Source organism: Pseudomonas sp. E1BtOHC1 (assembly GCF_058744285.1).
This window is the reverse complement of record NZ_CP196023.1, coordinates 3,516,664-3,573,289: the sequence shown is the minus strand read 5'-3', so window position 1 is coordinate 3,573,289 and position 56,626 is coordinate 3,516,664. Positions and strand designations below refer to the sequence as shown.

Genomic DNA, 56,626 nt, shown 5'->3' with positions numbered 1-56,626 from the left:
CTGTCACGCGTCGATCACCTGACCCAGTTGTTCAACCGTGGTCACTGGGAACAGCGCCTGGCGTTCGAATACAGCCGCCACGGCAACGCCATTGCCCTGCTGATGCTGGACATCGACCACTTCAAGTCGATCAACGATCGCTACGGGCACCAGGCCGGCGATGCCGTGATCAAACGCGTGTCGCAGCTGATCCACGAGCATGTGCGCGACAGCGATGTGGCCGGGCGTTATGGCGGCGAAGAGTTCGCCATCCTCCTGCCCCACACCGATCTGGCCGGCGCCCACACCCTCGCCGAACGCCTGCGCCAATCGGTGCAAGAACAAGAGGTGATCCACAACGGCCAGGCCATTGCCTTCACCATCAGCCTGGGCATCGCCTGCCTCGATCGCCCGGCCCGGGACCACCGCTGCCTGATCGAGTGGGCGGACCAGGCGCTGTACGCCTCCAAGCACGCCGGGCGCAATCGGGTCAGCACCTACGCACCTTGAACAGTAGCGCAGGGGAAACTTGTAAAAAGACCGGGCCCAAGGGATAAACTGCGCGCTTTTCCGGTCCATCCCCGGTCTGTTACGCCTTTTCCAGCGCCACAAGGAGTCCTGCGCGCATGTCCCAGTCGAATTCGAACCTCTCCCCGCAAGAGCAATGGCAAAAAGCCGTGCTGACCTATGCCCGCGACATCAACCACTATGTCGAAACCGGCACCCGCGAGGGCTGGAAGGGCTTGAAGGAGCCGAACATGCCCGATACCGAGCATCTGTTGGAAGACTGGCAGGCGGCTCTGCAAGCGAGCAACCAAGGTCTCTACGACGCAGTGCAGCGCCAGGCCTTTCGCCAGGACTGGCCACCGGCACACTTCCCACTGTCGCCGCGCCTGGAAAGCCAGGGACGGATGATTCCGACCCTGGCCCTGTTGCCGGACGGCAGCCTGCTGGCACGCATCGGCGCGCCCTTCGAGGCCGGCTTCGTGGTGCATATCGACGACGCGCGGATCGAGACCCTGGAGCAAGTGGAGTGCTTCGGCATGTGCCCCCAGCGGCGTTACTTCGCCTGGGGCCGGGCCGATGGCATCCAGGTCACCGACGGCTGGAACGGGCCTCAGGTGGCAAGCTTTCCCTGGCCCGCCCCTCATGCCGGCCTGCCTGCAGGCCTGGAGCTTGAAGACACCGGGCGCCCCTCTCCCACCAGCCTGATCCCCTTCCCCGACGGGGGCCGGGTGCTACTGGTGAGTGCCGACGGCATCTTCGTCCTGGCTGCCGATGGCGCCACCCGCCTGCTGCGCAGCCTTGAGGACATCCAGCAGGACCTGGACGAAGGCGTCGCCGCCGAGGACCTGAGCATGGGCCTGAGCATGGAACATGGCGCGGTGTCGCCCGATGGCCAATGGATCGCCGTGGGCGAGCAAAGCGGGATGCACCTGGTGTTCGATGCTAGGTTGCAGCAGGTCGCGCAGATCGGCCCTGCCAGCGAGTACCCGCACTTCGCTCACTTCAACCAGGTCGGCGACCGCCTGCTGCTCAACGCCTGCCACTTCTATGGCGGCGCCAGCCTGGGGGTGGCGGTCGCCGACCTGCCGGGGCTGAGCACTGACTTCTATAGCGACGACCCGCGCACCCCGGTGCTGCAGGAAGGCGCCCGGGTGTATGCCGCTGCTTCACGGGGCGACGAATTCATCATCGGCGATGCCTACGGTTACCTGCGAGCCGTCAGTGAAACCGGCGAGGAGCGCTGGCAGCACTACATCGGCTCGACCCTGACCGCCATGGACATCAGCCCCGATGGCAAGACCCTGGTGGCCGCGACTTATGCCGGGATCATCGTCAAGATCGCCCTGGATGGCGGACGACCGGACTGGCAGATCGGCACCGGCGAGCACCACGAACTGCAGCGCTGGCTGTTCTGGAAGGACTTCACCAAGCCCCTGCTGTGGTAAGACGGCGTTAAACCGGCGGGCGCGAGAAACTCACCTGCATCTGCAGGTGATCCGCGTCGTCGATCGCCCGCAGGTACTCCTCGACACTGACCTCGCCGGCACTGGAGCGTGCCCCCGGGGCCGGCACATGGCCGGCGAGCAGCTTGTGCACCACGGCCACCGCGGCGCAGCTGGGGATCTCCGGGCCATGGTCGTGGGTGGCGGTCAACTGCGCGTACATCGACAGCGGCTGGCCATCCTGGCCCAGGCCGTGAACATCGACGTACATGGCGCTGAGGCCATCACCGCAACCTTCGAACCAGGTGCCGCAGCGATGCAGGCGCGCCGCCCAGGGCGCCGGGTCGGCGATCAGCCCGAGCTTCACCGCCTGGGCCAGCAGGGCGTTGGCCAGCCCGGCAATCTTCAGCCCGGCACCGGCCTTGAAGCTCAGGGTATGGGCGCCATAACGCTCGGCGAACAGGTCCAGGTCCGGCACATCGACGTTGGCCACCAGCCGCGTCCCCAACCTGGGCAATTTACGCAAGGTCAGCCCCTGCCAGCCGATCACCGGGAGCGGCTGGCCGTCCTTGAGTTGCAGGATCGGCCGACCGGCGTAGGCCAGCACGCCCTGGATGGTGGACAGGCCGGGCATTTTCGCCGACGAGGAAATACCGTGCTCGATCCGATCGATACGGGAAAAACGCTCACGGTGCTCATCGATCATCGCCGCCGACAGAGTCGGCACCGAACTGCAACCGCTGAGCAGCGTCACCCCTGCGGCCCGGGCCGCCTCATCTAAAGTGCCAATGCCGCGCACGAACTGACGGCAGTCGGCCAAGTCGCAATAGTTGACTCCGGCCTCGATGCAGCCCTGGGCCACCGCATAGGACTGACCCTGGAACGGCCCGCCGGTATGGATCACCCAGTGCACGTCCAGGGCCTTGAGCGCCGGCGCCCATTGCGGCCCCATGGCATCGCCGCACCAGCCTTCGCAGGGCTGTCCACCCTCGGCTTGCAGCGCCAGAACCTTGGCCGCGAGCTTGCGCGGGTCACGCCCGGAAATCAGCAGATGCACTCCGGGCGTATGGATCAGATAGCGGCAGACGATGCTGCCGAAATTGCCATAACCACCGACCACCAACACCCTGAGTGTCATTACCTGCATCCTTGAACCAAGCCATTGCGCAGCTGCCAAGCAGCCATTCGAGGCGCGGCAGCTTGGTTGATTTGCCAGTGTTCGACAAGTACCCGAACAGCTTCAACCAGCGCCGGAACCACCCTCGGCAGGCACTTGTAATATTCAGTTAGAAAAAAATTGCCAATGCCGGTCCGGCATAATGCTATGCAAATTCCTCATCAACTCGGGCCTTGGAGCGTGATAGCCTCGTCCTGCTATGTCGGCCTCGCATAATAAACCTGCCGGTTCGCGCAACCGAGTGGGATAAAGACGCCTTGCTACCCCCCTTTGTTCACCTTCATCTGCCCAACTAACGTTTCGCTGTGAGCCTTTCAACCATCGGCTCGCCAAGGGAACTGATTGCAAAATTTGACTCGACCTCGAGGTCGATATCTCGATCCTATCTCGGAGCTGTTATGTCCAGGCTTTCCCATCAAGATTTGCGCCGCGGTTTCCGTGAACTGATCGCTTCAAACTCCTGCTACCACACCGCTTCCGTATTCGACCCGATGTCCGCCCGTATCGCCGCCGACCTGGGTTTCGAAGTGGGCATCCTGGGTGGCTCCGTAGCCTCGCTGCAAGTGCTGGCGGCCCCCGATTTCGCCCTGATCACCCTCAGCGAATTCGCCGAACAGGCCACCCGCATCGGCCGCGTGGCCCAGTTGCCGGTGATCGCCGACGCCGACCATGGCTACGGCAACGCGCTGAACGTAATGCGCACCGTGGTCGAACTGGAACGCGCCGGCATTGCCGCGCTGACCATCGAAGACACCCTGCTGCCCGCCCAGTTCGGGCGCAAATCCACCGACCTGATTTCGGTGGCCGAAGGCGTCGGCAAGATCCGCGCCGCCCTGGAAGCCCGGGTTGATCCGGAACTGGCGATCATCGCCCGGACCAACGCCGGCATCCTCCCGGTGCAGGAAATCATCAGCCGCACCCAGCAATACGAGCGCGCCGGCGCCGACGCCATCTGCATGGTCGGCATCCGTGATTTCGAGCAACTGGAACAGATCTCCGAGCACCTGAACGTGCCGCTGATGCTGGTGACCTACGGCAACCCGGCGCTACGGGATGATGCGCGCCTGGCGGAGCTGGGGGTGAAAATCGCAGTGGACGGCCACGCCGCCTACTTCGCCGCGATCAAGGCCACTTACGACTGCCTGCGGGAACAGCGGCAGATCTTCACCCAGGCCTCGGACCTGAGTGCCACCGAACTGGCTCATACCTACACCCAGCCCGAGGACTACATCGTCTGGGCCAAGGAGTTCATGAGCGTCAAGGAGTAACACCGGCGATTGGCCGGGGTGAGGCGCAACGCCTCAACCCTGGGCCGATTTCAGCGCGCCTTCCACGCAGTCGAGGATCTGCCCGATGGTCCAGGGCTTGCGAATGAAGGACACCGGATAACGCACCCCGGAACTCTCGGGGGTCTCGAAACCCGACATGACCACAACGGGCAACGACGGCCAGTGCTCACCGCACAGGTTGCTCAGGCTGGCGCCATTGAGCCGGCCGGGCATGGTGATATCAGTCAGCAGCAGCGCCACCTGCGTCGCCTCCTCCTGCAAGAACTCCCAGGCCTGATCGGCGCTCTCTCGGGCTTCAGTGACAAAGCCCTCGTCCTCCAGGATCTCGCACAGGAACTCCAGCACCGTCGGCTCATCCTCCACCACCAGAATCAAGCGGGAGGTGGCATCTGGGTTAACGGACGAGGCTGGGCACATGGGGTAACACTCCCTGAGGGTTTGAGAACTCTACGGACAAGACCGCTGACAAGAGTTATGAGCGGCGGCTTGACGATAAATTCATTCCCGATGCGCTCACTGTGTTTTTTTAGGACAGGTCCGAACCGACTGGCGATAATGCCACTCCGATATCAGCGCAACAACGCAGACAGGTCCTCCATGGAATTCGCTCCCCAACGCCTGGCCCAGGCCCGCCACCTGGTGGTATTCACTGGTGCCGGCGTCTCGGCCGAAAGCGCCATCCCGACCTTTCGTGATGCCCTGACCGGGTTGTGGGAGAACTTCGACCCGGCGCGGCTGGCCACGCCCCAAGCCTTTCGCGAGGACCCGGCGCTGGTCTGGGGCTGGTACGAATGGCGCCGCATGAAAGTGCTCCAGGCCCGACCCAACCCGGCCCACCTGGCGATTGCCGAACTGGCCCGACGCGTACCGCGCCTGACCCTGATCACCCAGAATGTCGATGACCTGCACGAGCGCGCCGGCAGCCCCGCAGTGCTGCACCTGCACGGCAGCCTGCACCACCCCAAGTGCTTCGCCTGCAATCGCCCCTTCAGCGGCGAACTGGCAGAACTCGTATTGCCGGAACAGGGTTGCAGCCTGGAGCCCCCCCGCTGCACCGGCTGCAATGGCAAGATCCGCCCCGGGGTGGTGTGGTTCGGCGAAGCCCTGCCACCGCAGATCCTCAAGGAGGCGTTCAAAGCGGCAGGCGAATGCGACCTGCTGTTGTCGGTGGGCACCTCGGGCCTGGTGCAACCGGCGGCGCAGATCCCCCAACTGGCGCTGCAGCAAGGTGCCTGCGTGGTGCACATCAACCCGCAGCCCCATGCCTGTACTGAGCCAGAGGAATACAGCCTGGTGGGCAAGGCCGGACAGATTCTGCCGCAACTGCTGCGCCAGGCCTTTGCCTGATTTTCTGGCGGCTCAAGCCGAGCCACCGTTTCTGTTCGAGGACGCTTTCACATGCTGCAATCCCCCGACTCTTCATGGTTTGAAGCCGCCTGGGCACAACGTGAAGAACAACTCTACCCAGCGCTGTTCGGCGACCTGGGCCCAGGCATCTACCCCCTGGACATGGCGCTGTTCAGCGAGGTCTTCGGTCAGACCGAAATCGACCCGCGCTGGCTCAGCCACGGAGTCTTCGAATCACCGCCTACTACCACGCGCAGCAGTTGGCTGTACGTCACTTCAGGGCTGTCCAATGCCTGGGAAGATGCGCAACCCGAAGCCGATGGCTGGTCCGGGATGGGCCAGGAACTGCTGCTGGAAACCCGCGAGCAGGCGCCCTGGGCCCTGCACCTGCTGCGTAAATTCTGCGCCTATCAACTGCTACTGGCCGCCGGCCGTTTCGGCGAGCAGCAGCCTCTGGGCGAATGGGACCGCATGCGTACCGGGCAACCCATCGACGGCAACGACAGTCTGTTGCAGGCATTGCTGTTCATCCCCGCGCCGGCTTTTGCCGGGCCCCGGCAGTTGCTTAGCGGACGCTTCGAATTCCTACAGATCGTCGGCCTGACCCTGGACGAACACGCCTGGGGCCAGAGCACGGGTTATCCGGCCCTGCAGGAACGCCTGACCCTGGCCGCAGCCTCGCCGGTGATGGATCCGGCACGGGCCAGCGTCTGCTAAGGCTCGATGAAAATTCACCGCGACCGTGACGGATCGTCATTTTTCCAGCCACAGCGGGCCCGCTTGAGGTAGATTCAGACAGCGAACAATCTCGCGACGACGTTTGCTTTCTTGCCCTGCCGCTGGAAACCAAGCCCCGTACCGGTGGCTCTGTTCACTGCCCCGCCGTTTTTTCGCCACTGACCGCACATGGCGCGGTGGCGCCGATTTCAGGAAATGGATTAATGCCGCAAAGACAAGTGATCAATGCTTCGGTGAGCCCGAAAGGCAGCCTGGAGACCCTCTCGCAACGTGAAGTGCAACAACTCAGCGCCGCCGGTTCCGGCAGCATCTACACGCTGTTCCGCCAGTGCGCCCTGGCGATCCTCAACACCGGCGCCCACGTCGACAACGCCAAGACCATCCTTGACGCCTACCACGATTTCGAAGTGCGCATTCACCAGCAAGACCGGGGCGTGCGCCTGGAGTTGCTGAACGCACCGGCCGACGCCTTCGTCGATGGCGAGATGATTGCCAGCACCCGGGAAATGCTCTTCAGCGCCCTGCGCGACATCGTCTACACCGAGAACGAACTGGACAGCCAGCGCATCGACCTGGACAGCTCCCAGGGCATCACCGACTACGTCTTCCACCTGCTGCGCAACGCCCGCACCCTGCGCCCCGGCGTGGAGCCGAAGATGGTGGTGTGCTGGGGTGGCCACTCGATCAATACCGAGGAATACAAGTACACCAAGAAGGTCGGCCACGAGCTGGGCCTGCGCAAGCTGGACATCTGCACCGGCTGCGGCCCGGGCGTGATGAAGGGCCCGATGAAAGGCGCCACCATCGCCCACGCCAAGCAGCGCATGAGCGGCGGTCGCTACCTGGGCCTGACCGAGCCGGGGATCATCGCCGCCGAAGCGCCGAACCCCATCGTCAACGAACTGGTGATCCTGCCGGACATCGAGAAGCGCCTGGAGGCCTTTGTCCGTGTCGGCCACGGCATCATCATCTTCCCGGGAGGCGCCGGCACTGCAGAGGAATTCCTCTACCTGCTGGGCATCCTGATGCACCCGGACAACCACGAACTGCCGTTCCCGGTGATCCTTACCGGTCCCAAGAGCGCAGCGCCCTACCTGGAGCAACTCAACGCCTTTGTCCTGGCGACCCTGGGCGAAGCAGCGCAGAAGCACTACCAGATCATCATCGACAACCCGGCAGAAGTGGCCCGGCAGATGACCGAAGGTCTGAAGACCGTCAAGCAGTTCCGCCGCGAACGCAACGACGCCTTCCACTTCAACTGGCTGCTGAAAATCGACGAGGGCTTCCAGCGCCCCTTCGATCCGACCCACGAGAACATGGCCAGCCTGCAACTAAGCCATGCCTTGGCGCCCCACGAACTGGCAGCCAACCTGCGCCGGGCGTTCTCCGGCATCGTTGCCGGCAACGTCAAGGACCAGGGCATCCGCCTGATCGAACAGAAAGGCCCGTACAGCATCCACGGTGACCCGGCGATCATGCGGCCCCTGGATCAGTTGCTCAAAGCCTTCGTCGAGCAGCACCGCATGAAGCTGCCTGGCGGCGCGGCCTATGTGCCGTGCTACCGCGTGGTGAGCTGACCCCAGCCCCTTCGGCGGTTGAACAGTGCCGCGCGCTCCCCGGGAGCGCGCGGCTTTTTTTTGCCCGGCGTTTGCCTCCCGCCCCAGGCTGGCCCCTCACCTTTGGCTATAGGCATAAGAATTTCCTAGAGGGCAGGACCCTCAAAGCTCCCTACCATGCGCCAGACCCCGTCGAGCGGGGGCCCTAAAGGAAAGCGCGCAGCACCCGCCCAGGGTGCCGGCCCGTAATAGGCGGAGAGCAGCATGCAGACAATAAGAAATCCGGGGACCATGTATCCCTCCCCTCTGAAACCCCAGCCACTGGTCCTTGCCCTGGCCCTGGCCTGGGTCTTGCCGGCGCAGGCCGAAGACTTCCGGCTGGGAGAAATCAGCGGCCGCTTCGATTCGTCACTGTCCATCGGCGCCAGTTGGGGCATGCGCGATGCCGACCAGAGATTCATCGGCGTAGCCAACGGCGGCAGCGCCTCCACCCGCACCGGGGATGATGGTCGGCTGAACTTTCGCAAGGGCGAAACCTTCTCCAAGATCTTCAAGGGCCTCCACGACCTGGAGCTGAGCTACGGCGACACCGGAGTCTTTGTCCGCGGCAAGTACTGGTACGACTTCGAGCTCAAGGACGGCCATCAGCATCTCTACGACATCGACGATCATGGCCGTGATCGCGCCGCCCGCGCCTCGGGAGCGGAATTCCTCGACGCCTTCCTCTATCACAACTACAGCATCGCCGATCTGCCCGGCAGCGTCCGGGTCGGCAAGCAGGTGGTGAGCTGGGGCGAAAGCACCTTCATCGGCAACTCGATCAACGCCATCAACCCCGCCGACGTGGCCGCCCTGCGCCGCCCCGGTTCGGAACTCAAGGAAGGCCTGATTCCGGTCAACATGCTCTACCTGAACCAGGGGCTGAGCGACAACCTGTCCATGGAAGCCTTCTACCAACTGACCTGGCAGAAGACCGTGCTGGACAACTGCGGCACCTACTTCGGCGGCGACGTAGCCGCCAAGGGCTGCGACTTCGGCATGACCGTCAATGGCAGTGACTTCGACCGCGACGCCGCCAGCTACGGCTATGTACCCCGACTCAACGACCAGGATGCGCGCAACAGCGGCCAGTTCGGTGTAGCCCTGCGCTGGACGGTGCCGGAACTCAACGAAACCGAGTTCGGCTTCTATGCCCTCAACTACCACAGCCGGACCCCGGAAAGTGCCTGGCTGGTGGGCAAGGGCGCATTCCTCGACCCGGTGGGCGGCCTGGCCGGCCAGGGCGGTGTCAGTACCGCGCGCTATTACCTGGAGTACCCGGAAGACATCCGCCTCTATGGCCTGAGCTTTGCCACCAACATCGGCAGCACCGCGGTGTCGGGCGAGATCAGCTATCGGCCGAACATGCCCATGTCCCTCAATAGCACGGACGTCTCCACTGCTGCGACCCTGGGCTCCGCTGCCACCCACCCGGCCATCAACGCCGGCCTGCCGATCTTCGACAGCGGTTGGGCCAGCTCGGCCTACGGCTCGCGTATCCAGGGCTACAAACGCATGCCCTACACCCAGGCCCAGCTCACGGCGATCCAGACCTTCGATCAGGTGCTGGGGGGTGACCGCCTGACCCTGGTGGGAGAAGCCGGCTTCGCCCATATCGGCGGCCTGGACAACAGCGACGGTTCGGGCCTGCGCTTTGGCCGCAACAGCGTCTACGGCAACGGCGAGCTGGCCCATGCCGGCAACGCGGCGCTGCTCGGAGTCTCCGGCAACGACATCTGTCGCGCGCTGAATTCGGCCAACCCGGACCAGTGCACCGACAAGGGTTTCTACACCCAGAACTCCTGGGGCTACCGCCTGCGGGCCGTCCTGGAGTTCAACGACGCCATCGCCGGGGCCAACCTCAAGCCCAACCTGTCGTTCTCCCACGATGTCGACGGTTACGGCCCGACCTTCAACGAAGGCAACAAGGCCCTGAGCATCGGCCTGGATGCCGACTTCATGTCCAAGTACACCGCCAGCATCAGCTACACCGACTTTTTTGGTGGCGATTACAACACCAACACCGACCGCGACTTTCTCGCCCTAAGCCTGGGCGTGAGTTTCTAAGGTCCGCTGCCCTCAAGAGGTTAATCATGAAACATCCCCACCTGTTGCAGATTGGCTGCTTCACCCTGAGCCTGCTGGCCGGCCCGGTATTGGCCGCGGTCTCCAGCGACCAAGCGGCACGCCTGGGCAAGGACCTGACTCCGGTGGGCGCCGAGCGCGCCGGCAACGCCGATGGCAGCATCCCGGCCTGGACCGGCGGCCTGCCCGAGAGCACCGGCAAGATGGATGCCGACGGCTTCCTGGCAGACCCCTACGCCCAGGAGCAGAAGCTGTTCACCATCACCGCCGACAACGTCGAGCAGTACCGGGACAAGCTCAGCCCTGGCCAATTGGCCCTGTTCAAGCGCTACCCCAAGACCTATCAGATGCCGGTCTTCCGCAGCCATCGCAGCGTCAGCCTGCCGCAGAAGAGCCTCGACGCGACCCTGCTCAACGCCACCCGCACCACCCTGGTGGAAGGCGGCAACGGCCTGGAGAACTACAGCCCCGGCGCCGTGCCCTTCCCGATTCCCAAGGACGGCCTGGAGGTGATCTGGAACCACATCGGCCGCTACCGTGGCGAGAGCCTCAAGCGCATCGTCATGCAGGCCTCGCCCCAGGCCAACGGCAGCTTCACCCCCAGCGTGGTCAAGCAGGAACTGGCCTACCCCACCGGGCTGACGGACTACCAGCCGGCGGAGATGGCCAACATCCTCAACTACTACCGTGAGGAATTCCTTTCCCCGGCGCGCCTGGCCGGCGGTGTGCTGCTGGTCCACGAGACCATCAACCAGGTCAAGGAGCCGCGCATGGCCTGGCAGTACAATGCCGGCCAGCGCCGAGTGCGCCGCGCGCCACAGATCGCCTATGACAGTCCGGCGGCCGAAGGCATGCGTACCCTCGATGACTTCGACCTGTTCAATGGCGCTCCGGACCGCTTTGACTGGAAACTGGTGGGCAAGCAGGAAATGTACATCCCGTACAACAGCTACCGCCTGGAATCGCCCAAGCTCAAATACAGCGAGATCGTCCAGGCCGGGCACCTGAACCCCGCGCACACCCGCTATGAATTGCACCGGGTCTGGCATCTGCAGGCGACCCTCAAGCCCAGCCAGCGCCATGTCTATTCCAAGCGCGACATCTACATCGACGAGGACAGCTGGCAGGCGGCGATCACCGATGCCTACGACGGCCGCGGCGCCCTGTGGCGAGTGGCCGAAGGACACGCCAGCTTCTTCTACGACGTCAAGGTGCCGTCCTTCGCCGCCGAAGCACACTATGACGTGCTCTCCGGCCGCTACGCGGTGAACTCCCTGCGCAACGAAGAGAAGAACAGCTACCAGTTCAACCTGCCCTTCAGCCGCAAGGAGTTCACCCCGTCGGCACTGCGGGCCACAGGAATTCGCTAACCCCGAGGGTGATCCGCCGGCTCCGGGGCCAACACCGCCCCGGAGCATGTTTGTGCTATCGGCCTTACAAATTGGTACTACTCCTATCCCCCATGGCGGGGGTTTTGGCTTAGATTCAAGCCCCCATTCCCACTCGGTACCCCGCCATGAAGCTGCATCAGCTGCGCGCCCTGGTTTCCATCTGCGAAAGCGGCAGCATCCAGGAGGCTTCGCGCCTGCTGCATATCTCACAACCGGCCCTGTCCAAGGGCATCAAGGAACTGGAAGCGGAACTGGGCGTGCCCTTGCTGATCCGCTCCAATCGCGGGATCACCGCCACCGAATACGGCGAGCGCCTGGTACGCCGTGCGCGACTGATCCTGGAAGAGGTTCGCCGCGCTGCAGAGGAAATCGACACCCTCAAGGGGCGCATGGACGGCAAGCTGTCCATCGGTGTCTCGCCGGTCACCCCCGGCCCGCAATTCGTCGCCAGCCTCAATCGCTATCGTCAGCACTACCCCAAGGTGCAGGTGCAGATCCACGAGTTGCGACCGTCCAAGCTCATGGAAGGCCTGCGTGAAGGGCAGCTCGACATGGCCCTGACTTCGCTGCCGCCCTCGCGCAACACCGACGGTTTTCACTGGGAGGAGCTTTACGCCCAGCCCACGGTGCTGGTGGTGCGCAAGGACCATCCGCTGCGCCATGCCCGGCATTTGAGCGAGCTGCAGGAACAGGAGTGGCTGCTGCAGGACTCCCTGGAGCAATCCAAGGTCGGGGTGATGTTCGAGGAAAACGGTGTTGCGCCACCGCAGAATGTCATCGAGTGCGCCTCGGTGGTGCTCTTCGCCGAACTGGCGGTGACCAGCGATGCCATCAGCTATTGGTCGCTGCGGGTCCTGGAAAGTGCGCCGATGCTGATGCAGAAGCTGGAGATCCTGGAGATTGTCGAGCCGGTCCCGCCGATGAACATTTCCCTGGTGTGTCGCGACCAGGAGCTGATGACCCGGGAAGCCAAGGCCCTGGCCGATGAACTGATCTACATCTACAAGGGGCCGTCGAAACCCGTGCCGAACTCGATTCCGGCCATCGCCTGAGGGCGCCCGGCCGCGCACCTTGATAACCACAACCGATAAGCATGCCCAGAGGTGATTATTCAGCGGCGCAAGGCTGGGGCATGCTGCGGGCCACCGTCAGTAGCTCGGAAATGGCCCCCATGACAGCGCCCCACTCTCCCCTGATCCCGCAGATCCTCGCCTGGCAGGACAGCTTCGCCCAGTTGCGCCGGGACCTTCATCAGCACCCGGAACTGGGCTTTGCCGAACAGCACACCAGTGAGCGAGTCGCCCAGAGCCTGGAGCAGTGGGGTATCGAGGTCCACCGCGGCATCGGCGGCACCGGGGTGGTGGGTGTGCTGCGCAATGGCAACAGCCCCCGCAGCCTGGGAATCCGCGCCGACATGGACGCCCTGCCGATCCATGAGCAGAGCGGCGTTGAATGGCACAGCCGGCAGCCGGGCACCATGCATGCCTGCGGCCATGACGGGCATACCGCGATCCTGCTTTGCGCTGCCCGCTACCTGGCCGAGACCCGGCAGTTCGACGGCACCGTCAACCTGATCTTCCAGCCGGCCGAGGAAACCCTGGGCGGCGCCCGACGGATGATCGAGGACGGCCTGTTCGAGCGTTTTCCCTGTGACGCGGTCTACGCCCTGCACAATATGCCGACCTTGCCGGTGGGGGTGTTCCTGACCCAGGCCGGGGCCATGAGCGCCTCCTCGGACAACGTGCACATTCGCCTCAAGGGGGTCGGTGGTCATGGCGCCATGCCCCACAAGACCCGAGACCCGGTGGTGGCCGCCGCCGAGCTGGTGCTGGCCCTGCAATCCATCGTTGCGCGCAACGTGCCGGCTGGGGAAGTGGCCGTGATCACCGTGGGTTCGCTGCACGCCGGCGACGCCGCCAACGTGATCCCCGATCACGCCACCCTGGCGCTGAGCGTACGCACCACCAACCCGCAGATCCGCACCCTGCTCAAGCAACGCATAGGTGAAGTGGCCCGGGGCGTCGCCGCCACCCACAACCTGGAACTCGACTATGAGTACGACGAGCGTATCGGCGTGCTGCTCAACACCCCGGCCGAAACCGCCCTGCTGCAACAGGTGGCTCGGGACCTGCTGGGCCCCGAAGGGCTGATGACCAGCATCCCCAGCGGCTTTCTCGGCAGCGAGGATTTCGCCTCGATGCTGGAGCAGCGTCCCGGCTGCTACATCGTCATGGGCAACGGCACCGAAGGTGCCCACGGCTGCATGGTGCACAACCCCGGCTACGACTTTAACGACGCCGCCCTGCCCTATGGCGCCAGCCTCTGGGCGCGGTTGGTGGAAACCGCTCTGCAACGCCCCCAATAACAACAACCAAGGATAAACCGCCGCCATGCCGACACCCGCCGCAAGACCCCGCGCCCTGATCATGGCCCTGCTGATGGCGGTGATGGTCATCAGCGTGCTGGACAAGACCATCTTCGCCTTCGCCGGGGTGCAGATCATCGAGGAACTGCAACTGACCCCGGAGCAGTTCGGCTTTGTCGGCAGCGCCTTCTTTTTTCTCTATTCGATCTCCGGGATCGCCGTGGGCTTTCTCGCCAACCGCTACCCCACCCGCTGGATTCTCACGGTGATGGCGCTGGTCTGGACCAGTGCGCAATTGCTGGTGACCTTCGCCAGCAGCCTCGCCGCCCTGACCGCCAGCCGCCTGCTACTGGGAGCCGGCTGCGGCCCGGGCACGGCGGTGACCCAGCACGCGGCGTTCAAGTGGTTCGGGGCGCGGGAGCAAGTGCTGCCGGCCTCGCTGATCCAGGTGTCGATCATGCTCGGCGGACTGCTGGGAGCCCTGGCCCTGCCCTATGCCATCAGCCACTACGGCTGGCGCACGGCGTACCTGGCCCTGGCCCTGCTGAGCCTGGCCTGGGTCCTGGTCTGGCTGCTGTTCGGTGCTGAAGGCCGGCACGCCGAGCAACACAGCGAGCAACAGCTCGCCGAAGCGCCGATTGCCTACCGCCACCTGCTGCTCAACCGCACCTTCCTGTGGATTTCGCTGATGTGTTTTCTGGCCTACCTGCCCAATGCCCTGTCCTTCAGTTGGTCGGCGGTGTACATGCAAAAGGGCCTGGGCCTGAGCCCGATGCAGACCGGCTACGTGATGTTCGCCGCAACCTTCAGCATTATCCTGCTCAACTTGCTGGTGTCGGGCCTGTCCCAGCGTCTTCTGAAGAATGGAGTGAGCGTGCAACGCAGCCTGGTCGTGCCGCCGATGCTGTGCTGCATGGTCGGAGGCCTGGCCCTGAGCGCCATGGGTTCGGTGTTCGGCGCACTGGAAGAAAAGCTGGTGCTCTATGTGCTGGGCGCCGTGCTGCTCAACGGCGTGTTCGCCTTCGGCATGACCATCACCTCGCACATTTCTCCGGCGCGCCAGCGCGGCGCGATGCTGGCCATCCATGTGGGCTGCATGACCCTGGCTGGCATGCTCGCACCCTGGCTGGTGGGCAAGCTGGTGACCCTGTTCGACAACGACATTGCCCGGGGATTTGAAACCGCGGTCAATGGCATCGGCCTGGCAACCCTGGCCTGCGCCCTGCTGGGATTGTGGGTGATCAACCCGAGCGCCACTCGCGAGCGCCTGCTGGCCAGGGCCGGCGATACGCTGCCAGGGGCAGCCCCGATCCGCGTCTAGCAACGCCTTCTCGCCGGGCCGCCTGGCGGCCCATTCGCTCCCCCGTTCCCCAGGCTCTCCCTGGTGCCGTGGCGCACTGGGGAGGCCGAGGAGCCTCTGTACCCGATCAGGAAGTCTCTCGATGAACCTTGCCAGTTTTTCCGCCAGCTATGCCGAGGCGCGGCGCAAATTTCTCAATGGCTGCGAGCTGCGTGGCTTGCAGGTGGAATCCCATATCCATCCGTTCAAGGGCCGCGACCAGGAAACCCTGGCCATCGACGTCTGCCGGGTGGGGCCCGCCAACGCCCGCAACCTGATGGTGATCAGCAGTGGCTGCCACGGCGTCGAAGGCTTCTGTGGCTCGGCCGTGCAGGTCGATCTGCTGGCGGACGATCACTGGGCCCAGCGCACCGCGTCCCCGGATCTGGCCGTGCTCTACCTGCATGCGCTGAACCCCTACGGCTTCTCCTGGATGCGCCGGGTGACCCACGAAAACGTCGATCTGAATCGCAACTTCCTCGATTTCAGCCAGCCCCTGCCGGACAACCCCGACTACCGTGCCATCCACAATCTGCTGCTGCCCAGGAACTGGCCGGCGAGCATCAGCAGCAGCGCGCGACTGATGCTGTTCGCTGCGCGTCGCGGCCGCTCGGCTCTGCAGTCGGCCATCACTCGCGGTCAGCACAGCCACCCCGACGGCCTGTTCTTCAGCGGCGTGGAACCCAGTTGGAGCAACCTGCAGATTCGCCAGATTCTGCGCCAGCACGCCCGGCACTGCCTGCGTATCGGCTGGATCGACATCCACACAGGCCTGGGCCCCAACGGCGTCGGCGAACGCATTTACAAGGGCCGGGCCAGCGCCGCCGACCTGCAACGGGCCCAGGCTTGGTGGGGCCCCGAGGTGACCAACAGCTTCGATGGCAGCTCCACCTCGGCGCAGTTGAACGGCACCCTGGACCTGGCCGTGATGGAGGAATGTCCCCAGGCGCAATACAACGGCCTGACCCTTGAATACGGCACCTTGCCCGGCCCCCAGGTGCTCAACGCGCTGCGCGCCGAACAATGGCTGCAGCGCAATCCGCTGGCGCCGCGCTCGCGTTTCGAGCAGATCAAGCGACAGATGCGCGACGCGTTCTACGACGACCGCCCGCAATGGCAACAGCAGGTGCTGCAACAGGCCCGGGAAGTGTGCGAACTGACCCGTAAAGGCCTGCTGAGCCCAGACCCGCTGCAAGGCTGAAACCCGGCACAGGATGGCCGGGCTCCGGTAGGATATTGCGCCAATCATCAAGGAGTGATTCATGCCCACACCCGCCCCTGAGGAGTCCGCCCGGTGGGAGGCCTTCTACAAGACTTTCGAGGGTCGCCCGCCTTCACCCCTGTTGTGCCGCGCCCTGGCCTTGAACCTGCCGGGCATGGATCACCCCCAGGCCATCGACCTGGGCTGCGGCTCGGGCATCGAGACTTGCTTGTTGCTGGAGCGTGGCTGGAGGGTGCTGGCCATCGACCAGGAGGCGTCCGCCATCGAGCGCCTCAAGGACCGCGCCGGAACCCTCGCCGAAGGTCGCCTGCGTGCCGTCCAGGGACACTTCGAAACCCTCGATGAACTGGCGCCGGCACAGCTGATTCACGCCGGACTGGCGTGGCCGTTCTGCCGCCCCGCTGCCTTCGCCCAGTTCTGGCAGATGCAAGTCGAGGCCTTGCAACCCGGAGCATTGCTGGTGGGCCAGCTGTTCGGCGAGCGGGATCAATGGGCCACGGCGCCAGACCTGACTTTTCACTCCCGCAGCGCCGTACAGGCACTGTGCACCGGCCTGCACATCGAGCATTTCGAAGAAAGCGAAGGGCTGGGCAAAAGCCTGCGCGGCCCCAAACACAACCACAGGTTCGATCTGATCCTGCGCAAACCCCACACTCCTTGAGCCTTCGCCAACCGCTCTTCGGGCTGTTGCAATCAATCATCGGAGCACCTGCAACCCCGACCTGACGGGCGTTGCAGGGCGCCTGGAATTTTTCTGTTTTTTTGCGCCATCGGCGCCGCCGCCAAGCAATTCCCGCCTGGGTAATCTCGATTCACTGCCAGTTCGGCAGTCATCCAACGGAGATTACCCTCATGTCGAAAAACACCCCTCCCGCCAACCCGTCGCCGATGGACCAGGCGTCGGCCTCGCGCATCACCAGCAGTGCCGCCAAGGCCGGCAAGGGCCAGGTAACGGCGGACAGCTTTGCTGCCCGGGCGCAACGCGCTGCCGCGAAAAACACCAACCCTTGAGCCCGACAGCGCCCCCGTCAGTATTGGCTGGCGGGGGCCAGGCCAAGGAGGCCGCCATGTCCCACTACAGCAATGACAAAGACATCGCCAGGCTGGTCAAACAACAATTGCGCCAAGGCTGGCTGTTCCATCGTGGCAAACGCCATGGGAAGCTCACGGCCCCAGGTAAGGGTTCGATCCCGGTGCCCTGCACGCCGAGCGACTGTCGGGCGCTACTGAACTTCAAACTGATGTTACGGAGGCTCGAATGCCGCTAACCCAATCCCCCTTTCCCAGCCTGGGAGAGTGCTACCAGTTGCTCACGGCAGCCTTCGATACCAAATCCACTGACGCCGCGCGCCGCAAGCAACTGGTCGCCTTGGCCGAGAGCGATCACGACTGGAGCCTGTTTCCCAAGCTCAAGCGCGAGCTGCTGATTGAACCCTTGAGTCAGCTGGACCGTGACTTTGCCCTGTACCTCGAAGCCTTCGTCGATTATCTGCAAGCCCACTACCTCGATCTGGTCAAGAACCTGGGGCTGGATAGCCTGAGCCGCCAGCAGGCCCTGCCGGCGCTGGTGGAACACTACGCCGCACCGGTCGGCGACTTTCTCCAGCAATTGCAACGGCGTTTCAGCGGCCCGCAACTGCCACAGCTGCTGGACAAGGATCAGTTTCCTCTGGGGGTGGTCCTGCAATGGTTCGAACAACAGAGTGGGGACTCGGCCCAGCAACTGGCTCAACGCCTCTATCCCGACAGCAAGGATGCCCGTGATCAACTGGGGCGTTGGCGCAAAGGGCCCCGACAGGCCGATCTGTCGAGTCTCAAGACACTGCTCAGGACCCTGGAAAAAGTCAGCGACAAGCCACAGTTGGTGGCCGACCTGGGACCCTGGCTGGTGACGGCCCGAGCCCTCGGTCACTTCGACCAGCAATTGCTCGCCGTCGGCCTCCCGGGGTTCAGGCAACAAGTGCTGCACACCCTGCTGCTGGGGCCCGCGGCACAAAGTGGCCGCCAGTCCCTGGAGCGCCTCAACCTTGAGGCCGGGCAGCGCCTGAACATCCTCAAGCCCGGCGCCCAATGGCTGCGGGAACACCTGACGCCGACCCGGGGCAAGGCCGCCGGCAGCCAGGCTCAGGCACGGCAGATGCTAGACGACTTCATCAAGCTGCAGGAGCGCCATGATACGGATGGCCGGACCGGATATTTCAGTGCCTGGTTCGAAGGCCGCTGGCAATTGCTGTCGGGCAACTACTCCACGGCCATGAGGCATTACGACGCGGCCCTGTCAGCGGCCCTGTATCGCGCCGGTCGCTTGCAACTGAACCTGCTGGAGGAGTGCCTGAGCCTGGCGGCGATGCTGCAAGACCGGCCCCGGCTCAAGCGCCTGAAGCACCAGGCGCTGATACTGGGACTGTTCAGTTCCCTGGGCCTTGAGCAAGGCCCGGTGATCAGCGACTGGGAAATCAGCCAGCTGAAGCAGCTTTTTACCCGACTGTTCCCGGCGCTGGGCTTCTTCCCGGAGGCCGAAGACCACAGAGCGCAACCGCAATGGCCGATCCTTGCGTTCGACCCCGCCGAGACCGGGAACATCAAGGTGGACCTGCAACGCCCTGACCGGGTTATTGCGGTCTACACCATCGATCGGCAGAAACGTCGGTATCCGCAATTGCTCTGGTTCGCCTCCGAAGGTCAGGCCGAGGCGGTCCGTGCCCTGTTGCAGCATGGAGCGAACGTCAACCTGAAGGACGAGGCCCAAGGTTCAGCGCTGCTCTGTGCCCTGCAATGCGCCCATGACCGAGGAGAACGCTCGACCCTCGACCTGCTGCTGGACCAGCCTCACGAGGCCGCCACCCTCGACCAGTGCACCCGCAAAAAGCGCCTGACCCCTCTGATGCAGGCCATCGACATGGGCGACGCCAAAGTGGTGGCCAGGCTGCTGCAGATGGGGGCCTCGGCCAATGCTCCCGGGCTCTACCCGGAGCAGACGCCGCTGTACCACTGCCTCGGCAAACTGTGGCAGTTGCAACAACCGGGCAAGGCCATGGACAAGGTACAAAGCCTGATCAAGCAAGCAGACGCGGTGAGCCAAGAGGTGCTGCGCCGTCAGTTGGGCAGCAGCGCTGGAGCCTTCGGCCAGCGCGCGCTCATGGACCCCGATCAGCCGTCGCATCAAGCGATTCTCAAGACCCTGCTGGCAGTGGAACGCGAACGCTGCGATCCCCGGCAGTTGATGCAAATTGCCTACCTGCTGTTGCGTCATGGCGCTGACCCCAATGCCTCTCATGCCTATCCCTGCCCGGGCCGTACGCCGCTGATGGTGGCTGCCGAAGACGATCAGCTGGAACTGTTCAAGGCCATGCTCGCTGTCGGTGGCGACCCGCTGCAACAAGATGAACAAGGCGCCGACTGCTGGAAGATCGCCTTGTGTCACCAAGCCCGGCACGTGCTGGCCTTCCTGCGCGCATCACAGGGTTGAAACCACTCGCAGGCCCATTTTCAAAGTACAAGCCCGGGTTGGTTTGACAGCCTCGCAGCCACTGTGAAATAGTTTTTCAACAATATGGAACATGATTCCATTTTTTATAATTTCACCGAAAAGGCCTGCCATTGTGAGCGAAGCTCCCGCTGAAAACCTCCCGCCCCTGGATTGTGACCTGCTGGTAATCGGCTCCGGCGCTGCCGGCCTGGCCTGTGCCGTGACCGCCGCCTGGCATGGCCTGAAGGTGGTAGTAGTGGAAAAGGATTCCACTTTCGGCGGTGCCAGTGCCTGGTCCGGTGGCTGGATGTGGGTGCCGGGTAATCCTCTGGCGCGCCGCGCCGGCATCCATGAAAACCCGCAACAGCCGCGCACCTACCTCAGGCATGAACTGGGCGAAGGCTACGACGCCGGACGCATCGACGCCTTTCTCGATAACGGACCACAGATGGTGGCCTTCTTCGAACAGCACACCGCCCTGCAGTTCGTCGACGGCAATGGCATTCCGGACATCCACGGCCAGGTGCCCGGGGCCGGTATCGAGGGTCATCAGGTGATCGCCGCGCCCTATGACGCCCGGGCCATTGGTCCCTTGTTGGCGCGCCTGCGCCGGACCATGCGCGAGACCTCGTTCATGGGCATGCCGATCATGGCCGGGGCCGACCTGGGCGCCTTTCTCAGCATGACTCGCTCGTTCAAGTCGCTGTTGCATGTGGGCAAGCGCTTTATCCGCCATCTGCGGGACCTGGCGCTGCATGGCCGGGCCATGCAGCTGGTGAACGGCGTGGCGCTGATTGGCCGGCTGGCGAAATCAGCCCAGGACCTGGGAGTGAATCTGCTGGAGTCGTCGCCGGCCCGTTCGCTGCTACGGGACAACCAGGGGGTGCACGGCGCCCTGATCGACACACCTCAGGGGCCGCGGGAAATCCGTGCCCGTCGCGGCGTGGTCCTGGCGGCCGGTGGTTTTGCCCATGACCCGGTTCGACGTCAGGCGCTGTTTCCCCGAGCGCCAGGCCCTGACGAGCATCTGGCCTTGCCACCCTTGAGCTGCTCGGGGGACGGCATTCGTCTCGGTGAGGCCGCCGGTGCCGTGCTGGCCACTGACCTTGCCAGCCCGGTGGCCTGGGCCCCGGTATCGCGGGTGCGACACGCCGACGGCAGCATCGGCCACTTTCCCCATATCATCGATCGGGCCAAGCCCGGGGTGATCGGGGTGCTGGCCAATGGCAAACGCTTCGTCAACGAGGCCGACGGTTACTACGACTACACCGCAGCCATGGTGGAGGCGGTTCCGGCCGGCGAGGAAGTGGCGTCCTGGCTGATCTGCGATCATCGCTTCCAACGTCGTTACGGGCTGGGTTATGCCCGTCCCTTCCCCCTGCCCGTGGGGCCCCTGGTGCGCAACGGCTACTTGCAACGAGCCGACTCCATCCAGGAGCTGGCGCGGCGTTGCGGCATCGACCCACAAGGCCTGGTCGCCACGGTACAGGCGTTCAACCAGCATGCCCGGCAGGGCCAGGACCCCGAGTTCGGCCGCGGTTCGACGCCCTACAACCGCAAGCAGGGCGACGCCCTGTACCCGGGGCCGAACCCCTGTGTGGCGCCTATCCAGCAAGGGCCATTCTATGGGGTCAAAGTGCTGCCCGGCAGTTTCGGCACCTTTGCCGGGCTCAGGACCACCCCCCAGGCCCAAGTACTGGATCAGACCGGAGCAGTGATCCCGGGGCTGTATGCCGCAGGCACCGACATGGCCAGTGTCATGGGCGGCTTCTACCCGTCCGGGGGCATCAACCTGGGGCCGGCCATGACCTTCGGCTACGTTGCCGGGCGCCATGCCGCAGGCGTCAGTGAGTATGAGGTCATCCTCGAACCAGCCCCTGGGGCAGCTCCCGGACAATGCGCCGCAAGGCACTGACCTGACACCGCGGGTTCACGGGCTCCAGCCGGGGCCCTGCTCCACCAGAGGTGGCGGCGCTTGCAACTGCGCCTCAATCTGCCGCGCCAGGTAATACACCCCGGCCATGACCCCGTGCTCAGGGTCATGCAACTGCTTGAGCCAGGCCTGATCGAAGGCCGTGCCCAGGTCGCGGCGGGTCTGCGCCTGCAGATCCTCGCGCTCATTGTTCTGGACCAGGGCCCGTACTCCCGCCACACCCACGGAAATCAGCGCTCCGGCCACCCGCCCCACCGCGGCGGCCACAGCACCGGCCACACCGCGACTGGCGAACTGCGCCTGAAGTTTCTCACTGGTGACCTGGGCCACCTGGGACACACCCGGCGCAGCAGCCCCCGGGGCGGTCGCCGGCCCGGCATGAATCTGCTGCAACAGCGGCCCATAGGCCGGCAGACGGGCCACCGGCTCCACCTGCAGCAGTTGCTGCAGCGAAGCGCGCTGGCCGGCCTGGGGCCCAAGATCGATGGCGATGATCCGTGCCAGATGCTGATCCAGCTGCGGCGCGGGCAACTGATGACGCGCGGTGCTGAGCTCCACCTGCTGACGCAGCAACTGCACATAGAACTCCATGGCCTCGCCGGTAATGCCATCGGCATCGATCTCCAGCGCCACCGGTGCCAGGACCCGCTGCTGATACTGCTCCTGCAGGTAACCGGCCAGACGCCTGGATGCCTGTGCCTCATCGCCCCGGCTGTTCAACGAATACCAGCCGACCTTGAGCGACAGCCACTCCTGGGTCCAGTAGCCACTGAACCAGGGAATGAAGTTTTCCTCGGTCTGCTGATAGATCCGTGTGCGCCAATGCTCCATGGAGCCCTGGGCATAGACTTCAGCCTGCAGAGTGGCAGAGCGGGAGGCGTCCAGCAGTTCACCCTCCACCTGACGCCAGACGGCCGGACTGACCGGCGCCGGAGCGACGGGTTGCGCGACACGGCTGGCGCAGCCGGGAAGGAGCAATACCAGCACCGCCAGCCCCAGGCTGAACAACCAGGACCTGCGGCGATGGCAGCGCAGCGCCAGTGAGCACAAGGCACGTCCCTCCCTGAAAGGCAAGGCAAGGCAAGGCCAGGCTCGAAAGACCGGCCTGGCCTACTTGCAGTATAGGTAGCGCCACTGCGACGTCCGGGGCGTTTTGCCAGGCGCTCGCGCGATGGTCACCCACGACGCCTCCGGCATCGGTATATTGCCCGGGGCGCCCGCGCCACGGACCTGCCTCCCCCAACAAGGAACCTTCATGCTCTACCGCATCGCCGCTGACAGCCTGGTGCTGTTTCACCTGTCATTCATCGTCTTCGTGCTGCTGGGAGGCCTGCTGGTGCTGCGCCATCCACGGCTGATGCTGCTGCACCTGCCCGCCGCGGCCTGGGGTGTGGCGGTGGAAGTCTTGCACCTGGAATGCCCGCTGACCCGCTGGGAAAACCTGTTGCGCCACGCGGCCGGCCAGGATGGCTACGGGGCCGGGTTCATCGAGCACTACCTGATCCCACTGATCTACCCTGCCGGGCTGACGCCGGGCATCCAGCTCTGGCTGGGCAGCCTGGTACTGCTGATCAACCTTTCGGTCTACGGCTATCTGGCACGGCGCTGGAGCCGTACCCGCCACGCCTGAAGCCTCCCCCCTGCTTACCGGAGCGGTCAGCCCGCTCCGGCCTTGCCCTTCCCCCCTCGTCATCCCTGATAGCAGCGGTGGAGCCTGACGCAGAGATTTCGCTATATACTTTTGTATATTGCGAATTCGCACCACGAGACGCCCCATGCATCGACCCTCACCCAGCATCGATACCCCCGCCCCGCAGCCCCCGGGACAGCCTCCGGCCGCCCGCGAGCGGCGCTCCCGATCACGCCACCGCCAGCTGATTCTCGATGCCGCCCGCAACGAATTCGCCGCCCGGGGCTTCAGTGCCTGCCAGACCCTGGATATCGCCCTGCGCGCCGGAGTGCCCAAGGCCAATCTCTATTACTACTTCCACACCAAGGAAAATCTCTACGCCGAAGTCCTGCAGCCCTTGCTGGAACCCTTGCGTCAGGCTTCGCTGCTGCTGCACGAGGACGCCGATCCCGGACCGGCCCTCCAGGCCTATATCGAAGCCAGGATGCACATCGTCCAGGGGTTTCCCCTGCGCTCGAAGATTCTCTGCAGTGAGCTGCTGCATGGCGCGCAACAGCTGCCGGTCACCTGGCGCGAAAGCCTGGAGACACAGAATCGCCGTGAAATCGCCTGCCTGCGCAACTGGGCCGAACGAGGCCTGATAGCCGCCGTCGACCCGGCGCACCTGTTGCTGTTCATCGGCGCGGCGACCCAGACCTATCCCACCCTCGGCTGGCAGATCGCCCTGCTCAACGGCGGTGATGAGGCGGTTGCCGCGGACTTCCAGGCCGTCGCCAGCACCCTGACTCGAATGGTCCTGGCCGGCGCACTGCCGACGGCGCCCCACAGCCCCGGCCAATCGGCCCGTGCCTTGGCGATCTAGGACGGATCGGCCTCGCAGGCCTGGGTCAAGGCCTGCCAGGTGGCCTGATCGGCGGGGATCAAGTGCTCGATGCGCAATGACGCCACAGTGATGTCCTGGGGCATGCCGAAGGTGGTGAAGGTGGAGAGAAAACGCAGCTCGCCCCTGGGCCCGCGCACCCGGGTCAGCAGCAACGGCGTGCTCAGGCTTGCGGCACCCGCCAACTCGCCGGGGAACGGCAGGCTCGCCAGCAGCGCCGCCAGCCCCGGCTGTTGCGCCGCTTCCCGGGCCGCCCGCTGCCAAGCCACCTGACGGATCTCCTCGGCGTTGATCAGACAGTCACCAAAACCACCGGGCAGCAGCAGGCTCGCCAACAGATTGAAGCCTTGCTCCAGCGCCGTCGGTGGCAGCCCCAAAAGCCCGAACAAGACCGCGGTGGCGCGGTTGGCGGCCAGTACCTGCCAGCCGCTGTCGATGACAATGGCCGGCGCCGGGTTGTTGGCCTGGAGCAGGTGCATCAGCGCCGCGCGTACCGACTCCAGGCCCGGATCGCTCAACGGCAAGGCGGCATAACGGGGGGCGTAGCCGGCGGCGAGATACACCCGATTGCGTGTTTCCAGCGGAGTATCCAGAGTGCTCAGCACACTGTGCAGCAGCGCCGGGCTGGGCTGCGCCCGGCCCGTCTCGACACAGCTCAGATGCCGTTGCGACATGCCCGCCTGCAACGCCAGGTCCAGCTGGCTCAAGCGTGCCTGCCGCCGCAGCTGGCGTAGCTGCGCGCCGACCGACAGCGCTGGCGCGGGAACGCGTTCAAGGGGTTCGAGCATCGGGTTTGGTCATCCTTTGGGTGGAGTAGCCGCTGGGGCGCGGCTCAGCGAACAGCCTTGAAAAAGATCAGTTCAGGATCGTTCTCGTCCAGGTTCTCGACCACCCCGCTGGGGCGGAAACCGGCCTTGGCCAGCAACCCCTGGGCCGCCAGATTGGAACGGTTGGTGGAGGTGAACAGCTTGCTCGTCCGACAAGCCTTCTCGGCGGCAACGAGCAGCCGTTGTGCCACACCCTGACGCTGCTGCCCGGGCGCCACAACCACCAGGGAGACAAACCCCTGATCGAAAAAATCATGATTGAGCAACACATAGCCAGCGATCCTGTCGCACACCACTTCGACCCACAGCTGGCCCCGCCCGACCGCCTCGCCAAGCGCCTGGCCGCGGCTGGCATGGGATTGTGCGTAGGCATCAAAGCCGAGCATGGCCGGCACATCGTCGAGCCGTGCCTCACGGATCAACCTTGGGGTGCCTGGCTCAGGAGCCTGTTCGTTGTCGCTCATCGCTACCCATTCCTTGAAGGTGATTGTCGTCCTGTGTCGCCCAGCTGAGCGCTTGTGCGCCACGCCTGTCTATGACCTGGGAGGTCATTGAGTGGCCCGGGGGTTGCCACTTAGCCTGTTCGCTCCCCGTAGTTCAAGGAGTTTAACGGTGAGAAAAACCCTCTGGCGCCTATGCCTGGCCTTGTTCGCCGGCCATGAACTGGACGCCGTGGCCCAAGCTGAGTGGCGCCTGCTGTATGGCTTGCGCGACCTTGACCCAGCGCTTGGCCAGCAGTGGTTCATTGCGCTGCATGTACCGCTGTGCACCGCGCTGATGTGGCTGGCCGGGCACCCGCGCCAGGCCATACGACGCAACAGTCGGCAACTGCTGGCCGCCTTTGCGGTGGTCCATGCCGGGCTGCATTACAACATTCAGCAGCACCCGCTGTATCTCTTCGACTCGCTGCTCTCGCAAACGCTGATCGTCGCCTGCGCCGCCACCGGCCTGCTCTACCTGATGCTGGACCTGGGCCGGCAACGCTCGCCGTGCCGCGACTGACTCCCTCACCACTAGGAACCCGCCATGCCCCGTCCCTATCTTGCTCTGCTGGCCCTGCTGGCCTTCAGTGCCTATACCCTGTTCACCCTGCTCCAGGCACAGCAGTCGCTGCTGCAATTCGGTGTGCAACTGCTGTCGCAAGCCGACACCGCGCAGGTGGTCATCGACCTGTACCTGATGGCGCTGCTGGCTGGACTGTGGATGCTGCGAGACGCCCGGGCCCGCGGACGCTCGGCGCTGTCGGTGCTGCCCTACCTGCTGCTGACGGCGCTCTTCGTCTCCATCGGGCCGTTGCTGTACATCGTGGTCAACGGCTTTGGCCGCGGCTCGCCCCGCAGCGCCTGAGCGGCGACGGCCTCAGATCAGCCGCTGGATCTGCTTGTGCCGCCAGACCAGCTTGAAGTAGCCGGTCTGCAGCACCAGCATGGTCAGGTAGGCCACCGGGAACGCCATCCACACCCCTTGCAGGCCGAAGTGCGCGTCCAGCAGATAGGCCATCGGCACCTGCACCCCGAGGATGCAGAAAATCGAGATCGCCACCGGCATCAGCACCGTGCCGCTGGCGCGCATGATGCCGCCCACCACCGCCTGGAAGCCGAACACCAGAATGCTCCAGAGCATGATGTGCAGCAGGTGTTCGGCCTGCACCAGGGCTGCCGGGTCGATGATGAACAGCCCCAGCAGCCAGTGGGAAATCAGGTAGCCCAGCAACACCAGGGCCCCGGTCAGACACAGGTTGATCGCCAGCCCCGTGCGCAGGATCGGGGTGATGCGCTCCAGGCGCCCGGCGCCAATGGCCTGGGCTCCGAGGATCGACGCGGTGATGGCGATCGACAATGCCGGGAACTGCACATAGTTGACGATCTGGGTCACCGCACCGTAGGCCGCCGTGGCCTGGGAACCGTGGCGGTTGACCAGGGCCAGGATCACCAGTTCGGAGAGTGAGATCACCACCATCTGCACCCCGGTGGGCAGGCCGATGCGCAGCACCTTGGCGAGAATCGCCCGGTCCAGCTTCATCGCCGCGAACAACGTCCGGTCCGGGGCCAGGGGATGGGCCCGGCCACTCAAGCGCCAGACCAGAAAACCCATGGCCAGAATGTTGCCCACCAGCCCGGCGAACGCCGCGCTCTGGATGCCCATGGGTGGCAGGCCCAGCCAACCGCGAATCAGCGCCGGGGTCAGGAGCAGGCCCACCAGGGTCGAAACGATCAGCGCCAGCAGCGGCGACAGGGTATCGCTGACACCCCGCAGCAACTGAGTGAAGAGCACGAACACCAGCAGCAGCGGCATGATCAGCATCATCACCCGGGCATAGCCCACCGCATCGTCCAGCACATCCAGGGGCGTGCCCAGCCCCTGCAACGCCGGCCGCGCAAACAGCATGCCCAGCACTGCCCCCAGCAACCCGATCAACGCGCCGAGCAACAGGGTGCTACCGGCCACCGCCTTGACCGTGCCCAGCTCCCGGGCGCCCCAGGCCTGGCCGATCAGCACCGAGGCCCCCGCGCCCAGGCCGATCACCAGGGCAATGAAAAAGAACACGATGGGGAACATCCCCGACACCGCGGCCAGGGCCTGGGTCCCCAGCATCTGCCCGATGTAGATGCCGTTGAGGGTGCCGGAGAACGACTGCAGGAAGTTCGACAACACCATGGGCAGCAGGAAGATCAGGTACACCTGCCAGAGCGGCCGCTGAACGGGAATCGACATGGAACAGGCAACCTCGGATCAAGAGGACGAAGGGCCGCGAAGCAGCCCCGTGGCACGGGGCTCGCGTCGGTCCTGGAAGGTGCAGCAACGAAGGCCGCTCGCGGCGTTCCGGCAGCGCAGCGGCCCGAGGTTTATATCAGTGGTTGACGTCCACCACCACCCGCCCGCGGACCTTGCCTTCGAGCAGTTCACGGGCGACGGTCAACGCCTCTTCCAAGCCCACTTCGCGGGTGATTCGCTGCAGATGCTGCTGGTCCACCTCGGCAGCCAGGCGCTCCCAGGCATGCACCCGCTCGTGGTAGGGACGGGTCACGCTGTTGATCCCCAGCAAGCTCACACCACGCAGAATGAAGGGCGCCACCGAGGCCGGAAAATCCATGCCCTGGGCCAACCCGCAGGCGGCCACCAGGCCATCGGCGGCGGTGCCGGCACAGACGTTGGCCAGGGTGTGGCTACCCACCGAATCGATGGCCGCCGCCCAGCGTTCCTTGGCCAGCGGGCGCCCTGGCTCGGACAGTTCGGCACGCTCGATGATACGGCTGGCCCCCAGCGCCTTGAGGTAGTCGGCCTCTTCCGGCCGCCCGGTGGCGGCGATCACCGAGTAGCCCAGGCGCGACAGCAAGCTGATGGCAAAGCTGCCAACGCCGCCGCTGGCGCCGGTGACCAGCACCTCGCCGTGCTCGGGGGTCAGGCCGCTGCGTTCCAGGGCGATCAGGCACAGCATGGCGGTGTAGCCGGCAGTGCCGATGGCCATGGCCTGGCGCGCGCTGAAGGCTTCGGGCAGGTGGATCAGCCAGTCCCCCTGCAACCGGGCCTTCTGCGCCAGCCCGCCCCAATGGCTCTCGCCCACGCCCCAGCCATTGAGCAGCACCTGCTCCCCCGGGCGAAAGCGCGGATGGCTGCTGGCTTCGACGGTGCCTGCCAGGTCGATTCCGGGGACCATGGGAAACTGCCGCACCACCGGGCTCTTGCCAGTGATCGCCAGGGCGTCCTTGTAGTTCAGGGTGCTGTAGGCCACCCGCACCGTGACATCGCCTTCAGGCAGTTGCGCCTCCTGCAGTTCGCTCAGATGGGCGCGATAAGCTGCTGTGTCTTTGTCGATCACAATGGCCTTGAACATCTTGGACTCCTGTTGGCAAGGGAGGCTGCAGCGCTGGCTGCAACGGCGTAGAGCGCGAACGCGCCATCCTACGCAAGCCTTCGGAAGGCGTCCATGAACACCCCGCCCGCCTCAGGATGGCTCCGGTGGCCGGGCCGGCGCTGCCTGTCATTGATCGCCCCTGACCCCGGTCCCGGCCAGCGAAGCTCGAAATGGCCCGGGCCGCACCCAGCGTCCCGTATCGCAGCGTAGCCCGGCGCGACTGCCCTGCCAGATCGGCGGTGAGGGGCGTATCGGGCGTGGCAAAAACGGCGCGTGGAGCGTTACCATGCCGCGGGTTTCTACCCTGACCGAACGGATTCTCGACCTTGTCTCACCTACTGGAAAAAGCCGCCGCACGCGGCGATCTCGCGGCCCTCGAGCGTCTCCTTGATGCTGGCGCGGACCTTGAATGGCAGCACAAGGGCACCGGCCGCACGGCCCTTTTGACCGCCACTATTGCCGGGCACCGGCCGGCCGTGGCGCTGCTGCTGGCCCGTGGTGCAAATGTCCAGCAACCGTGCAAGGCCCTGGGCTACAGCCCCCTGGCCTGGGCCGCCAGCCATGGCGATAGCGCCATGGCCGAGTTGCTGATCGCCCATGGCGCAGCGCTCGAACACGCCAGCCCCGAACTGCAACGCACTGCGCTGATGAACGCCGCCCAGGACGGGCACGAGGCAATGGTGACCTTGCTGCTCAAAGCCGGCGCCGATCCCCTGCGCCTGGACTTCCAGCAACGCAATGCCTGGTCCCTGGCCGAAGAGAAGGGCCATACCCAGATCATGCAACAGCTGGTGCAGGCCGGTGCCGGGGCGCCGCCAGCGTCCGCACCGGCCCCTTCCCTGCCCTGGCCGCCACTGGCGCCTGGCAATGACAACAGTGGCGATCCGGTCACCCAGGTGCGGGCCTATACCCTGGCCCTGGAGGCCTGGGAACAGCGGGGCAATGCCCTCGGTCACGAGGCTGTCGACGCCGCCTTCTGGGCTGAACCGCAACAGCTTCTCGAGCGTTTCTGCACCCTGCGGCCGCGGGCCTATCCCCGAGCCTCCTACGGTTACCCCACAACCTACTCCGAGGCCGACGAACTCCTGGGCTGTCAGCTGCTCAAGCCCGCCCAGGCCGAAGTGCTGGTGCGTGATCCGGCCTCCCGGGCGCTGTGCTACGAGCATCGTTTCCTGGTCAAACGGGTCGCGGGGCAATGGCGCATCGACAGCGTCAAGCGGCGCCTGGCCGGCACCGCGCAATGGACCAACGCCATTCTTTGACGCCCCTGCAACTTGCACGCCCCTCTCACCTTTCAGGACCTGCCCCCATGAAATACGACGACGCCTCCTGGCACTACGGTGGCGACTTCCCCGCCGACCTGCCCACCACGGCCGGAGCCACCCACATCGGCCTGTTCCTGGCCTGGATGTTGATCAATGACTTTGCCAGCGAGGAGTTGCTGGACGATGTCGAGGAGGAGATTGGCCAAGTCCAGGCCCGCACCCTCGATGGCCGCGAGTTCCTGTTGCGGATACTGGATGAAAAGCTCAGCGACGGCGATTTCAACGACGAAGGCAATGCCTTTGCCCTGGCCTACTACAAAGGGCGGGACAGCGGTCGGTTTTCCAGCGACTACGAACAGATCCTGGCCCCCGAGCCCGGCACCATCTACCGGGTGGAAAACAGCTGGAGCAACTACGACCGGCTGGCATCGGTGATGGACCAGCGACTGGCGCACTGGCGCACCATGGGGCGACCACAGTACATCGACTGAGCACCGGATGCCGGCAATTGTGGTTAAATGCCGCCCCCGAAAATCGCCGGTTCCCGTGATGACCCCTCAAGCCCTCGCCACCCTCAACCAGCACCTGCTCATTGCCCTGGCCGCCGCCCCCGCCGAAACCCGGCGCCTGTTCCATGGCCGTGGTCGCTGCTGGCCGGGGTTGGAGCAACTGACCGTGGATTGGCTGCAAGGGGTATTGCTGGTGTCCCTGTTCAAGGCGCCGGAGCCTGAACAGCTCGCGGCCCTCAAGCTGCTGCTGGTGGAGCTGGGCGACACTGCGCAATGGACCGCCTGCGGCGCCCGCAGCCTGATGCTGCAACACCGCTACCTGCCCGACAGCCATGGCGAATGGCTGCTGGGGCAGCCGGTGGACTTCTGCACCATCACCGAGGAAGGCCTGCGCTACCAAGTGGACCTGGGCAGCAAACAGAACAACGGACTGTTCCTCGACATGCGCTACGGGCGCAACTGGGTCCGGGCCCAGGCCCGGGGCCAGAACGTGCTCAACCTGTTCGCCTACACCTGCGGCTTCTCGGTAGCGGCGATCGCCGGCGGTGCCGAGCGGGTAGTCAACCTCGACATGTCCCGAGCGGCCCTGAGCCGCGGCCGCGACAACCACCGGCTCAATGGCCACGACACCAGCCGAGTGAGCTTTCTTGGCCATGACTTGTTCAAGTCCTGGAGCAAGGTCAAGCAAGGGGGTCCTTACGATCTGGTGATCATTGATCCGCCGTCGTTCCAGAAAGGCAGCTTTGTCCTGAGCAAGGACTATGCCCGTGTGCTGCGGCGCCTGCCGGAACTGCTGACCGCCAACGGCTGCGTACTGGCCTGCATGAACGACCCGGCGTTTGCCGTGGAGTTTCTGCTGGAGGGCGTGGCCGAGGCCGCGCCGGGGCTGCGCTTTGAACAGCGGCTGGAGAACCCGCCGGAGTTTCCCGATGCCGATCCGCAGTGTGGGCTCAAGGCGCTGGTGTTTCGTCAGGGGGAATAGAGCGGCCATCGCTGCTGGGAAGGGTGATGTATCCGTGGCTGCGGATGCGGCTGCTTAGGGTTTTGCCCTTACGGCGAGGCTGGCGGGGTACATATCCGTTGCTGCGGTAACGGCCGCTGACGGTTTCGCCCTTACGGCGAGTCACTTTTACCAAACGCCGGAGTGCCGGCCCAGCGAAAAGTAACCAAAAGGTCTTGCCCCTCCATGGGCCCCTCGCTGGAGCTCGGGGTGCCCTCTCTCCGGCATTGCTCCGGGGGCCCGCCGCCACCCGGCCATCCATGGCCGGGTGGCGGCTAGCTCGGCATCCTTGCCGAGCTGCCCCCTACGCAACGCCTACGCTCGGCCGGCTGGGAAGGGGCCTGAAGATCAAGATCAAAAGCCAAGCGCGTGTTACGCGCTGTCCGTAGGAGCCGGCTTGCCGGCGAAGAGGCCCGTGAGACATGCAGCGCCTGGGCGGGCGCCTTCGCTGGCAAGCCAGCTCCTACAGCAGACAGATAGACCGTGCAGCTCACCGTAGGAGCCGGCTTGCCGGCGAAGAGGCCCGTGAGACATGTAGCGCCTGAGCGGACGCCTTCGCTGGCAAGCCAGCTCCTACAGAAACGCACCCACCCTTAGCTTCAGGCCGGCCGCAAGGCCGCCGTCGCGCTTTTGATTTTGATTTTGATCTGAGCGCCCCGTTAACCACGATGGCTGAACGCAGGCATTGAGCCGTGGGTAACCCGGCAGGACGCCGGGTTAGCCGCCACCCGGCCATGGATGGCCGGTGGCGGCGGCCCACGGATCAATGCCGGAGTGAGGGCATGCCGAGCCCCAGCGAGGCACCGAGTGGAGGGGCAAAGCGTTTTGCTTACTTTTGTCTGGGCCGGCATTCCGGATTTTCAAAAGTGAGCCGCTGTAAGAGCGGAACCGTAAGTAGTCGCACCCGCAGTACCGGATATGTCCCCCCCCGCTGTAAAAGCGCAACCCGAAGTGGCCACACCCGCATCACCGGATAGGTACCCACCCAGCAAAGCCCCCCTCCGCCTCACAACCCCATCCGATACTCAATGACCCCAGGCTTCTGCGCCACCCAGTCATACAACCTCTGCGCACGCTTGTTGCTCTCCTGGGTATGCCAGTACAACCGCCCGCACCGCTGTTCCCGGGCAAAGGCCTGGACCCACTCGATCAACAGTTTCCCCGCACCACTGCCCCGCACTGCCGGGGCTACATACAGATCCTCCAGATAACAGAAGTCGGTTATCGCCCAGGTCGAACGGTGCAACACCGAGTTGACGAAACCGATCAGCTCATCGCCCTGCACCGCCACTGCTGAAAACACCGGCTCCTGCGGATCGCAGAAACGCTCGAAGGCAAGCACGCTGACCTGCTCGTCCAGCGTCACCTGATAGAAGTCCTGATACGCCAGCCACAACTGCAACCACTGCTGATAATCGCCAGGCTGAATCGGCCGTATCGTCACCGCGTGTTGTTGAACATCCATTGCGCTCTCCTTTCGAAAACCCACACCAGGCTCAAGCCCTGGGTGGTGAGGAGCGCCAGCTTATGGCCTGAATGGAGGGTTTGATCAGTCCAGTTCAATCGTAAAGAGCAGACCACTTCTGCCGCCGTCTTCGAACCTCACACCTCGGGCTGCTGGTGGGTCACGCAGTGGATTCCCCCGCCTCCCGCCGCGATGGCGTCGATGTCCAACTGCACCACTTGCCGCCCGGGGTACAGGCTCTCCAGCAGGGCCAGGGCCTTGGCGTCCGCCGCCGGATCGCCGAACTGCGGGGAAATCACCGCGCCATTGATCACGAAGTAGTTGATGTAGCCCGCGGCAAAATCGTCGTTGCCCCGGCTGAAGCGCGTCTTGCGCGGGTTCAGCGGCGGCGACAGGGGGTGCACCTGCAGCTTGCGACCATCGGCATCGGTGGCATTGCGCAGGATCTCCAGGTGCTTGAGGGTCACCTGGTGGTCGTAGGAGTCCGGGTCGTTGTCGAGGTTGGCCACCACCACCCCGGGCCTGACGAAACGTGCATAGAAGTCGACATGGGCATCAGTGATGTCCCGGCCCTTGATCCCCGGCAGCCAGATGATCTTGCGCAAGCCGAGACAAGCCTTGAGTTCAGCCTCTACCTCAGCCTTGCTCCAGCCCGGATTGCGGTTGCCGTTGATCCAGCTGCTTTCGGTCATGATCCCGGTGCCGTGGCCGTCCACCTCGATACCGCCACCCTCGCCTACCAGCTCGCTGCGCAGGTACCGGGCATCGGCGGCGTCGGCCATTTGCCGCGCCAGCCGGGCATCCCGGGCGTGGCGCTGCTTGTTGCCCCAGCCATTGAAGTTGAAGTCCACCGCGCCCAGTTGGCCCTGGGAGTTGGTGACGAAGTTGGCGCCGATATCGCGCATCCAGATATCGTCCAGCTCGGTGATCACGTAGCTGACGTTGTGCGTCCCGCACAGTGTTTCGGCCAGGTCGCGCTCCTCTTCGCGGCAGAACAGGGTCAGGGGTTGATGGACGGCGATGGCCCGGGCGATGCGCCCCTGGGCTTGCTGGACATCAGAGGTGAAGTCTTCCCAGATCGCGTCCTGGGCGCCAAAGGCCATGAAGGCCCGCTGCTGGCGGTCGCCTTCGTCGGGCAGGTACCAGTCGTCCTGCTCCTGGGCTCGGGCTTGGCGGGAGCCCAGGCCCAGGCTGGTCATGGCGGCGATTCCGGCCAGCAGCGAGGCCTGTTTGATAAGTTCACGTCGGGTGGGCATGGGGCAATTCTCTGGGTGGGGTTTGCTGAAGGGGGTACAGAATCAGGCGAGGTGCTCACGGACGCCTTCGCGGGCAAGCCTGTTCCTACCCGGACATTGTAGGAGCCGGCTTGCCGGCGAACCGCACCGCGGCCTGCCGGCCTGGGTTCAGGGGGTTGGTGCTGTCGCTGTCTTGAACTTGGTCCAAGCGCGCATCCGGGCGCGCATGTCGGCCTGAGGGATGTCCCGGCCGGGGATCAGGCGTTCGAAGCTGGCTGGGTCCGGGTAGATGTCCGGGTTGTCGCGCATCTGCGGATCGACAGCGGGGCGGGCCTTGGCATTGGCCGTGGGATAGCCGGTGGAGTTGCTGATGGCCGCCATGTTCTCCGGGCGCATGACGAAGTTGATGAAGGCATAGGCGTACTCCGGGTGCCGGGCGTCCTTGGGGATCGCCATGGTGTCCATCCACACCGTGGTGCCTTCACGGGGGATGCGGTACTGGAAGTCGACCTTTTTCCCCGCGGCATCGGCAGCACGCTGGGCCTGGGTCATGTCGCCGCTGTAACCCAGGGACAGGCACAGATTGCCGTTGACCAGGTCGGTCACTGGCTGCGACTGGAACTTGCGGATGTAGGGCCGCAGCTTGCCCAGCAGTTCGCCGGCGGCCTGCAGATCCGCCGGCTTGGCGCTGCGGGGTTCGCGCCCAAGGTAGTTGAGCGCCACCGCCAGCACTTCATCCGGCGAGTCGATGACCGAGATCCCGCAGTCGGCAAACTTGCTCGCCAGTTCCGGCTTGAACAGCAGGTCCAGGCTGTTCACCGGAGCATTGGGCAGGCGCTCGGCGACCTGCTGTGCGTTGTAGGTCAAGCCGATGGTGCCCCAGGTGTAGGGCACCGTCGCCTGGCTGGCACGGGGGTACTGGGTACGCAGTCTTTGCAGACCCGGTTCGATGTCGTCCTGGCCGCTCAGCTTGCTCGGGTCCAGGGTCTGCAGGCTGCCGGCGCGCATCAGCCGTTCGGCCACGGTGTCGCCGGGGAAGATCAGGTCGTAGCCGCTGCCGCCCGTCATCAGCTTGGCCTCCAGCACTTCGCTGCCTTCCATGACGTCGTAGATCACCTTGATCCCGGTTTCGGCGGTAAAGCGACTCAGGGTATCGGCGGCGAAATAGTCGGCCCAGTTGTACAGGCGCAGGGTCTTGTCCTCGGCTTCGGCCCGGGCCTGGGTCGATACCAGGGTTGCGGCAAGCAACCAGCCGAGTGCCTGCAAGCGGGGTTTGCCAGTCGGTTGCATGTCATGCCTCCCGGGTATTCCAGTGGGGGTGGATGTGTTGTCCATCGAGGCTCAGCAGGGGTCGGTACATCTCCGGGCGCCGGTCACGGAAGATGCCCCAGGTGCGGCGCTCCTCGGCCATGGCCGCCAAGTCCAGGCTGTGCAACAGCACCCCATCGGTCGTACGGTCGGCCTCGGCCAGCAGGCGGCCCTTGTGATCGCAGATAAAGGAGGAACCATAGAAATCCATATGCAGCGCCGGATCGCTGGTGGCGACTTCGCGACCGATGCGGTTGGCCGCCACCACTGGCAGCAGATTGGCCGCAGCATGTCCGCGCATGGTCATCTGCCAGTGGTCCCGCGAGTCCAGGTCAGCCGCTCCCGGCTCGGTACCGATGGCCGTGGGAAACAGCAACACCTCGGCCCCTTGCAATGCGAGGCAACGGGCGGTCTCAGGGAACCACTGGTCCCAGCAGATGCCGATCCCCAGGCGCCCGAAAGCCGTGTCCCAGACGCGGAAACCGGTGTCGCCGGGGCTGAAGTAGTCCTTTTCCTGATAACCCACGGCGTTGGGAATATGGGTCTTGCGGTACACCCCCAACAGGCGCCCGTCGGCGTCGGCGACGCTGAGGGAATTGAAGTAGGCCGTACCGGCCCGCTCGAACCAGCTCAGGGGCAGTACCACCCCCAGCTCCCTGGCCAGGGCGGCGAAGCGCTTGAGTACCCGGCTGCCGGCATAGTCCTCGGCCAGGGCCAGGTGCTGGTGCTGTTGCTCGATGCAGAAGTACGGCGTGGCGAACAGTTCCTGCAGAAGGATGACCTGGGCACCTTGGGCCGCCGCTTCCCGCACCCGTTGTTCGGCGCGATCGAGGTTGCCCGGCAGGTCCCAGGTGCAAGGCATCTGGATGGTAGCGACGATCAACCGGCTCATGCCTGTACCTCCAGCGGCCACAGCGGCTGCTGCTGGGTGATGCAGTGCACGCCACCGCCGCCATGGGCCAGGTGGTTGATCCGTACCGGCACCACTTCCCGCCCGGGAAAAGCCCGGGCCAATACCTGGGCCGCCTCTTGGTCGGCGGCGATGCCGTAGGCCGGCATGATCACCGCGCCATTGGCCAGGTAGAAGTTGGTGTAGGACGCGCAGAACACCTCGGCCCGAGCGTCCACTGCGGCACTGGCCTCGAACAGCTCGATCAGCTCGAAGCGGCGCCCCTGGGCATCCCGCGCCAGCTCCAGGGCTCGACGGTTCTCGCGCACCACTTCGGCGTACACCGACTCCTGATCATGAGTAGCATCCACCAACAACACCGCCGGGCGCGCGAAGGCGCACACCCCGTCGACATGGCCGTCAGTCATGTCGCCGGTGACATGGTCCGGGTCCCCCGGGAGCCAGATGGTCTTCTGCACCCCCAGCAAACGACTGAAGACGTCCTCGATCTCGGCCTTGCTCAGGCCCGGGTTGCGATTGGGGTTGAGCAGCACCGACTCGGTGGTGATCAGGGTGCCCTCGCCGTCCACGTGGATGGCCCCGCCTTCGTTGGCCAGCGGGCTACCGAAACTGGGCAGCCCCAGCTCGTCCAGCAGGCGCCGGGCCAGGCTGCGATCCAGGTCGTGGGCCGACTTGTCGCCCCAGGCATTGAAGCGCCAACTGACCCCAGCCAGTCCCTGCTGCGGATGACAGATAAAGCTCGGCCCGGAGTCGCGGCACCAGCTGTCATTCACCGCCTGGGGAATCAGCTGGATATTGCCGCCGCACAGCGCGCGGGCACTGTCCAGGGCCGCCGGGTCCACCACCAGTTTCACCGGCTCGAAGCGGGCAATGGCCTTGGCCACCCGGGCGAAATCCGCCTGCACCTCGGCCAGGGTCACGCCCCAGACCGACTCCCACAGGGCCTGATTGTGGGGCCAGACCATCCAGGTCGCGGCGTGGGGCGCCCACTCGGCGGGCATTCTCCAACCCTGGGTTTGACTGTGATTGCTCGGCATGGGCACTGCACCTCTCAAGTAAGGTTTTGTTATCAATCGACCGACAGGGTCGAACCATGGCGCCCATGCTATGGCTTTGAAAAAACCTCAACAAACGATAGATTTAGCGCATTTCTGATCAGTCAGGCTTATCAATCATGTTAAAATACTGGCCTCCCCTGAATGCCTTGCGAGGCTTCGAAGCCGCGGCGCGCCTGGGCAGTTTTCACCAGGCCGCGCAAGAACTGCACCTCACCCAGTCGGCCATCAGCCAGCAGATCCGCAGCCTGGAAACCTTCCTCGAACAGCCGCTGTTCTACCGCAGCGGCCGCAGCGTCACCCTCACCGACGCCGGGCATGACCTGCGCAGCACCACCCAGTCGCTGCTGCAGCAACTGGCGGTAGGCATCCGCCGCCTCGAGCAGTACCGCAAGCCCAACCAGTTGGTGGTCAACACCAGCCCGGCCTTTGCCCGTCACTGGTTGCTGCCACGCCTGGGGGAGTTCCATCGCCTGCACCCCGAGGTGGACCTGTGGCTGTTCACCAGCTTCGAGCCGCCGGACATGAGCACCCAGACCATCGACCTGACCCTGCGCGATGACCTCAGCGCTCAGGCCGAGTGCAGCTACCTGGAGCTGTACCGCGACCGCCTGTACCCGGCCTGTCATCCGTCCCTGCTGGAGCAGCCCCGGGAGCTGCGCACCACCTTGCATGGCGAGCGGGAAATGGACTGGAGCCACTGGGTGGTGGAAGGCGGTGCGGACATCGGCCAGCGCAGCAACGGCCTGAACTTTTCCGATCCCGGGTTGCTACTGGACGCCGCCTGCTCCGGTCACGGGATCGCCCTGGTCAGCCAGTTGCTGGCGCAGCAGGCGCGCCGTCAGGACCTGCTGGTACCCCTGTGCGAACAGAGCGTGCGCGGCCCGACCTGGGCCTGGCTGGTTCATCGGGACAGCGAGAGCAGTGCGCTGACCCGAAGCTTCTGTGAGTGGTTGCAGGGAGCGCTGCAGCACGCGAACGAGGACTGAACGCCGACTTGCAAAACCGCTTTCCATTCCTGGCGGTAACCTCGGCCACGGTGGCGTCTTAAGCTGACGCCGGTGCAATCCGCACCGCCCTTGAGGAACCTTGCGTGCTACCTGTATCCGACATCAACTGGCCGCTGTGGCTGTCCACCATGCTGCCCATGGCCCTGAGCGCCGGACCCGGCAATCTGATGGTGGCCAGCTCCGGCGCCCAGAGCGGCGTGCGCCGCTCCCTGCGCTTTATTCTCGGGCTCGACCTGACCTATCTGCTGCTGGCCCTGCTGGTGGGGTTGGGGCTGTATCACAGCCTGGCGAACCAGCCGCAGTTGCTGTGGGGGCTGCGGGTCGCCGGCAGCCTGTACATTTTCTGGCTGGGCCTGCGCCTGTTGCTGCGGCCCTTGCGCAAGCCCGGCGAGGGCGCCGGGGCACTGCAGTTTCGTGACGGCGTGATACTGCAACTGGGCAATGTGCAGGGCCTGGTGATGCTGCTGGTGATGTTCTCCACCTTCAGCCCGGGCACCGATGCAGGTAGCGCCGTGGTGGCGCTGCTCAGCGTTGCATTGATCGCCGTGAATCTATTCGGGCACCTGCTCTGGGCCTGCCTGGGTGCAAGCCTGCAAGGACTGCTGCGCAGCCGGCCACGCTTGCTGCTGGCACAGAACGCCCTGTTTGGACTGATATTGATGACGGTGGCGATCTGGATCTTTCTGCGCCAGGGCACTGCCTGACCCGGGCCGAGGACGCGCCCCCTCACTCCCCGTGCAAGCCGTGGCGCGCCAGCAACTCGCCGAGAAACTCCACCACCCGATCAACCCGCTCCTGGCCCTGGGTCGCCAGGTTGCGCAACAGCCAGATATCCGCCCGGTGCGGCGCCATCTGCGGCAACACCCGGCACAAGCCCAAGGGTTCAGCGATGTAGGCCGGCAAGGCGGCGATCCCCAGGTCCGCCTGCACTGCCTTGAGCTGCGCCTCCAGATTGCCGGTGCGCATCCACAACGGCTGGCCGCCGCTGAGCTGGTCCAGCCAACGGGCCAGGGGCATGTGCGCCAGGGACTCGTTCCAGCCGATCAGCGAGTGCTGGCGCAACTGCCCGGGGTCGTCGGGACAACCCTGGGTGGCCGCATAACCCTGGGAACAGAACAGCGCCTGGGTCAGTGCGCCCACCCGGCGCAGAGTGAAGTTGCCGGCTTCGGGACGATGCAGGCGCAACAGCACATCACTGTGACTCTGGGTCAGCTTCACCGAGCGCGCCGAATTGACGAAATCGAAGCTGATCTGCGGGTGGCGTGCGCGAAACTCCGCCAGGGCGGGAATGATCAGGTGAGAGCCCATCAGCTCCGGGCAGTCAATACGCACCACCCCCGCCATGCGCGCACCGGGCTGGGACATCTGGCGCTCCATCAGGCGGAAACGCTCCTCAGCCTCAAGCGCCATGGGCAACAGGGCCTGGCCGGCCTCAGTGAGAAAATAGCCTTGGGTGTTCTTCAGGAACAACAGCGTGCTCAACGCCTCTTCCAGCATCAGGATCTTGCGCGAGACCGTCGACGCGGACACCTTCAGCGCCTGCCCTGCATCGGTGATGTTGTTGGCGTTGGCCACGGCAATGAAAATCCGCAGATCATCCCAGTTCACGCGTACCTGCCCTATCCATGAAAACCCAAGCCCGGAATCTTATGCGAAATCACTCGCCCGGCGCCCGGGGTTTTACGCAGCACCATCGAGCTGGAGTCCAGGCAACGTCTGATACCTCGGAGCGCGTCCCTAGCGGCCGGCGATAGCGCTGCCCTGTGGGTTTTTCTTGACAGCGAAAAATCTCAACGGCTATTGTCTGACAACCTGACTACCAAGGTTTCTCCATGCTTGAACTCCAGCGTCCCGACTCTCTCGTTGTGCGTGTGGTCAATGCGATCCGCACCGAGATCGACTCCGGCCGCCTGGCTCCCGAGTCGCGCCTGCCCACTGAACAGCAACTGGCCGAGCAGCTGAATGTCAGCCGCTCGGTGGTGCGTGAAGCCATTGCCCAGCTCAAGGCAGACGGCGTGCTGATCGCCCGGCGCGGCCTGGGGTCGTACATTTCCAAGACCCCGGCCGGCACGGTGTTCCGCTTCCCCCAGGCCGATGGACGCCTGCCGGATCTGGCGCAGATGTTCGAGATGCGCCTGTGGATCGAAACCCAGGCCGCGTCGATTGCCGCCCAGCGCCGCGATGCTGCCGATCTGCAGCGCATGCAGGACGCCCTGCAGGAAATGCACGACAAGCGCAGCGATTTCGACGCCGCTGCCTTGGCCGACGTGGAGTTTCACCGGGCCATCGCCGAAGCCAGCAAGAACGACTATTTCGTGGCTTTCCATGACTTTTTGCGCAGCCAGTTGGCCAGCGCCCGCAAGACCGCCTGGGAAAACTCGGCGCGGCGTCAGGTCGGCGGTTCCGCCGATGCGGCCCAGGAACACCAGGCGCTGTACCAGGCCATTGCCGCCGGCGATCGCCAGGCCGCCGCCGGTTGTGCCGATGCTCACTTGCGTGCCGCGGCCAAGCGCCTGGGCCTGGAGTTGCCTACTCTCGATTGAACACAGCTACAGACCGCAGGCAACACGCCTGCGTTTTTGTCGGCCTACTTAGTCTGACAACCTGATAACCAGACCTGAAACGTATTGATCCAAGGTACCCAGAACCATGATTTACGACTTTTGCATCATCGGCGGCGGCATCGTCGGACTGGCCACGGCCATGGAGATCCTCAAGCGCCAGCCCGGCGCTTCGCTGGTGATCCTGGAAAAGGAAAACGTCCTGGCCAAGCACCAGACCGGGCACAACAGCGGGGTGATCCACGCCGGTATCTACTACGCGCCCGGCAGCCTCAAGGCCGATCTGTGCAAGCGCGGCGCCGAGGCCACCAAACAGTTCTGCAGCGAGCACGGGATCAAGTTCGAGGTCTGCGGCAAAGTGCTGGTGGCGTCCAATGCCCTGGAAGTGCAGCGCATGGAGGCCCTGTACCAGCGCTCGCAACAGAACGGCCTGAAGGTGGAACGCCTGGACGCCGAGCAACTGCGCCAGCGTGAGCCGAACATCGTCGGCCTCGGCGGGCTGTTCCTCGACGCCACCGGCATCGTCGACTACCGCGAAGTCTGCGAAACCATGGCCCGGGTGATCCGCCGCGACGGCGGAGAAATCTGCCTCAGCCAGACCGTCACCGCGATCCAGGAGAGCGCCGACAGCGTCATGGTCAACAGCCATGGCGGCAGTTGGCAGGCGAAGAAACTGGTGGTCTGTGCCGGGCTGCAATCGGATCGCCTGGCGACCCTGGCCGGGGTCAGGATCGACCACCAGATCATCCCCTTCCGCGGCGAGTACTTCCGCCTGCCGGCCTCGAAGAACAACATCGTCAATCACCTGATCTACCCGATCCCTGATCCGGAGCTGCCGTTCCTCGGGGTGCACCTGACCCGCATGATCGACGGCAGCGTCACCGTCGGCCCCAACGCGGTGCTGGGTCTGGGCCGGGAGAACTACAAGAAGTTCTCCATCAACTGGCGTGACGTGGCGCAATACGCCAGCTTCCCCGGTTTCTGGAAAACCATCTGGCAGAACCTGGGTTCCGGCACCACCGAGATGAAGAATTCACTGTTCAAGTCCGGCTACCTGGAGCAGTGCCGCAAGTACTGCCCGTCCCTGGAGGTCTCCGACCTGCTGCCCTACGAGGCGGGGATTCGCGCCCAGGCAGTGATGCGTGACGGCAGCCTGGTGCACGACTTCCTGTTCGCCCAGACCCCACGCATGTTGCACGTATGCAACGCCCCCTCGCCCGCCGCCACGTCGGCGATCCCCATTGGTTCGATGATTGCCGACAAGATTTTCAAGGCCGACTGAAACACAGCGCATCACGCCTTCACATTCAGCGCTCCGGCACTGTCTGCGGGGCGTCGTGCCGCCGCAATAAACCGCCAGCCCCGCTCCAGGGCCGGCAGGGCAAGACCCGCGTCAACTCGACAATAAATACAATGATCCAAGAGGATGTACACAATGAGCGCAGTTGAAACCAGCAGTACTGCAGCGGAAACCCCACAACAAACCAAGAAACGCCTGCGCAAGGTGGCGGCGGCCACCATCTTTGGCTCGATGCTGGAGTGGTACGACTTCTACCTCTACGCCACCATGGCGGCCATCGTCTTCTCGAAGATCTTCTTCGATAACAGCAACCCGAAAAGCGCCATGCTGATGGCCTTCTCCACCTTTGCCATCGGCTTTATCGCCCGTCCCTTCGGCGGCATCCTGTTCGGCTACCTGGGGGACAAGTTCGGCCGCAAGCAGGTGCTGGTGCTGACCTTCTGCCTGATGGGCGTGTGCACCGCGCTGATCGGCCTGATCCCCAGCTACGCCTCCATCGGCATCTGGGCGCCGATCCTGCTGGTGGCGATCCGCATCATCCAGGGCCTGGGGGCCGGCGCCGAACTCTCCGGCGCTGCGGTCACCTCCTATGAACACGCCAGCGAAGGCAAGCGCGGCAGCCAGGGTGCCTGGCCGGCGCTGGGGCTGAACCTGGGCCTGCTGCTGTCGTCGCTGACCATTTACCTGCTGACCATCAACGGCAACGACTTCCTGCTGGCCGGCGGCTGGCGCATTCCCTTCGTGTGCAGCATCGTCCTGGTGGCGGTCGGCCTGTGGGTGCGCAACAGCATTCCGGAAACTCCGGAGTTCAAGGAGCTGAGCAAGGAGAGCCAGAAGGCCAAGGCCTCGCCCCTCAAGGCGCTGTTCAAGAACGACCTCAAGGGCCTGGCGGTGGTGTTCTTCGTCGCCATTGGCTACAACGCCCTGAGCTACATCTTCAAGACCTTCTCCCTGGCCTACCTGACCCAGTACAAGAATGTCGATGTGCACGTCACCTCGCTGTCGGTGACCATCGCCAGCCTGATCGCCATCGTCGCCGTGCCCTTCTTCGGCTGGCTCTGCGACAAGTGGAGCAGCAAGACCGTGCTGATTCTGGGCGGAGTGTTCTCGCTGCTGTTCGCCTACCCGTTCCTGGCCCTGCTCAACACCGGCGAGAGCCTGATGATCTACATCGCCATCGGTGTCGGTACCGGCATCCTGGCGCCGATGATGTTCGCGCCCCAGGGCTCGTTCCTCAGCCGCCAGTTCCCCACGGCCACCCGTTCCTCGGGCTTTGGCACCGGGCGCGAGATCGGCACCGCCATTGCCGGCGGCCTGGCGCCACTGGGGGCCCTGTCCCTGGTGACCGCCTCGGCCACCCACTCCACCGACGGCGTGGTGATCATTCTCGCGGTCGCCGCCGTGCTGGTGATGGTGTTTGCCCTCTTCGACCAGGGGCGCAAGCACTCGGCGTTCAAGAACTGACAGCCCGTTGAGCCGTCCGCAGGCCATCCTGGGGCGGCTCAGGCCAGCAGCACCTCGATCCCCAACTGGCGATAACCTTCGACATCCATCTCGGGCACTTCCCGCTCGGTCACCAGCCGTTGCAAGCGGTTGCACGGCGCCACCACAAAGGGCTCCATGGCGCCGAGCTTGTCGGCGGTGGTCACGGCAATCACCTGGGCGGCACTGTCGAACATCGCCTGCTTGATCGGCACTTCGTCGAAATGCAGGGAGCTGATGCCAATCTCCGGGTGAATCGCACAGACCCCGGTGAACATCAGATCGGCCTTGATCCCCTGGATCATCCGTAGCGCTTCATGGCCGCTGGCGGACAGGGTCGCCGGATTGAGCTGGCCACCCGCAAGGATCACCTTGACCTTGGGGTATTCGGCCAGGGCCACGGCAATCATTGGCGAGGCAGTAACTGCAGTCAGGCTGATATTGGCGGGCAGGGATTGGGCGATATGCAAGGTGGTGGAGCCGGAATCGAACAGCACTGTCTGGCCGTCCCGCACCCATTGCACGGCAAACTGCGCCAGGCGCAGTTTCGCCTCACTGGTTTCGCCCAGCCGGGTGAAGTAATCCTTGCCGCTGTCCTTGGGCCGCGGCAGCGCACCGCCATGGACCCGTTGCACCAGGCCATTGGCATCCAGCTCGGCGAGGTCGCGGCGGATGGTGTCTTCTGAGACCGCAAAGTGCCGGCTCAGCTCGGCGGCCATGACCTTGCCGTCACGTTCCAGCAGTAGAAGGATCTTTTGTCGACGCAGGGAGGGCAGCTCGGCTGCCGGGTGCAGGTTTTGCATGTTCTTGCCCGTTTTTGCCTGTTTTCGCGAGATTAGCCATGCCCTATCGCGAACACAAGCAGGCGCGGTCAGGAGATCAACTGTGGGGGGCGCGCGTTGTACAGCGCCGCCTCACCCAGGCGCTCGCGCACCAGTGTCTGGGCCTGGCGGGTCATCTGATCCAGCTGGCGGTCGCGCTTTTTCTCCGCTTCCAGCATGGCCTTGCGCCCGTGCTGGGCCAGCAGGTAGGTGTGAATCTGCCGTACTTCCACCGATTGGTAGATCGGTGCCACATCCAATACCGCCAGCAAGCCATCGCTGCCATGGTCTCGGGTATTCATCAGCACTTGCGGACCGCGGGCGCCCAGCACCTGAAAGCCCAGGGCCTCGAAACACTCCACTTTGGCCACGTGACACGCCAGCTCGGCATGGGGATAGCGGGCACGCAGCGTCTCCAGCATCTGCCGGGCAATGCCCTGGCGCCGATGACTTTGCAGCACCGCCATGTAGGCCACGGCGCAGGCCTGGGGGTCGTCCTTGACCGGCAGATACAGGGTAAAACCCAGCACCTTTTCGGGGTCCTGGCTGTCGCTGGCCACCAGCAGTTCCACCGCGATATTTCGCGAACCGTCCATGGCCTGCAGGTACAGATGCACCTCGTAGCCGACGCCGTACTGGTACAGGTTGTACAGCGGGTTGCTCGGGGCAATGGCCACCGCGCTGATGTCGGTGATGTAGTCCACGACCATTTGCTGGATCTGGCTCTGGATGGCTTCGGGCGGCGGGGCTTGGAACAGGGTGATGCTGGACATCGAGGCAGTGACTCCGAGGATTGAGGCGTGCCCGCAACGGCGGGCGCGGCAATCATACCGCGTCACGGGAAGGCACAGGCAGACAACAAGACGCTCGAGTCGGGCTCAAGCCTCATTGAGAAAGATAAGGAGATGCTGCTGCAGAGATACCGGCAAGACCGGCCGGTTGCGACGACATCAGGGATATCGCCGCACCCATGCAAGATACGGCTGCACGATGGCAGCCGCTGTGCCCCGTCCGACGAACGCGGACGGGGCCGAGGCTTACAGCGCCATGTCGGCCGCTGGGTTGCTCTGTGGCTTGGCCATGCTGGCCGGAGCCTGAGGTGCAGCACCCTTGACCGGTGGAGGCGTGGTCAGTTGCAGCACTTCGGCGGTGTAGGCCCATTCTTTGGCCACACGCTCAGGGCTGTCGTTCAGGGCAGTGCCGTAGCTCGGTACGATCTGGTGCAGTTTTTCCTGCCAGGCCGGGGTCGCCACTTTGTCCTTGAACACCTTCTCCAGCACGCTGAGCATGATCGGCGCGGCGGTCGAGGCACCTGGGGAAGCGCCCAGCAGGCCGGCGATGCTGCCGTCCTGGGAAGCGACGATCTCGGTGCCCAGTTTCAGCACGCCGCCCTTCTCTTCGTCCCGCTTGATGATCTGCACGCGCTGACCGGCTTGCCACAGGCGCCAGTCTTCTTTCTTGGCGTTGGGGAAGTATTCCTTCAGGGCGTTGAAGCGGTCGTCATCCGACAGCATCAGCTGGCCGGCCAGGTATTCCACCAACGGGTACTGTTCGATACCAACTTTGGTCATCGGCCAGAAGTTGTGGGTGGTGGTGCTGGTCAGCAGGTCGAAGTACGAACCTTCCTTGAGGAACTTGGTGGAGAAGGTGGCGAATGGGCCAAACAGGATGACCCGCTTGCCGTCCAGCACGCGAGTGTCCAGGTGCGGTACGGACATCGGCGGAGCGCCCACCGAAGCCTTGCCGTAGGCCTTGGCCAGATGCTGCTCGGCAACGCTGGCGTTCTCGGTCACCAGGAACGAGCCACCCACCGGGAAGCCGGCGTATTCGTTGGCTTCAGGAATGCCCGACTTCTGCAGCAGGTGCAGGGCACCGCCGCCGGCGCCGATGAACACGAACTTGGCGTCGGTTTCGGTTTTCGAACCGTCTTTGAGGTTCTTGTAGGTCACGCGCCACGAGCCGTCTTCATTGCGCTCGATGTCCTGCACTTCGCTGGACAGCTTGAGGGCAAAGTTCGGCTGGGCCTGCAGGTGGGCGACGAACTGGCGAGTGATCTCGCCGAAGTTGACGTCGGTGCCGATCGGGGTCCAGGTCGCAGCGATCTTCTGCGCCGGATCACGACCTTCCATCATCAGTGGAACCCACTTCTTGATCTGCTCGGCATCTTCGGAGTACTGCATGCCGCTGAACAGCGGGCTGGCCTGCAGGGCCTCGTAGCGTGCCTTGAGGAACTTGATATTGTCATCGCCCCAGACGAAGCTCATGTGCGGCGTGGAGTTGATGAACGAACGCGGGTTCTTCAGAACGTCGTTCTTGACCTGCCACGACCAGAACTGGCGGGAAATCTGGAACGCTTCGTTGATCTCGATGGCCTTGGCGATCTCGATCTTGCCGTCCTTGCCTTCCGGGGTGTAGTTCAGCTCAGCCAGCGCGGAGTGACCGGTACCGGCGTTGTTCCAGCCGTTGGAGCTCTCTTCAGCCACGCCATCCAGGCGCTCGACCATCTCCATGGACCAATCGGGCTGCAGCTCATTGAGCCAGACCCCGAGGGTCGAACTCATGATGCCGCCACCGATCAGCAGCACATCCACTTTCTTTGGCTCAGCCGCGTGCGCGGACGTGAGGCCTATCGACATCGCCAGCCCGATCAGGGCCGTGTTCACTTTCTTCAACATTCTGTAGTACCTACGATAGAACGCCATCCGCCGCCCCATCCTCGATCCTGCGAACTCAGTGCATTGCGAAACAGGCATTTCGCAGGTCCTGGATGAACGCATTCAAAAGAACTGGAGGGTGGGCACACAAGGCCGACGAGACTGGCTCGACCTCAGTTTTATATCGCTCCGGCGCTGACTTCTTGTCGTTTTTGGCTTCAGCTACTTGAGTGACACTTGTTTCTCAGGACACGTCACGGGACGCAAACCAACGGGCAATAACGCCCCACTCCTTTCACCGACACCGGACTGGGCTCGACGCACAACACTGACACCCGTCTACACGGGGCCAGCAGGACAAAGAAGGGTCGGGGTCAACCAAAGGAGGTAGACGAACACTGCCTGACATTGCATTCGGCGAGTTTGCCCAGACACTCCCGCACGCTTGCAAGGACCCGATCAGGCCACTTGAAGCAAAGCATAGGGGAGGTATTTCTGCACAAACGATGAACCGATTCAGCGCAAGAATATCATTACGGCATCAGCCTGTCTTGGCCGGAGCGGCTGCCCCGGCCCTCGGAAAAACCGCGACGCACCAGGGTCTGTACGAAAGCTGCCGAGCAAAGATCAGGCAAGGCAAAAACAGGCGAGGAAGCGGAGTGTAGGGGCCTACATGAGCATTCCGAGCCTGTTTTTAACGCAGCATGATCGAAGCGCAGGTAGTTTTCGTACAGAGCCTACGACACTCGCCACAATTAATGCGTCACAAAGACGCTGGCCGGCCGCTACGCCGCGGCACTGCACTGAGCCTTGGCGGTCAGCAATGGCACAGGCATCATGACCGGCTGCAAGACCTGCCAGACCATCGTCAAGGACAAGAAGAACAACCATGCACGAGACTTCCCTGCAAGACACTACCGCCCCCGAGGGCGTCTGTTTCGGCTGCGGCAGCAGCAACCATCACGGCCTGCACATCAAGAGCCACTGGCATGCAGACGGCGTGCACGTGGTCGCCGAGCACCTGCCCGATGCCAAGTACTGCGGCTGGCCGGACCTGGTCTACGGCGGCCTGATCGCCATGCTGGTGGACTGCCACTCCAACTGGACCGCCATGGCCTACCACTACCGCAACGAGCAACGGGAACCGGGCAGCCTGCCGCGCATCGATTGTGTCACCGGCAACCTGGGCATCAAGTTCATCAAGCCCACCCCCATGGGCGTGCCCCTGACCCTGCGGGCCAAGGTCGAGGGCGAAGTGGGGCGCAAGAGCCGGGTGATCTGTGAGGTGTATGCCGGCGATGTGCTTACCGCCATTGGCGATTCGGTGTTTGTCCGGGTCGATACCGGACAGTTGGCCGCCGCCGCTCATGGTCGTGAAAGCTGATCGGACAGCAGCCCCGCACCTGAGATTGGCAGGCGTGCCGAGCCACTCCTGCCCCTCCATAGCGCCATGACCGGCGAGGACTTCAGCGCTCACAGACAACGATTGCGGTCCTCCGGCGCGCCCCTGTACTATTGAGAACGATTCACACTCACATCTCGGCAGGCAACGGTGCATTCATCTTCGAGCAACAAGCTGGGCTTCTTTTTCAGCGACCATCACCGTTGGCTGCTGCAGCATATTCACAGCCGCCTGGGCAACCGCGCCGACGCCGAAGACACCGCCGCCGACACCTTCTGCCAGTTGCTCGCGGCCGAGGTCGACCCGGACAGCATCGAGCAGCCACGGGCCTACTTGTCCACCATCGCCAGGCGATTGATGTTCGATCGACATCGCCGGCGCCAGCTGGAACAGGCCTATCTGCAACGCTTGTCTGCCCTGCCGGAACTGCTGGCACCCTCCCCCGAGGAACAGTTGCTGCTGGTCGAGGCGCTGGTGGCCATCGACCGGGCGCTGGACGGTTTGCCACTGATCGTCAAGACCGCGTTTCTCTACAGCCAGCTCGATGGCCTGAGCTACGTGGCCATCGCCCGCAAGCTGGAACTGTCCGAACGCACCGTCAGCCGCTACATGAAACAGGCCTTGCGCCAGTGCTACCTGAGTGAGCTGGCCCTGTGAGCCGGCAACCCCTGGACCCGCTGACCGAACAGGCCATCGACTGGATGGTGCGGCTGCGCGCCGGCGACCCGGACCCGCGCCTGGAGCAAGCCCTGGCCACCTGGCTGGCCAGTGACCCGGCCCACGCCCAGGCCTGGAATCACCTGCAAGAACGGCTTGGCACCTCATTCAATACCTTGCGTGCTCTCGACCGACGCCTGCCGGGGCAGGCTGGCGAAGCCCGACAACTGTTGCTCAGCCCCCACCGCTCACGGCGCCAACTGTTGCGCGGCCTGGCCGGACTCGGCCTGCTGGGCGGCGGCCTATGGCTGGGAGCCCAGACTCGTTATGGCGAAACCCTGCTGGCGGATGTCAGCACCGGCCGCGGCCAGCGTCGGGACGTCACCCTGGCCGACGGCAGCCGCCTGAGCCTGAACGCCGACAGCGCTGTGGACCTGCGCTTCGACGACCAGCAACGGCTGGTGATCCTGCGCCATGGCGAGTTGCTGATCCAGGTTGCCGCCGACCCGCGGCGGCCACTGCGAGTGCGCACCGCCCAGGGCCAGGTCCAGGCGTTGGGCACCCGTTTCCTGGTGAGCCAGGAAGCCGGCGCCACCCGGGTCGTCGTGCTGGAGCACTCGGTGCGGCTGCGCCTGCTGACGGGCGATGAACGCGACCTGCAACAGGGGCAGGCCGCCCTGCTGCACTCCGAACGTATCGAACTGCTGGAGCAGGATCAGCGCTATCGCGGCGACTGGCTCAACGGTCGCCTCAACGTACTGGATGACTCCCTGGAGCAGGTGATCGCCGCCCTGCGCCCTTACTGCCGGGGCTACGTGCGGGTAGCCCCGTCGGTCGGCCATCTACGGGTGCAGGGCGTGTTCCCTCTGGATCAGCCGGAACGGGCCCTCAGCGCCCTGGCGGAGACCCTGCCGATCAGGATCGATCGCTACAGCCCCTGGCTCACTCTGATCCGCCCGCAGAACCGAGAATGAATATTTTTTGAAAATCACTCTTATTTGTGTCCGGTTTTCATTTCTCATCCCACCTATCTCCTGACACGCCAACACAATCAGGAGAATTCCGTGCGCAACCCTTGGTTCCATGTCCTTCCCGCTGCCTTCGCCGTGGCTGCCCTGAACAGCCAGGCCCAGGAGCAGCTCCAGTCGTTCAACTTGCCGGCGGCCCCCCTGGCCGTGACGCTCAACGCCATCGCTGGCCAGAGCGGCGCCGTGCTGGCCCTGGAACCGGCGCTGGTGCAAGGCAAGCAAGCCCCAGCGGTGATTGGCCGGATGACCGCGCTGCAGGCCATGCACAGCGCGCTGGTTGGCAGCGGCCTGCAACTGAAGCTCACCGTCAGCGGCCACTACAGCGTCGAGCCGCTACCGGCCGACGGTGCCCCCGTGCAACTGGGCACGACCAGCATCATCGAGAGCGGGTTCGACACCACCACTGAAGGCTCCGGCTCCTACGCCGCACGTGCAGTGACCATCGGCAAGGGCACCCACAGCCTGCGGGAGATTCCCCAATCGATCACGGTCATGACCCGCAAGCAACTGGATGACCAGGGCCTGACCGATCTCAAGGCCGCGGCCAACCAGACCACCGGCCTGGTGGGCGTGCAAGGGGTGGGCAAAGGCATGATCCTCTCCTCCCGCGGCTTCCAGATCGACGACTGGCAATACGATGGCGTGCCGATCCCGCGCAACACCTATTCCCTGGGCAACTGGGCGACCCAGGACCTGATCTTCTTCGACCGCCTGGAAGTGCTGCGCGGTGCCTCGGGGCTGCTGCAGGGCACAGGCAGCCCGGGGGGCGCGATCAACCTGGTGCGCAAGCGCGGCCAGAACACCCCGACCGTGACCCTGACCGGCAAGGCCGGCTCGTGGGATCACTATGGCCTGCAACTGGACGCCGGCGGCCCACTGAATGCCGCCGGTACGGTCCGCGGGCGCGTGGTGGCCGATGAGGACCAGAGCGATTCGTTCATCGACAAGCAATGGAGCAAGACCCACTCACTGTACGGGTCCCTGGACTTCGATCTGAGCGACGACACCACCCTGGGCCTGGCTGCCAGCCGCTCCGAGGCCGAATCGCGGCCGATGCTCCGCGGCTTGCCGCGCTATGCCGACGGCAGCACGGTGAACCTGCCGCGCTCGACCTACAGCGGCGCGCGCTGGAACCACTCGCAGATCAACGTCACCACGCTGTACGCCGACCTGGAGCACCGCTTCAACCAGGATTGGACCTTCAAGGTCGGTGCCGTGCGCATGAGCGAAAGCAACGACTCGATCCAGCAACGCATCCAGACCACCCTTGAGGGCGTCAACCCCGACGGCAGCGGCTTGCAGTACGCCGACTGGGTCACCGACTTCGACAACACCAAGATCGGCCTCGACATGAACCTCACCGGGCGCTTCGAGGGCCTGTCCATGGAGCAGGAAATCACCCTGGGCGGCAACTACTCGAAACTGACCACTGACGACGTCTTCGCGCGCACCTTCAACAATGGCGGCAACATCTTCGCCATCGACCACGATCGGCCGAAGATCAGCTACGACAGCCTGCTCAATACTCCCGGCGGACGCGGCACCCACAGCCGCTACGATGTCCGCCAGAAAGGCCTGTATGGCAGTTGGCGGATCAAGCCCATGGATGACCTGACCCTGGTGCTGGGTTCCCGGGTCAGCTGGTATGACTACCGCTACGACGCCACCAACTACCAGGCCATCAGCCACAAGGGCACCGCGGACGATCCGTCCACCATGACCGACAGCGGCGAAGTCACGCCCTACGCCGGCATCGTCTACGACCTGAGCCGCGAATGGTCGGTGTATGCCAGCTACACCGATGTGTTCGAGCCGCAGACCGCACGCACCGCCAGCGGCTCGGTGCTGCAACCGGTGATTGGCAGCAACTATGAAGTCGGCCTCAAGGGCGAACTGCTCGAAGGCCGGGTCAACACCTCCCTGGCGCTGTTCCGCTACGACCAGAAGAACCGTGCCGTACAGGACACCGCCTCGGGCTACGCCTGTGACGGCTGGTACTGCTCCACCGCCTCGGGCAAGGTGCGCAGCCAGGGGCTGGAAGCCGAAGTCAGCGGCGAAGTGGTCGATCGTTTGCAGCTGTTCGCCGGCTACACCTACAACACCACCACCTTCCTTGAAGATCCGAAGGATCAGGGTCGAGTCTTCAGCCAATGGACTCCCAAGCACATGCTGCGGGTATGGAGCGACTATCGCCTCGACGGCGACTGGAGCCGGGTCAGTACCGGCCTGGGCTTCACCAGCCAGAGCCACACCCTGGGCTATGAACGCAGCTACAAGGTGCCGGGCTACACCGTCTGGAACGCCCGCATCGCCTATCAGTTGAACGACGAGGTAAGCCTGGCACTGAACGCCTACAACCTGTTCGACAAGCACTACTACATCTCTGGCTACAACCAGTTGGATGGCAACAACAACTTCGGCGATCCACGCAACTTCATGCTCAGCGTGAAGTACACACCGCAGTTCTGAATCGACCTTGTCGCAGCGCTCCCCTGCGGGCGCTGCAGACAGCGCCGGGCTTTTGTATGATCCGCCCTCGCCCCGCCCCTTCCTGAGGACGTTTCATTTGAGCATGGACATTCAAGACATCCAGCGCAGCCTGGCAAGACCCGCGCTAAAACTCGTCGCCGGCGGCTTTCGCCCCACCCAGGCCATGGATGAAAGCTGGCTGGGCCGAGTCTTTCTGTTTCGCGAAGACGAAGAGTTGCCGCGCAACGGCGCCGGTGAAACCCTGCTGCCCTTTGCCCAGCTCTATCTCCCTAGCCTGCCCTTTCACAGCCCGCTGCTGGAAGGCGTGCGGGTGCTGAGCGTGTTTGTCGCCAACCCCTTCCCCGAACCCTTGGAACCCATGGGCGAACGCTGGCTGATCCGCGAATACCGCGACGACGAGGTGCTGGTGCACAAGGAACTGGCGGCTCCCGGAGCCTTCCTCAAACCCCTGCCGATCAAAGCCGAAGCCGTGGCCGAGGACTTTCCGCTGTGGGACGGTGGCGGCATCCCCGATGAGGTGGAGCAGGCCATTCTCGACTTGGAACGCAGTGGCCGGATCGAGTGCTACTACGACCTGATCAGCCACTGCTATGAACACAAGCTGGGGGGCTATCCGTCCTACTGCCAATCGGGGATCGATGCCGGGGACGGTTTCGAGTTCGTGATGCAGATTGCCTCCGACGCCAAGATCGGACTCAACGTGGTGGACGGCGGCAAACTGATGTTCTGGAAGCATCGCGACACGGGGGAATGGGCGCTGTACTTCGACTTCTATTGAGACCCGCCGGTGAATAGCGATTTCATCCTGCAACGGATGAAAAGCCCGGGCGCCGGGTGCATCATGAGCGCTGTCATTTTTCGGGAGATCTTCATGCCCCTGCGTCCATTGCTCTTGCCCGCCGCCGCTCTGGCGCTGGGCCTGCTGGGTTCGGCCAGCGCCGTGGCCGATGATCGGTCGCAGTTGATCGAATCGATCAACGCCTACCGCAGCCAGCCGCAACGTTGCGCCAACCAGGCCTCCTCGGAGCTGCCGCCGCTGGCCAGCGATCCGCGCCTGATCCTGCCGGTGGACAACGTCGGTGACCTGCAACAGGCCCTGGCACGGGTGGCCTATCCCATGGTCAATGTGCAGGCCATCAGCCTCTCCGGCCCCCGGGACGCCCAGGCGGCGATGCAGGCGGTGCGCGAGAGCTTCTGCCAGGTGGTGCTGGACCCGCAGTTCGTCGATATCGGCGTCAATCGCCAGGCCAACCAGTGGCGCATCGTCCTCGCGCGACCGTTGCTGGCCGCCCGCCTCGGGGATTGGCAAGCCGAGGGCCAGCAATTGCTGGCACAGATCAACAGCGCCCGCAGCCAGCCCCGGCAATGCGGCGGCCAGAGCTTTGCCGCCAGCGCACCGCTGGCCTGGAATGCCACCCTGGGCAGCACCGCCGAAGCACACAGCCGGGCCATGGCCAACCAGAACTATTTCGATCACAAGGACCATGACGGCCGCACCCCGGGCGATCGCGCCGAACTGGCCGGGTATGCCGGGCAACAAGTGGGCGAGAACATCGCCGCCGGCCAGGACAGCGTGCGCAAGGTGCTGGACGGCTGGCTGGCCAGCCCCGGGCACTGCGCCAACCTGATGAACCCGGCCTACCGCGAGCTGGGAGCGGCCTATGCGGTGGACCCGAAAAGCGATGCGGGCATCTACTGGACCGCGATGTTCGGCGCGCCTTGAGGCGCCGGCCTGTGGACCACAGCAGCCGGCAAGCCCTGGACAGGGTTCGAGCCCGGCCATGAACGCAAACGCCCCGAGCAACCGGGGCGTTTTTTTTCAGCCAGTGGTGACCTTACTGGTTGGTCGCCACCTGCCCTGCATCACCCTGGGTCACCAGTGCCTTGAGGGATGCGTCGAACTGCTTCAGCGCATTGACCTGCAGCTCGGTCTGCTGGTTGATCTGTGCGGCAATCTCCGGCGCCGCCTTGCCCCGGACCCAGACCGAAGGCAGCTCCTTGGCCTGGATGCCTTCGGCCTTGCCGATGTATTGCAGGTTGGCGTCATAGAACTTGGCGATAAACCGCGCCTCCACCTTGCTGTTGCCCTTGGTCACCAGTTGGTTGTAAGTGTCGAGCATGACCACCACATCGGGCCGGGCCTGGACCACGGCATCGAGGCTGTCATACAGAGTCACGGTGCCAAAGTGTTTCTGCAACGACGCCATCAGCCAGTTGATCGCCCGTTGCGGGTCGGAACTGTCGACGAAAGCGGCGCTGATACGCGGATCAAGGCCGGCATTCTTCGCCCCATTGAGGGCCACCGAATGGTAGTGCTGCAGATACTGCAGGGTGTTGACGGTGTTTTCGCTGTACAGCACCGCCGCCGATTGGGCGTGCTGCAGATTGGCAGCACTGTCGGCGATGGGCAGGAAGTGACAGGACATGTCGTCGGCAGCGAAGGCTGTCGCAGAAGCACCGGTTCCCGCGATCAAGACAACCACAAGGGTCAATAGAGTCGAGATTCTCATCGGGTGTTTCCTTCTGCAGCCAGCACGGTGTAAGCGCCATCTTCCTCCTTTGCTGGAAAAACGGAACCTGCACTTTTTGATGATAACTATCGATTGCAGCAATGATGTAAAAGGCCTGGACACCTGAGCTGCTTTTGCATCGATCGCCCGCGCCAAGGACTGCAAAAACAGACTCTGCTTTACCGTTCCCGTCGATACTGGATAATGGCAACTCGCCATAACCGGGCAGTATTCCTCTTCCGTGAGGTCCGCTGGAAAAACTGTCTGACAAACGCCTGCAAGAACGCATGATCCAACTACGGAACAAGGAGCCAGTACCGTTGATGTCCTCTCAAGATTCAATCGCACCGTCGACCCGCACCCAGAAACTCACCTCATTGATCACTCGGGGAATGGCGGGCCTCGGGGTCGTACTGAGCGCTCTGTGGGCCCTGATTACTTATGCGGTCCCCGATCCCAGCGTCTTCGGTTTCAGCTTCATCAGCTGGAAAAATGTAGTGTTGCTGGTCAGCACCTTCCTGTTCTTGGGGGCGGTATCCCTGGGCTGGCAGATGCGCAATCTCACGCCCCTGCTGAGAGGCGTGCTGCAGTTCGGCCTGGCCTGCATCCTCTCCTTCGGCTTTTTCATCCTCGGCACCGAGTACGCCAAGCCCTCGTTCGAATTCGCCAAGCTGCAGGCCAAGATTGTCGAAAACGAAGGCAACAACCTCCTGGGCCGACGCATTGAAGTATTGGATAACGTACGTTTCGAACTGGAGGGCTGTGAAAACATCGGCCGCTTGCCGACCTGCTCATTCGAGCTGACCAACCTCAACCTTGATCGCAATTTCAGTTTCGACAATGGCACTCGCCTGTTCGACGAATCCGGCGGGCCACTAACTTTCAACTCCATT

Annotated in this window: 53 protein-coding genes (2 of these 53 running past the window's edge); 36 read left to right on the top strand and 17 right to left on the bottom strand. The window is 64.2% G+C overall.

The annotated features are described in order from the left end of the window. Window positions 1-489: the 3' portion of a sensor domain-containing diguanylate cyclase gene (locus ACSSVC_RS16490; RefSeq protein WP_346635756.1), read on the top strand. 459 nt of this gene lie to the left of the window's left edge; 489 of the gene's 948 nt are visible here — the last part of the coding sequence; the start codon falls outside the window, past its left edge; the stop codon is at window positions 487-489. A 116-nt stretch (window positions 490-605) separates the two neighbouring features. Next, window positions 606-1,931: a YncE family protein gene (locus ACSSVC_RS16485; RefSeq protein ID WP_492611013.1), complete on the top strand. Its 1,326-nt coding sequence runs from the start codon at window positions 606-608 to the stop codon at window positions 1,929-1,931. A gap of 7 nt (window positions 1,932-1,938) precedes the next feature. Here the strand turns inward: ACSSVC_RS16485 and ACSSVC_RS16480 are convergent, their stop codons facing one another. Next, window positions 1,939-3,066, bottom strand: coding sequence for a saccharopine dehydrogenase family protein (locus ACSSVC_RS16480; protein ID WP_492611012.1), 1,128 nt, complete (start codon window positions 3,064-3,066; stop codon window positions 1,939-1,941). 437 nt (window positions 3,067-3,503) lie between these two features. On the opposite strand from ACSSVC_RS16480, the gene ACSSVC_RS16475 reads away from it, so the two are divergent. Further along, a complete protein-coding gene (locus tag ACSSVC_RS16475; RefSeq protein WP_346635753.1) occupies window positions 3,504-4,373 on the top strand; it encodes an isocitrate lyase/PEP mutase family protein in 870 nt (289 codons plus the stop codon). 33 nt (window positions 4,374-4,406) lie between these two features. Here ACSSVC_RS16475 and ACSSVC_RS16470 read toward each other — a convergent pair whose 3' ends face one another. Next, entirely contained in the window at window positions 4,407-4,811 is a 405-nt protein-coding gene (locus ACSSVC_RS16470; protein WP_346635752.1) for a response regulator, read from the bottom strand. A 180-nt stretch (window positions 4,812-4,991) separates the two neighbouring features. Here ACSSVC_RS16470 and ACSSVC_RS16465 point away from each other — a divergent pair, with 180 nt between their 5' ends. The 14 genes from ACSSVC_RS16465 (at window position 4,992) to ACSSVC_RS16400 (ending at window position 21,860) form a co-directional block, all read left to right on the top strand. Continuing rightward, window positions 4,992-5,741: an SIR2 family NAD-dependent protein deacylase gene (locus tag ACSSVC_RS16465; protein ID WP_492611011.1), complete on the top strand. Its 750-nt coding sequence runs from the start codon at window positions 4,992-4,994 to the stop codon at window positions 5,739-5,741. A gap of 51 nt (window positions 5,742-5,792) precedes the next feature. Next, window positions 5,793-6,458, top strand: a complete 666-nt coding sequence (locus ACSSVC_RS16460) for a suppressor of fused domain protein (RefSeq protein ID WP_492611010.1) — start codon at window positions 5,793-5,795, stop codon at window positions 6,456-6,458. A 224-nt stretch (window positions 6,459-6,682) separates the two neighbouring features. Continuing rightward, a complete protein-coding gene (gene ppnN / locus ACSSVC_RS16455; RefSeq protein ID WP_346635749.1) occupies window positions 6,683-8,056 on the top strand; it encodes a nucleotide 5'-monophosphate nucleosidase PpnN in 1,374 nt (457 codons plus the stop codon). 270 nt (window positions 8,057-8,326) lie between these two features. Further along, complete coding sequence (locus ACSSVC_RS16450) at window positions 8,327-10,141, top strand: DUF1302 domain-containing protein (protein WP_492611009.1); 1,815 nt, start codon at window positions 8,327-8,329, stop codon at window positions 10,139-10,141. A 26-nt stretch (window positions 10,142-10,167) separates the two neighbouring features. Continuing rightward, complete coding sequence (locus tag ACSSVC_RS16445; RefSeq protein WP_346635747.1) at window positions 10,168-11,529, top strand: DUF1329 domain-containing protein; 1,362 nt, start codon at window positions 10,168-10,170, stop codon at window positions 11,527-11,529. A 146-nt stretch (window positions 11,530-11,675) separates the two neighbouring features. Continuing rightward, complete coding sequence (locus ACSSVC_RS16440; RefSeq protein ID WP_492611008.1) at window positions 11,676-12,602, top strand: LysR family transcriptional regulator; 927 nt, start codon at window positions 11,676-11,678, stop codon at window positions 12,600-12,602. A gap of 119 nt (window positions 12,603-12,721) precedes the next feature. Further along, entirely contained in the window at window positions 12,722-13,915 is a 1,194-nt protein-coding gene (locus ACSSVC_RS16435) for a M20 aminoacylase family protein (protein WP_492612571.1), read from the top strand. Window positions 13,916-13,940: 25 nt separating this feature from the next. After that, window positions 13,941-15,236: an MFS transporter gene (locus ACSSVC_RS16430; protein WP_492611007.1), complete on the top strand. Its 1,296-nt coding sequence runs from the start codon at window positions 13,941-13,943 to the stop codon at window positions 15,234-15,236. A 121-nt stretch (window positions 15,237-15,357) separates the two neighbouring features. After that, a complete protein-coding gene (locus ACSSVC_RS16425; RefSeq protein WP_346635744.1) occupies window positions 15,358-16,455 on the top strand; it encodes a M14 family metallopeptidase in 1,098 nt (365 codons plus the stop codon). A 61-nt stretch (window positions 16,456-16,516) separates the two neighbouring features. After that, window positions 16,517-17,137 (top strand): class I SAM-dependent methyltransferase, encoded by a 621-nt coding sequence (locus ACSSVC_RS16420; protein ID WP_346635743.1) that lies wholly within the window; start codon window positions 16,517-16,519, stop codon window positions 17,135-17,137. 191 nt (window positions 17,138-17,328) lie between these two features. Continuing rightward, window positions 17,329-17,487, top strand: coding sequence for a hypothetical protein (locus ACSSVC_RS16415; RefSeq protein WP_346635742.1), 159 nt, complete (start codon window positions 17,329-17,331; stop codon window positions 17,485-17,487). A 56-nt stretch (window positions 17,488-17,543) separates the two neighbouring features. Next, a complete protein-coding gene (locus tag ACSSVC_RS16410) occupies window positions 17,544-17,744 on the top strand; it encodes a hypothetical protein (RefSeq protein WP_346635741.1) in 201 nt (66 codons plus the stop codon). Next, the gene (locus ACSSVC_RS16405; RefSeq protein WP_404939411.1) at window positions 17,735-19,945 is read left to right on the top strand and encodes an ankyrin repeat domain-containing protein; all 2,211 of its coding nucleotides are present in this window, start codon (window positions 17,735-17,737) and stop codon (window positions 19,943-19,945) included. The genes ACSSVC_RS16410 and ACSSVC_RS16405 overlap by 10 nt, the downstream gene beginning before the upstream one ends. A 133-nt stretch (window positions 19,946-20,078) precedes the next feature. Continuing rightward, window positions 20,079-21,860 (top strand): FAD-dependent oxidoreductase, encoded by a 1,782-nt coding sequence (locus tag ACSSVC_RS16400; RefSeq protein WP_346635739.1) that lies wholly within the window; start codon window positions 20,079-20,081, stop codon window positions 21,858-21,860. A gap of 15 nt (window positions 21,861-21,875) precedes the next feature. Here the strand turns inward: ACSSVC_RS16400 and ACSSVC_RS16395 are convergent, their stop codons facing one another. Further along, a complete protein-coding gene (locus ACSSVC_RS16395) occupies window positions 21,876-22,928 on the bottom strand; it encodes a hypothetical protein (protein WP_492611006.1) in 1,053 nt (350 codons plus the stop codon). Between the two features lie 205 nt (window positions 22,929-23,133). Here ACSSVC_RS16395 and ACSSVC_RS16390 point away from each other — a divergent pair, with 205 nt between their 5' ends. Further along, window positions 23,134-23,508: a DUF2784 domain-containing protein gene (locus ACSSVC_RS16390; RefSeq protein ID WP_346635737.1), complete on the top strand. Its 375-nt coding sequence runs from the start codon at window positions 23,134-23,136 to the stop codon at window positions 23,506-23,508. Between the two features lie 145 nt (window positions 23,509-23,653). Beyond that, complete coding sequence (locus ACSSVC_RS16385; protein WP_346635736.1) at window positions 23,654-24,370, top strand: TetR/AcrR family transcriptional regulator; 717 nt, start codon at window positions 23,654-23,656, stop codon at window positions 24,368-24,370. Here ACSSVC_RS16385 and ACSSVC_RS16380 read toward each other — a convergent pair. Both ACSSVC_RS16380 and ACSSVC_RS16375 read right to left on the bottom strand, forming a co-directional pair. Beyond that, window positions 24,367-25,176: a helix-turn-helix domain-containing protein gene (locus tag ACSSVC_RS16380; protein WP_492611005.1), complete on the bottom strand. Its 810-nt coding sequence runs from the start codon at window positions 25,174-25,176 to the stop codon at window positions 24,367-24,369. The two genes, ACSSVC_RS16385 and ACSSVC_RS16380, sit on opposite strands and share 4 nt — an antisense overlap. Before the next feature lie 44 nt (window positions 25,177-25,220). Further along, window positions 25,221-25,679, bottom strand: coding sequence for a GNAT family N-acetyltransferase (locus tag ACSSVC_RS16375; RefSeq protein ID WP_346635734.1), 459 nt, complete (start codon window positions 25,677-25,679; stop codon window positions 25,221-25,223). Between the two features lie 148 nt (window positions 25,680-25,827). On the opposite strand from ACSSVC_RS16375, the gene ACSSVC_RS16370 reads away from it, so the two are divergent. Both ACSSVC_RS16370 and ACSSVC_RS16365 read left to right on the top strand, forming a co-directional pair. Beyond that, window positions 25,828-26,217, top strand: a complete 390-nt coding sequence (locus ACSSVC_RS16370) for a DUF6713 family protein (protein WP_492611004.1) — start codon at window positions 25,828-25,830, stop codon at window positions 26,215-26,217. A 24-nt stretch (window positions 26,218-26,241) separates the two neighbouring features. After that, window positions 26,242-26,562 (top strand): DUF2834 domain-containing protein, encoded by a 321-nt coding sequence (locus tag ACSSVC_RS16365; RefSeq protein WP_346635732.1) that lies wholly within the window; start codon window positions 26,242-26,244, stop codon window positions 26,560-26,562. Window positions 26,563-26,574: 12 nt separating this feature from the next. On the opposite strand, the gene ACSSVC_RS16360 is transcribed toward ACSSVC_RS16365, so the two are convergent. Both ACSSVC_RS16360 and acuI read right to left on the bottom strand, forming a co-directional pair. Continuing rightward, the gene (locus ACSSVC_RS16360; protein ID WP_346635731.1) at window positions 26,575-27,930 is read right to left on the bottom strand and encodes an MATE family efflux transporter; all 1,356 of its coding nucleotides are present in this window, start codon (window positions 27,928-27,930) and stop codon (window positions 26,575-26,577) included. 136 nt (window positions 27,931-28,066) lie between these two features. Continuing rightward, on the bottom strand, window positions 28,067-29,050 hold the full coding sequence (gene acuI, locus ACSSVC_RS16355) for an acrylyl-CoA reductase (NADPH) (protein WP_446440028.1): 984 nt from the start codon (window positions 29,048-29,050) through the stop codon (window positions 28,067-28,069). A 347-nt stretch (window positions 29,051-29,397) separates the two neighbouring features. On the opposite strand from acuI, the gene ACSSVC_RS16350 reads away from it, so the two are divergent. From ACSSVC_RS16350 to ACSSVC_RS16340, 3 genes are read left to right on the top strand one after another with little or no spacing between them, the layout of a single operon-like run. Continuing rightward, complete coding sequence (locus ACSSVC_RS16350) at window positions 29,398-30,333, top strand: ankyrin repeat domain-containing protein (RefSeq protein WP_446440027.1); 936 nt, start codon at window positions 29,398-29,400, stop codon at window positions 30,331-30,333. Window positions 30,334-30,380: 47 nt separating this feature from the next. Then, entirely contained in the window at window positions 30,381-30,827 is a 447-nt protein-coding gene (locus ACSSVC_RS16345; protein ID WP_404939399.1) for a DUF7832 domain-containing protein, read from the top strand. Between the two features lie 58 nt (window positions 30,828-30,885). After that, complete coding sequence (locus ACSSVC_RS16340) at window positions 30,886-31,827, top strand: class I SAM-dependent methyltransferase (protein WP_346635727.1); 942 nt, start codon at window positions 30,886-30,888, stop codon at window positions 31,825-31,827. A gap of 1,024 nt (window positions 31,828-32,851) precedes the next feature. Here ACSSVC_RS16340 and ACSSVC_RS16335 read toward each other — a convergent pair. The 5 genes from ACSSVC_RS16335 to ACSSVC_RS16315 form a co-directional block, all read right to left on the bottom strand. Then, window positions 32,852-33,310 (bottom strand): GNAT family N-acetyltransferase, encoded by a 459-nt coding sequence (locus ACSSVC_RS16335; RefSeq protein WP_346636125.1) that lies wholly within the window; start codon window positions 33,308-33,310, stop codon window positions 32,852-32,854. 137 nt (window positions 33,311-33,447) lie between these two features. Then, entirely contained in the window at window positions 33,448-34,566 is a 1,119-nt protein-coding gene (locus tag ACSSVC_RS16330) for an agmatine deiminase family protein (protein ID WP_492611003.1), read from the bottom strand. A 147-nt stretch (window positions 34,567-34,713) separates the two neighbouring features. Beyond that, a complete protein-coding gene (locus tag ACSSVC_RS16325; RefSeq protein ID WP_492611002.1) occupies window positions 34,714-35,835 on the bottom strand; it encodes an extracellular solute-binding protein in 1,122 nt (373 codons plus the stop codon). A 1-nt stretch (window position 35,836) separates the two neighbouring features. Further along, the gene (gene aguB / locus ACSSVC_RS16320; protein WP_346636122.1) at window positions 35,837-36,745 is read right to left on the bottom strand and encodes an N-carbamoylputrescine amidase; all 909 of its coding nucleotides are present in this window, start codon (window positions 36,743-36,745) and stop codon (window positions 35,837-35,839) included. Next, window positions 36,742-37,800, bottom strand: a complete 1,059-nt coding sequence (locus tag ACSSVC_RS16315; protein ID WP_446440024.1) for an agmatine deiminase family protein — start codon at window positions 37,798-37,800, stop codon at window positions 36,742-36,744. The genes aguB and ACSSVC_RS16315 overlap by 4 nt, the downstream gene beginning before the upstream one ends. 137 nt (window positions 37,801-37,937) lie before the next feature. Between ACSSVC_RS16315 and ACSSVC_RS16310 the strand changes: the two genes are divergently transcribed. Beyond that, window positions 37,938-38,807, top strand: coding sequence for a LysR family transcriptional regulator (locus tag ACSSVC_RS16310; RefSeq protein WP_492611001.1), 870 nt, complete (start codon window positions 37,938-37,940; stop codon window positions 38,805-38,807). A gap of 149 nt (window positions 38,808-38,956) precedes the next feature. Then, on the top strand, window positions 38,957-39,532 hold the full coding sequence (locus ACSSVC_RS16305) for a LysE family translocator (protein ID WP_492612570.1): 576 nt from the start codon (window positions 38,957-38,959) through the stop codon (window positions 39,530-39,532). A gap of 22 nt (window positions 39,533-39,554) precedes the next feature. Here ACSSVC_RS16305 and ACSSVC_RS16300 read toward each other — a convergent pair whose 3' ends face one another. After that, window positions 39,555-40,436, bottom strand: coding sequence for a LysR family transcriptional regulator (locus ACSSVC_RS16300; protein ID WP_446440023.1), 882 nt, complete (start codon window positions 40,434-40,436; stop codon window positions 39,555-39,557). A 224-nt stretch (window positions 40,437-40,660) separates the two neighbouring features. On the opposite strand from ACSSVC_RS16300, the gene ACSSVC_RS16295 reads away from it, so the two are divergent. The 3 genes from ACSSVC_RS16295 to ACSSVC_RS16285 all read left to right on the top strand — a co-directional run bounded on the left by ACSSVC_RS16295 (window position 40,661) and on the right by ACSSVC_RS16285 (window position 44,153). Continuing rightward, window positions 40,661-41,371, top strand: coding sequence for a FadR/GntR family transcriptional regulator (locus tag ACSSVC_RS16295; protein ID WP_346636117.1), 711 nt, complete (start codon window positions 40,661-40,663; stop codon window positions 41,369-41,371). A 106-nt stretch (window positions 41,372-41,477) separates the two neighbouring features. Then, window positions 41,478-42,671 (top strand): L-2-hydroxyglutarate oxidase, encoded by a 1,194-nt coding sequence (gene lhgO, locus ACSSVC_RS16290; protein WP_346636116.1) that lies wholly within the window; start codon window positions 41,478-41,480, stop codon window positions 42,669-42,671. A 153-nt stretch (window positions 42,672-42,824) separates the two neighbouring features. After that, complete coding sequence (locus tag ACSSVC_RS16285) at window positions 42,825-44,153, top strand: MFS transporter (RefSeq protein ID WP_492611000.1); 1,329 nt, start codon at window positions 42,825-42,827, stop codon at window positions 44,151-44,153. A gap of 38 nt (window positions 44,154-44,191) precedes the next feature. Here ACSSVC_RS16285 and ACSSVC_RS16280 read toward each other — a convergent pair whose 3' ends face one another. The 3 genes from ACSSVC_RS16280 to mqo form a co-directional block, all read right to left on the bottom strand. Continuing rightward, window positions 44,192-44,974, bottom strand: a complete 783-nt coding sequence (locus ACSSVC_RS16280; RefSeq protein WP_346636114.1) for a DeoR/GlpR family DNA-binding transcription regulator — start codon at window positions 44,972-44,974, stop codon at window positions 44,192-44,194. Window positions 44,975-45,042: 68 nt separating this feature from the next. Beyond that, on the bottom strand, window positions 45,043-45,765 hold the full coding sequence (locus tag ACSSVC_RS16275) for a GNAT family N-acetyltransferase (RefSeq protein ID WP_492610999.1): 723 nt from the start codon (window positions 45,763-45,765) through the stop codon (window positions 45,043-45,045). A gap of 264 nt (window positions 45,766-46,029) precedes the next feature. After that, a complete protein-coding gene (mqo, locus tag ACSSVC_RS16270) occupies window positions 46,030-47,667 on the bottom strand; it encodes a malate dehydrogenase (quinone) (RefSeq protein WP_404939383.1) in 1,638 nt (545 codons plus the stop codon). 868 nt (window positions 47,668-48,535) lie between these two features. Between mqo and ACSSVC_RS16265 the strand changes: the two genes are divergently transcribed. The 6 genes from ACSSVC_RS16265 to ACSSVC_RS16240 all read left to right on the top strand — a co-directional run bounded on the left by ACSSVC_RS16265 (window position 48,536) and on the right by ACSSVC_RS16240 (window position 54,946). After that, window positions 48,536-49,030 (top strand): PaaI family thioesterase, encoded by a 495-nt coding sequence (locus ACSSVC_RS16265; protein ID WP_404939381.1) that lies wholly within the window; start codon window positions 48,536-48,538, stop codon window positions 49,028-49,030. A 168-nt stretch (window positions 49,031-49,198) separates the two neighbouring features. Next, window positions 49,199-49,705, top strand: coding sequence for a sigma-70 family RNA polymerase sigma factor (locus tag ACSSVC_RS16260; protein ID WP_346636110.1), 507 nt, complete (start codon window positions 49,199-49,201; stop codon window positions 49,703-49,705). Beyond that, on the top strand, window positions 49,702-50,679 hold the full coding sequence (locus tag ACSSVC_RS16255; RefSeq protein WP_492612546.1) for a FecR family protein: 978 nt from the start codon (window positions 49,702-49,704) through the stop codon (window positions 50,677-50,679). The genes ACSSVC_RS16260 and ACSSVC_RS16255 overlap by 4 nt, the downstream gene beginning before the upstream one ends. Window positions 50,680-50,769: 90 nt before the next feature. After that, the gene (locus ACSSVC_RS16250) at window positions 50,770-53,202 is read left to right on the top strand and encodes a TonB-dependent siderophore receptor (protein ID WP_404939377.1); all 2,433 of its coding nucleotides are present in this window, start codon (window positions 50,770-50,772) and stop codon (window positions 53,200-53,202) included. A 103-nt stretch (window positions 53,203-53,305) separates the two neighbouring features. Continuing rightward, a complete protein-coding gene (locus tag ACSSVC_RS16245; RefSeq protein ID WP_346636107.1) occupies window positions 53,306-54,001 on the top strand; it encodes a YwqG family protein in 696 nt (231 codons plus the stop codon). 93 nt (window positions 54,002-54,094) lie between these two features. Further along, window positions 54,095-54,946, top strand: a complete 852-nt coding sequence (locus tag ACSSVC_RS16240; RefSeq protein WP_346636106.1) for a CAP domain-containing protein — start codon at window positions 54,095-54,097, stop codon at window positions 54,944-54,946. Between the two features lie 112 nt (window positions 54,947-55,058). On the opposite strand, the gene ACSSVC_RS16235 is transcribed toward ACSSVC_RS16240, so the two are convergent. Next, a complete protein-coding gene (locus ACSSVC_RS16235; RefSeq protein WP_492612545.1) occupies window positions 55,059-55,733 on the bottom strand; it encodes an ATPase in 675 nt (224 codons plus the stop codon). A gap of 323 nt (window positions 55,734-56,056) precedes the next feature. Here ACSSVC_RS16235 and ACSSVC_RS16230 point away from each other — a divergent pair, with 323 nt between their 5' ends. Beyond that, window positions 56,057-56,626: the 5' portion of a hypothetical protein gene (locus ACSSVC_RS16230; RefSeq protein WP_446440019.1), read on the top strand. Its footprint extends 189 nt past the window's final position; 570 of the gene's 759 nt are visible here — the first part of the coding sequence; the start codon lies at window positions 56,057-56,059; its stop codon lies off the right edge, out of view.

Excerpts from the sequence above, each read along its gene's own strand:
- lhgO (WP_346636116.1), top strand. The coding sequence starts at position 41,478 with ATGATTTACGACTTTTGCATCATCGGCGGCGGCATCGTCGGACTGGCC.
- ACSSVC_RS16235 (WP_492612545.1), bottom strand. The coding sequence starts at position 55,733 with ATGAGAATCTCGACTCTATTGACCCTTGTGGTTGTCTTGATCGCGGGA.
- ACSSVC_RS16450 (WP_492611009.1), top strand. The coding sequence starts at position 8,327 with ATGTATCCCTCCCCTCTGAAACCCCAGCCACTGGTCCTTGCCCTGGCC.
- ACSSVC_RS16305 (WP_492612570.1), top strand. The coding sequence starts at position 38,957 with ATGCTGCCCATGGCCCTGAGCGCCGGACCCGGCAATCTGATGGTGGCC.
- ACSSVC_RS16390 (WP_346635737.1), top strand. The coding sequence starts at position 23,134 with ATGCTCTACCGCATCGCCGCTGACAGCCTGGTGCTGTTTCACCTGTCA.
- ACSSVC_RS16485 (WP_492611013.1), top strand. The coding sequence starts at position 606 with ATGTCCCAGTCGAATTCGAACCTCTCCCCGCAAGAGCAATGGCAAAAA.
- ACSSVC_RS16275 (WP_492610999.1), bottom strand. The coding sequence starts at position 45,765 with ATGTCCAGCATCACCCTGTTCCAAGCCCCGCCGCCCGAAGCCATCCAG.
- ppnN (WP_346635749.1), top strand. The coding sequence starts at position 6,683 with ATGCCGCAAAGACAAGTGATCAATGCTTCGGTGAGCCCGAAAGGCAGC.
- ACSSVC_RS16315 (WP_446440024.1), bottom strand. The coding sequence starts at position 37,800 with ATGCCGAGCAATCACAGTCAAACCCAGGGTTGGAGAATGCCCGCCGAG.
- ACSSVC_RS16360 (WP_346635731.1), bottom strand. The coding sequence starts at position 27,930 with ATGTCGATTCCCGTTCAGCGGCCGCTCTGGCAGGTGTACCTGATCTTC.
- ACSSVC_RS16245 (WP_346636107.1), top strand. The coding sequence starts at position 53,306 with ATGGACATTCAAGACATCCAGCGCAGCCTGGCAAGACCCGCGCTAAAA.
- ACSSVC_RS16240 (WP_346636106.1), top strand. The coding sequence starts at position 54,095 with ATGCCCCTGCGTCCATTGCTCTTGCCCGCCGCCGCTCTGGCGCTGGGC.
- acuI (WP_446440028.1), bottom strand. The coding sequence starts at position 29,050 with ATGTTCAAGGCCATTGTGATCGACAAAGACACAGCAGCTTATCGCGCC.
- ACSSVC_RS16340 (WP_346635727.1), top strand. The coding sequence starts at position 30,886 with ATGACCCCTCAAGCCCTCGCCACCCTCAACCAGCACCTGCTCATTGCC.
- ACSSVC_RS16480 (WP_492611012.1), bottom strand. The coding sequence starts at position 3,066 with ATGACACTCAGGGTGTTGGTGGTCGGTGGTTATGGCAATTTCGGCAGC.
- ACSSVC_RS16375 (WP_346635734.1), bottom strand. The coding sequence starts at position 25,679 with ATGAGCGACAACGAACAGGCTCCTGAGCCAGGCACCCCAAGGTTGATC.
- ACSSVC_RS16470 (WP_346635752.1), bottom strand. The coding sequence starts at position 4,811 with ATGTGCCCAGCCTCGTCCGTTAACCCAGATGCCACCTCCCGCTTGATT.
- mqo (WP_404939383.1), bottom strand. The coding sequence starts at position 47,667 with ATGTTGAAGAAAGTGAACACGGCCCTGATCGGGCTGGCGATGTCGATA.
- ACSSVC_RS16410 (WP_346635741.1), top strand. The coding sequence starts at position 17,544 with ATGTCCCACTACAGCAATGACAAAGACATCGCCAGGCTGGTCAAACAA.
- ACSSVC_RS16280 (WP_346636114.1), bottom strand. The coding sequence starts at position 44,974 with ATGCAAAACCTGCACCCGGCAGCCGAGCTGCCCTCCCTGCGTCGACAA.
- ACSSVC_RS16435 (WP_492612571.1), top strand. The coding sequence starts at position 12,722 with ATGACAGCGCCCCACTCTCCCCTGATCCCGCAGATCCTCGCCTGGCAG.
- ACSSVC_RS16475 (WP_346635753.1), top strand. The coding sequence starts at position 3,504 with ATGTCCAGGCTTTCCCATCAAGATTTGCGCCGCGGTTTCCGTGAACTG.
- ACSSVC_RS16380 (WP_492611005.1), bottom strand. The coding sequence starts at position 25,176 with ATGCTCGAACCCCTTGAACGCGTTCCCGCGCCAGCGCTGTCGGTCGGC.
- ACSSVC_RS16310 (WP_492611001.1), top strand. The coding sequence starts at position 37,938 with ATGTTAAAATACTGGCCTCCCCTGAATGCCTTGCGAGGCTTCGAAGCC.
- ACSSVC_RS16445 (WP_346635747.1), top strand. The coding sequence starts at position 10,168 with ATGAAACATCCCCACCTGTTGCAGATTGGCTGCTTCACCCTGAGCCTG.
- ACSSVC_RS16440 (WP_492611008.1), top strand. The coding sequence starts at position 11,676 with ATGAAGCTGCATCAGCTGCGCGCCCTGGTTTCCATCTGCGAAAGCGGC.
- ACSSVC_RS16460 (WP_492611010.1), top strand. The coding sequence starts at position 5,793 with ATGCTGCAATCCCCCGACTCTTCATGGTTTGAAGCCGCCTGGGCACAA.
- aguB (WP_346636122.1), bottom strand. The coding sequence starts at position 36,745 with ATGAGCCGGTTGATCGTCGCTACCATCCAGATGCCTTGCACCTGGGAC.
- ACSSVC_RS16415 (WP_346635742.1), top strand. The coding sequence starts at position 17,329 with ATGTCGAAAAACACCCCTCCCGCCAACCCGTCGCCGATGGACCAGGCG.
- ACSSVC_RS16335 (WP_346636125.1), bottom strand. The coding sequence starts at position 33,310 with ATGGATGTTCAACAACACGCGGTGACGATACGGCCGATTCAGCCTGGC.
- ACSSVC_RS16345 (WP_404939399.1), top strand. The coding sequence starts at position 30,381 with ATGAAATACGACGACGCCTCCTGGCACTACGGTGGCGACTTCCCCGCC.
- ACSSVC_RS16285 (WP_492611000.1), top strand. The coding sequence starts at position 42,825 with ATGAGCGCAGTTGAAACCAGCAGTACTGCAGCGGAAACCCCACAACAA.
- ACSSVC_RS16430 (WP_492611007.1), top strand. The coding sequence starts at position 13,941 with ATGCCGACACCCGCCGCAAGACCCCGCGCCCTGATCATGGCCCTGCTG.
- ACSSVC_RS16420 (WP_346635743.1), top strand. The coding sequence starts at position 16,517 with ATGCCCACACCCGCCCCTGAGGAGTCCGCCCGGTGGGAGGCCTTCTAC.
- ACSSVC_RS16265 (WP_404939381.1), top strand. The coding sequence starts at position 48,536 with ATGCACGAGACTTCCCTGCAAGACACTACCGCCCCCGAGGGCGTCTGT.
- ACSSVC_RS16405 (WP_404939411.1), top strand. The coding sequence starts at position 17,735 with ATGCCGCTAACCCAATCCCCCTTTCCCAGCCTGGGAGAGTGCTACCAG.
- ACSSVC_RS16365 (WP_346635732.1), top strand. The coding sequence starts at position 26,242 with ATGCCCCGTCCCTATCTTGCTCTGCTGGCCCTGCTGGCCTTCAGTGCC.
- ACSSVC_RS16425 (WP_346635744.1), top strand. The coding sequence starts at position 15,358 with ATGAACCTTGCCAGTTTTTCCGCCAGCTATGCCGAGGCGCGGCGCAAA.
- ACSSVC_RS16330 (WP_492611003.1), bottom strand. The coding sequence starts at position 34,566 with ATGCCCACCCGACGTGAACTTATCAAACAGGCCTCGCTGCTGGCCGGA.
- ACSSVC_RS16295 (WP_346636117.1), top strand. The coding sequence starts at position 40,661 with ATGCTTGAACTCCAGCGTCCCGACTCTCTCGTTGTGCGTGTGGTCAAT.
- ACSSVC_RS16465 (WP_492611011.1), top strand. The coding sequence starts at position 4,992 with ATGGAATTCGCTCCCCAACGCCTGGCCCAGGCCCGCCACCTGGTGGTA.
- ACSSVC_RS16325 (WP_492611002.1), bottom strand. The coding sequence starts at position 35,835 with ATGCAACCGACTGGCAAACCCCGCTTGCAGGCACTCGGCTGGTTGCTT.
- ACSSVC_RS16385 (WP_346635736.1), top strand. The coding sequence starts at position 23,654 with ATGCATCGACCCTCACCCAGCATCGATACCCCCGCCCCGCAGCCCCCG.